51 protein-coding genes (1 of these 51 only partly in view) are annotated in these 57,165 nt (G+C 63.6%); 27 read left to right on the forward strand and 24 right to left on the reverse strand.

Annotation, left to right across the window (positions count from 1 at the left end):
- From NKH93_RS08465 to NKH93_RS08480, 4 genes are all read right to left on the reverse strand, one after another.
- The coding region (locus tag NKH93_RS08465) for a helix-turn-helix domain-containing protein (protein ID WP_352969841.1) at positions 1 to 632 on the reverse strand (632 nt) is incomplete at its 3' end.
- Positions 633 to 730: 98 nt separating this feature from the next.
- On the reverse strand, positions 731 to 1,351 hold the full coding sequence (locus NKH93_RS08470) for a LysE family translocator (protein WP_352969843.1): 621 nt from the start codon (positions 1,349 to 1,351) through the stop codon (positions 731 to 733).
- 109 nt (positions 1,352 to 1,460) lie between these two features.
- The gene (locus NKH93_RS08475; protein ID WP_352969845.1) at positions 1,461 to 2,087 is read right to left on the reverse strand and encodes a hypothetical protein; all 627 of its coding nucleotides are present in this window, start codon (positions 2,085 to 2,087) and stop codon (positions 1,461 to 1,463) included.
- 320 nt (positions 2,088 to 2,407) lie between these two features.
- On the reverse strand, positions 2,408 to 5,092 hold the full coding sequence (locus NKH93_RS08480; protein ID WP_352969847.1) for an ATP-binding protein: 2,685 nt from the start codon (positions 5,090 to 5,092) through the stop codon (positions 2,408 to 2,410).
- Positions 5,093 to 5,422: 330 nt separating this feature from the next.
- Between NKH93_RS08480 and NKH93_RS08485 the strand changes: the two genes are divergently transcribed.
- Complete coding sequence (locus NKH93_RS08485) at positions 5,423 to 5,593, forward strand: hypothetical protein (protein ID WP_352681299.1); 171 nt, start codon at positions 5,423 to 5,425, stop codon at positions 5,591 to 5,593.
- Between the two features lie 26 nt (positions 5,594 to 5,619).
- Here the strand turns inward: NKH93_RS08485 and NKH93_RS08490 are convergent, their stop codons facing one another.
- From NKH93_RS08490 to NKH93_RS08510, 5 genes are all read right to left on the reverse strand, one after another.
- Positions 5,620 to 7,209 (reverse strand): indolepyruvate oxidoreductase subunit beta family protein, encoded by a 1,590-nt coding sequence (locus tag NKH93_RS08490; protein ID WP_352969849.1) that lies wholly within the window; start codon positions 7,207 to 7,209, stop codon positions 5,620 to 5,622.
- Complete coding sequence (locus NKH93_RS08495; RefSeq protein ID WP_352969851.1) at positions 7,202 to 9,355, reverse strand: thiamine pyrophosphate-dependent enzyme; 2,154 nt, start codon at positions 9,353 to 9,355, stop codon at positions 7,202 to 7,204. The genes NKH93_RS08490 and NKH93_RS08495 overlap by 8 nt, the downstream gene beginning before the upstream one ends.
- A 42-nt stretch (positions 9,356 to 9,397) precedes the next feature.
- The gene (locus NKH93_RS08500) at positions 9,398 to 9,877 is read right to left on the reverse strand and encodes a MarR family winged helix-turn-helix transcriptional regulator (RefSeq protein ID WP_352969853.1); all 480 of its coding nucleotides are present in this window, start codon (positions 9,875 to 9,877) and stop codon (positions 9,398 to 9,400) included.
- On the reverse strand, positions 9,877 to 11,448 hold the full coding sequence (locus NKH93_RS08505; RefSeq protein ID WP_352813730.1) for a phytoene desaturase family protein: 1,572 nt from the start codon (positions 11,446 to 11,448) through the stop codon (positions 9,877 to 9,879). Before NKH93_RS08505 ends, NKH93_RS08500 begins: the two co-directional genes overlap by 1 nt.
- A gap of 146 nt (positions 11,449 to 11,594) precedes the next feature.
- Positions 11,595 to 12,386 carry a cyclase family protein gene (locus NKH93_RS08510; RefSeq protein WP_352540480.1) on the reverse strand — a complete coding sequence of 264 codons (792 nt, stop codon included), beginning with the start codon at positions 12,384 to 12,386 and terminating at the stop codon, positions 11,595 to 11,597.
- Positions 12,387 to 12,503: 117 nt separating this feature from the next.
- Between NKH93_RS08510 and NKH93_RS08515 the strand changes: the two genes are divergently transcribed.
- The 16 genes from NKH93_RS08515 (at position 12,504) to NKH93_RS08590 (ending at position 29,414) form a co-directional block, all read left to right on the forward strand.
- A complete protein-coding gene (locus NKH93_RS08515) occupies positions 12,504 to 14,078 on the forward strand; it encodes a phytoene desaturase family protein (RefSeq protein ID WP_352969855.1) in 1,575 nt (524 codons plus the stop codon).
- A gap of 107 nt (positions 14,079 to 14,185) precedes the next feature.
- Positions 14,186 to 15,712, forward strand: a complete 1,527-nt coding sequence (locus NKH93_RS08520) for an ABC transporter substrate-binding protein (RefSeq protein ID WP_352448554.1) — start codon at positions 14,186 to 14,188, stop codon at positions 15,710 to 15,712.
- Positions 15,713 to 15,776: 64 nt separating this feature from the next.
- Entirely contained in the window at positions 15,777 to 16,784 is a 1,008-nt protein-coding gene (locus NKH93_RS08525; RefSeq protein ID WP_352969857.1) for an ABC transporter permease, read from the forward strand.
- Entirely contained in the window at positions 16,777 to 17,625 is an 849-nt protein-coding gene (locus NKH93_RS08530) for an ABC transporter permease (protein WP_352681309.1), read from the forward strand. The genes NKH93_RS08525 and NKH93_RS08530 overlap by 8 nt, the downstream gene beginning before the upstream one ends.
- On the forward strand, positions 17,622 to 18,512 hold the full coding sequence (locus tag NKH93_RS08535) for an ABC transporter ATP-binding protein (RefSeq protein ID WP_352969859.1): 891 nt from the start codon (positions 17,622 to 17,624) through the stop codon (positions 18,510 to 18,512). Before NKH93_RS08530 ends, NKH93_RS08535 begins: the two co-directional genes overlap by 4 nt.
- The gene (locus NKH93_RS08540) at positions 18,505 to 19,335 is read left to right on the forward strand and encodes an ATP-binding cassette domain-containing protein (RefSeq protein ID WP_352969861.1); all 831 of its coding nucleotides are present in this window, start codon (positions 18,505 to 18,507) and stop codon (positions 19,333 to 19,335) included. Before NKH93_RS08535 ends, NKH93_RS08540 begins: the two co-directional genes overlap by 8 nt.
- A gap of 80 nt (positions 19,336 to 19,415) precedes the next feature.
- A complete protein-coding gene (locus NKH93_RS08545) occupies positions 19,416 to 20,015 on the forward strand; it encodes a VOC family protein (RefSeq protein ID WP_352743136.1) in 600 nt (199 codons plus the stop codon).
- Positions 20,016 to 20,159: 144 nt separating this feature from the next.
- The gene (locus tag NKH93_RS08550; protein WP_352836856.1) at positions 20,160 to 22,454 is read left to right on the forward strand and encodes a bifunctional salicylyl-CoA 5-hydroxylase/oxidoreductase; all 2,295 of its coding nucleotides are present in this window, start codon (positions 20,160 to 20,162) and stop codon (positions 22,452 to 22,454) included.
- Complete coding sequence (locus tag NKH93_RS08555; RefSeq protein ID WP_352743132.1) at positions 22,451 to 23,224, forward strand: SDR family NAD(P)-dependent oxidoreductase; 774 nt, start codon at positions 22,451 to 22,453, stop codon at positions 23,222 to 23,224. The genes NKH93_RS08550 and NKH93_RS08555 overlap by 4 nt, the downstream gene beginning before the upstream one ends.
- Positions 23,218 to 23,688, forward strand: coding sequence for a MarR family winged helix-turn-helix transcriptional regulator (locus NKH93_RS08560; RefSeq protein ID WP_023676834.1), 471 nt, complete (start codon positions 23,218 to 23,220; stop codon positions 23,686 to 23,688). The genes NKH93_RS08555 and NKH93_RS08560 overlap by 7 nt, the downstream gene beginning before the upstream one ends.
- The gene (locus tag NKH93_RS08565) at positions 23,685 to 24,497 is read left to right on the forward strand and encodes an enoyl-CoA hydratase family protein (RefSeq protein ID WP_352969864.1); all 813 of its coding nucleotides are present in this window, start codon (positions 23,685 to 23,687) and stop codon (positions 24,495 to 24,497) included. The genes NKH93_RS08560 and NKH93_RS08565 overlap by 4 nt, the downstream gene beginning before the upstream one ends.
- Positions 24,498 to 24,721: 224 nt before the next feature.
- Complete coding sequence (locus tag NKH93_RS08570; RefSeq protein ID WP_352969866.1) at positions 24,722 to 25,870, forward strand: acyl-CoA dehydrogenase family protein; 1,149 nt, start codon at positions 24,722 to 24,724, stop codon at positions 25,868 to 25,870.
- A gap of 72 nt (positions 25,871 to 25,942) precedes the next feature.
- Complete coding sequence (locus NKH93_RS08575) at positions 25,943 to 26,338, forward strand: RidA family protein (protein ID WP_352680535.1); 396 nt, start codon at positions 25,943 to 25,945, stop codon at positions 26,336 to 26,338.
- A 178-nt stretch (positions 26,339 to 26,516) separates the two neighbouring features.
- Positions 26,517 to 27,308 carry an ABC transporter substrate-binding protein gene (locus tag NKH93_RS08580; protein WP_352613846.1) on the forward strand — a complete coding sequence of 264 codons (792 nt, stop codon included), beginning with the start codon at positions 26,517 to 26,519 and terminating at the stop codon, positions 27,306 to 27,308.
- Between the two features lie 109 nt (positions 27,309 to 27,417).
- The gene (locus NKH93_RS08585) at positions 27,418 to 28,092 is read left to right on the forward strand and encodes an amino acid ABC transporter permease (RefSeq protein WP_352767140.1); all 675 of its coding nucleotides are present in this window, start codon (positions 27,418 to 27,420) and stop codon (positions 28,090 to 28,092) included.
- Between the two features lie 29 nt (positions 28,093 to 28,121).
- Positions 28,122 to 29,414: a cysteine desulfurase-like protein gene (locus NKH93_RS08590; RefSeq protein ID WP_352767142.1), complete on the forward strand. Its 1,293-nt coding sequence runs from the start codon at positions 28,122 to 28,124 to the stop codon at positions 29,412 to 29,414.
- On the opposite strand, the gene NKH93_RS08595 is transcribed toward NKH93_RS08590, so the two are convergent.
- Positions 29,345 to 30,217 (reverse strand): NAD(P)H-dependent oxidoreductase, encoded by an 873-nt coding sequence (locus NKH93_RS08595; RefSeq protein ID WP_352540503.1) that lies wholly within the window; start codon positions 30,215 to 30,217, stop codon positions 29,345 to 29,347. The genes NKH93_RS08590 and NKH93_RS08595 overlap by 70 nt on opposite strands.
- A 93-nt stretch (positions 30,218 to 30,310) precedes the next feature.
- On the opposite strand from NKH93_RS08595, the gene NKH93_RS08600 reads away from it, so the two are divergent.
- Complete coding sequence (locus tag NKH93_RS08600; protein WP_352969870.1) at positions 30,311 to 31,231, forward strand: LysR family transcriptional regulator; 921 nt, start codon at positions 30,311 to 30,313, stop codon at positions 31,229 to 31,231.
- A 22-nt stretch (positions 31,232 to 31,253) separates the two neighbouring features.
- Here the strand turns inward: NKH93_RS08600 and NKH93_RS08605 are convergent, their stop codons facing one another.
- From NKH93_RS08605 to NKH93_RS08625, 5 genes are read right to left on the reverse strand one after another with little or no spacing between them, the layout of a single operon-like run.
- Complete coding sequence (locus NKH93_RS08605; RefSeq protein WP_352448539.1) at positions 31,254 to 32,084, reverse strand: dipeptide ABC transporter ATP-binding protein; 831 nt, start codon at positions 32,082 to 32,084, stop codon at positions 31,254 to 31,256.
- Complete coding sequence (locus tag NKH93_RS08610; protein ID WP_023676824.1) at positions 32,081 to 32,956, reverse strand: ABC transporter ATP-binding protein; 876 nt, start codon at positions 32,954 to 32,956, stop codon at positions 32,081 to 32,083. The genes NKH93_RS08605 and NKH93_RS08610 overlap by 4 nt, the downstream gene beginning before the upstream one ends.
- A 4-nt stretch (positions 32,957 to 32,960) precedes the next feature.
- On the reverse strand, positions 32,961 to 33,878 hold the full coding sequence (locus NKH93_RS08615) for an ABC transporter permease subunit (RefSeq protein WP_352813752.1): 918 nt from the start codon (positions 33,876 to 33,878) through the stop codon (positions 32,961 to 32,963).
- A 1-nt stretch (position 33,879) separates the two neighbouring features.
- Entirely contained in the window at positions 33,880 to 34,887 is a 1,008-nt protein-coding gene (locus NKH93_RS08620; protein WP_023676822.1) for an ABC transporter permease subunit, read from the reverse strand.
- A 58-nt stretch (positions 34,888 to 34,945) separates the two neighbouring features.
- On the reverse strand, positions 34,946 to 36,538 hold the full coding sequence (locus tag NKH93_RS08625) for an ABC transporter substrate-binding protein (protein ID WP_352448537.1): 1,593 nt from the start codon (positions 36,536 to 36,538) through the stop codon (positions 34,946 to 34,948).
- Between the two features lie 13 nt (positions 36,539 to 36,551).
- On the opposite strand from NKH93_RS08625, the gene NKH93_RS08630 reads away from it, so the two are divergent.
- From NKH93_RS08630 to NKH93_RS08640, 3 genes are all read left to right on the forward strand, one after another.
- The gene (locus NKH93_RS08630; protein ID WP_352969873.1) at positions 36,552 to 37,169 is read left to right on the forward strand and encodes a hypothetical protein; all 618 of its coding nucleotides are present in this window, start codon (positions 36,552 to 36,554) and stop codon (positions 37,167 to 37,169) included.
- A gap of 61 nt (positions 37,170 to 37,230) precedes the next feature.
- Positions 37,231 to 38,976 carry a long-chain fatty acid--CoA ligase gene (locus NKH93_RS08635; RefSeq protein ID WP_352969876.1) on the forward strand — a complete coding sequence of 582 codons (1,746 nt, stop codon included), beginning with the start codon at positions 37,231 to 37,233 and terminating at the stop codon, positions 38,974 to 38,976.
- An 85-nt stretch (positions 38,977 to 39,061) separates the two neighbouring features.
- Entirely contained in the window at positions 39,062 to 39,718 is a 657-nt protein-coding gene (locus NKH93_RS08640) for a class I SAM-dependent methyltransferase (RefSeq protein ID WP_352501688.1), read from the forward strand.
- On the opposite strand, the gene NKH93_RS08645 is transcribed toward NKH93_RS08640, so the two are convergent.
- On the reverse strand, positions 39,702 to 40,424 hold the full coding sequence (locus NKH93_RS08645; RefSeq protein ID WP_352448533.1) for an HAD family hydrolase: 723 nt from the start codon (positions 40,422 to 40,424) through the stop codon (positions 39,702 to 39,704). The two genes, NKH93_RS08640 and NKH93_RS08645, sit on opposite strands and share 17 nt — an antisense overlap.
- Before the next feature lie 5 nt (positions 40,425 to 40,429).
- Positions 40,430 to 42,073: a glucose-6-phosphate isomerase gene (pgi, locus tag NKH93_RS08650; protein WP_352591237.1), complete on the reverse strand. Its 1,644-nt coding sequence runs from the start codon at positions 42,071 to 42,073 to the stop codon at positions 40,430 to 40,432.
- Positions 42,074 to 42,328: 255 nt separating this feature from the next.
- Here pgi and pdxR point away from each other — a divergent pair, with 255 nt between their 5' ends.
- The 3 genes from pdxR to NKH93_RS08665 all read left to right on the forward strand — a co-directional run bounded on the left by pdxR (position 42,329) and on the right by NKH93_RS08665 (position 46,949).
- The gene (gene pdxR / locus NKH93_RS08655; RefSeq protein ID WP_023676815.1) at positions 42,329 to 43,822 is read left to right on the forward strand and encodes a MocR-like pyridoxine biosynthesis transcription factor PdxR; all 1,494 of its coding nucleotides are present in this window, start codon (positions 42,329 to 42,331) and stop codon (positions 43,820 to 43,822) included.
- A 192-nt stretch (positions 43,823 to 44,014) separates the two neighbouring features.
- Positions 44,015 to 45,604 (forward strand): trimethylamine methyltransferase family protein, encoded by a 1,590-nt coding sequence (locus tag NKH93_RS08660; protein WP_352681333.1) that lies wholly within the window; start codon positions 44,015 to 44,017, stop codon positions 45,602 to 45,604.
- Between the two features lie 115 nt (positions 45,605 to 45,719).
- Entirely contained in the window at positions 45,720 to 46,949 is a 1,230-nt protein-coding gene (locus tag NKH93_RS08665; protein WP_352969879.1) for an aromatic ring-hydroxylating oxygenase subunit alpha, read from the forward strand.
- Positions 46,950 to 46,995: 46 nt separating this feature from the next.
- Here NKH93_RS08665 and NKH93_RS08670 read toward each other — a convergent pair whose 3' ends face one another.
- From NKH93_RS08670 to NKH93_RS08690, 5 genes are all read right to left on the reverse strand, one after another.
- Positions 46,996 to 47,394, reverse strand: a complete 399-nt coding sequence (locus tag NKH93_RS08670) for a hypothetical protein (protein WP_352469996.1) — start codon at positions 47,392 to 47,394, stop codon at positions 46,996 to 46,998.
- A gap of 117 nt (positions 47,395 to 47,511) precedes the next feature.
- The gene (gene chrA, locus NKH93_RS08675) at positions 47,512 to 48,900 is read right to left on the reverse strand and encodes a chromate efflux transporter (protein WP_352969881.1); all 1,389 of its coding nucleotides are present in this window, start codon (positions 48,898 to 48,900) and stop codon (positions 47,512 to 47,514) included.
- Positions 48,897 to 49,730, reverse strand: a complete 834-nt coding sequence (locus tag NKH93_RS08680; protein ID WP_352469994.1) for a chromate resistance protein ChrB domain-containing protein — start codon at positions 49,728 to 49,730, stop codon at positions 48,897 to 48,899. Before NKH93_RS08680 ends, chrA begins: the two co-directional genes overlap by 4 nt.
- A gap of 320 nt (positions 49,731 to 50,050) precedes the next feature.
- Complete coding sequence (locus tag NKH93_RS08685; protein ID WP_352613838.1) at positions 50,051 to 51,856, reverse strand: IlvD/Edd family dehydratase; 1,806 nt, start codon at positions 51,854 to 51,856, stop codon at positions 50,051 to 50,053.
- 237 nt (positions 51,857 to 52,093) lie between these two features.
- Entirely contained in the window at positions 52,094 to 53,278 is a 1,185-nt protein-coding gene (locus NKH93_RS08690) for an Mrp/NBP35 family ATP-binding protein (RefSeq protein ID WP_352577477.1), read from the reverse strand.
- A 194-nt stretch (positions 53,279 to 53,472) separates the two neighbouring features.
- Between NKH93_RS08690 and NKH93_RS08695 the strand changes: the two genes are divergently transcribed.
- Positions 53,473 to 53,850 carry a VOC family protein gene (locus tag NKH93_RS08695; RefSeq protein WP_352469991.1) on the forward strand — a complete coding sequence of 126 codons (378 nt, stop codon included), beginning with the start codon at positions 53,473 to 53,475 and terminating at the stop codon, positions 53,848 to 53,850.
- A gap of 41 nt (positions 53,851 to 53,891) precedes the next feature.
- On the opposite strand, the gene NKH93_RS08700 is transcribed toward NKH93_RS08695, so the two are convergent.
- Together NKH93_RS08700 and NKH93_RS08705 are read right to left on the reverse strand one after the other, a co-directional pair.
- Complete coding sequence (locus NKH93_RS08700; RefSeq protein ID WP_352469990.1) at positions 53,892 to 54,899, reverse strand: inorganic phosphate transporter; 1,008 nt, start codon at positions 54,897 to 54,899, stop codon at positions 53,892 to 53,894.
- Positions 54,899 to 55,540, reverse strand: a complete 642-nt coding sequence (locus tag NKH93_RS08705; protein WP_352469989.1) for a DUF47 family protein — start codon at positions 55,538 to 55,540, stop codon at positions 54,899 to 54,901. The genes NKH93_RS08700 and NKH93_RS08705 overlap by 1 nt, the downstream gene beginning before the upstream one ends.
- A gap of 193 nt (positions 55,541 to 55,733) precedes the next feature.
- On the opposite strand from NKH93_RS08705, the gene NKH93_RS08710 reads away from it, so the two are divergent.
- Entirely contained in the window at positions 55,734 to 56,633 is a 900-nt protein-coding gene (locus tag NKH93_RS08710; protein ID WP_352470186.1) for a LysR family transcriptional regulator, read from the forward strand.
- Positions 56,634 to 56,766: 133 nt separating this feature from the next.
- Positions 56,767 to 57,165, forward strand: the 5' portion of a protein-coding gene (locus tag NKH93_RS08715; RefSeq protein WP_352540455.1) for a formate dehydrogenase subunit gamma. The gene runs 81 nt beyond the window's last position; only the first 399 of its 480 coding nucleotides appear in the window; its start codon is at positions 56,767 to 56,769; its stop codon lies beyond the right edge, outside the window.

Here is a 57,165-nt window from a genome sequence, read left to right on the forward strand (position 1 = left end):
TCGGAGCGGATGGCGGCGGGCAGGCCGCGCTCCCTGAACAGCCGCACGAAGGCCTCGATGACCGGCGTCTCCTTTGTCGATTCAAGCGCTTCGCAGGCGAGCACATAGCGCGAGATCTGGTCGGTGACCGTCAGGGGGTAACAGTAGCTACCGTTGCCGAGCCTGAACTCCCCCTTGAAGTCGGTGCACCACAGATCGTTAGGGGCGGCGGCTTGCGACAATGGCGTGCCCACGGCCTTGCTCGCCCGGTTCCTCTTGCGGGCCTGGCTCACAAGGCCGTGACGGTCGAGCACGGCATGCACGGTGCTTTTGGCCGGGATACGCACATCATCGGCGAGCTTCCTGACCAGCAACTCCCTGATCTTGCGAGCGCCCCAATGCGGCTTCTCGCGCTTGGTCTCGACGATCAGCCGCTCGATCTGCTCGGGCAACTGGTTGGCGTACCTCACCGGCCGCCGCGAGCGGTCGCAAAGCGCCTCCAGCCCTTCCTCCCTATAGCGGTTGAAGATCTTGTAGCCAGTCTTGCGCGAAATCCCGAAATCCCGGCACACATCGCTCATGCCTTCTCCCTCGAGAAGGCGGGCAACGAAATGTAGACGTTCCTCCATCACCGAACACTCTCTCCACGGCATCAACACCTCCGGCCAAAAGCCAAAAGTGTTACCCATGTGTCCGGTACAAAACGTCACCTATGTCTCAGGCCGCGCAGCGCGCCTGCTTCAACCAGCGCTCAGCCGAGTGGAAAAGCTGACGCCACCGAGACGAGGGCGAGCATTGCCAGCACGATCCCCGCCGCCCGACAGATGACGCGATGATGCCGCACCGCGGCAGCGCGCACGAGAGGACGCGAAAGCGCTACGGCCAGGAATCCGTACCAGCCTATGTCGATGATGGCGACGATGGCCGCGACCATCAGCATCTCGTTCGAGGTCCGGATCGGCAGCATCAGCCCCATGAAGGCGACGGCGAAGAAAGTGGCGGTTTCAGGCGAGAGAATGCTGATGAGAAACCCGCCGGCAAACAATCCGGCCTGCCGAGGCGCTTCGCCGATGGCCGGCGGCGCCGTTCTGGCGATGCGCAGGGCCATCCAGCCCAGGACGGCCGCACCGGCGATCTTGACCGCCGGCACCGACAGCGACCCGGAAAGATGAACGGCGCCAAACGCCACCAGGACCGCCAGCACGGCGGTACCGGCGCCGATCCCGGTCACCAGCGGGATCGTCCTGCCAAAGCCGTGCAAGGAGGCAAGGCTGCCGGTCGCGAGGCCAATAGGGCCTGGCGTGATCATGATCACCGTATATGCCGCCAGGAATTGCAGCATCGCCGTCGACAGAATAAGCGAACTTGACATGCCAGTCTCCCGTTTGCTGCGCCGGTTACAGATTAGAGAAGAATCACCGTCGCGCTCCCACTCCCTATTTCTCACCATGCGACGCTAAAATGCTTAGATGTTTCCAGATTTACTTTCCAAATAGAAGAATATCCCCGCGTGCCCAAAGCAGGTAACAGACGAGAAGCGTCGCAGGCATTGCGAGAGCCTGGATCTGATCGGTGCGAGCGTCAGCAATGACGCGGGCGACTTCGGTCGCCGTGACGATGATTGCCGGAAAGCGGCTGAGCAGTACCGAAAGGCGGAAGAGCTCCGGCACTTTAAGGCCGAAGAGCACCACGCCATGCGCGCCGAGCCTGAAGGCGCTGCCGAACTTGCCCACGGCATGGAGCAACCCCGATGTCACGACCAGGATTGGATTGCCGACGAGCAGCAGACTTGACCCGAGCACCAATGACCCGGTGCCGGACAGAAAATCTGCGCGCTGTATTGCCGACGGGTCGAGATGTCCGTTGCTGAGGGCGCGATGATACTCCTCGCCGCTGCGCAAGAAGATGGCGCTCGCCACCAGCAGCGCCAGTGAGTTCCAGCCGCCGGCGAGGTCGTGGCCGAACATTAGAGGCGCGGCGAAAGTGCTGCTCGCCTCGGTTAGCGCCAGCCGAATCTGCATGAACATGGCCATGCCGAGGCCCAGCACATTGCCGGCAATATAACAGCCTCCGGGTCCTGAAAGCCGCACCGCGACCGCTTGTGCCAATCGTTGTCCTGGCCAGCGCCGCTGGGCATCCGCTTTTTCGCTTGCCGACATCGCCCCTGCTCCTGGTACGATCCGCCCCAGCGACGGACGCCGGCGGCGGCCCCCGTTCCGCCGCCGTTGCCCGCCTTCTTCCCCCGGATCGTGAAGGCGTCGTGGTGTTGGGAGGTCCATCCACGCTGCGAGCAGAAGCCTACGCGGAGCGGCGGGCGTGCAAATCGGTACCGCCACCCATTTTTAGGCGGTCGATTTCCCAGTTTTCGCGGAAATTTTGCTGTGGGAACTACCCAGAGCCTGTTCCATCTCGACAGAATCGGCTGGGATCATGATCCAGTCTGGTGCGGTTCCAGCGGATGGGTGCCCGTCAACAGCCACGGCTCGCCTCGCAGGCGCAGGAGGATTTCCATGCGGTTTGCGGCATTGAGCTTGCCGAGCAGCGAGGAGACGTGATGCTCGATCGTGCGGGGCGAGCGCGACAGATGTCGCGCGACCTCCTTGTTGCTGATGCCCTGGGCGATCAGGGCGAGCACCTTCTGCTCGTGCCGTGTCAGGCCGAGTGGATGGCGGCGAGCTGCCGCATAGGGTCCGCGCTGCACCTTCGGCAGCAGGCCTGACAGGCCCTGACGCTGCGCAAGCTTGCGCGCGAGCGCCGCGGCCGCGGGCGCGTCGATCTGGTCGAGCATCGCCACGGCGCGAGCGAGCGCCGCCCCCGCATCCGCCCCACGAACCTGCATGAGGGAAAGCGCTGCCTCATAGGGCAGCGACAAACGCGTCCACTCCGCCGCGGCGGTCTGCGGATCGCCGAGAAGCTCGGCGGACCAGGGCGAGGGAATCGGCGCCGATTGCGCCGGCAGCGACCCGGGCATTCCGCATCGACGCCACCAGACCGACAATTCGCCAAGGTCCCGGGGGCGGAAATTGTCGAGGTTCATAGCCGCCAGCTCGGTAAGCTGCGCGTGGCTGGCGCCGACATCCTCGGCAAGCCAGGCCGCCTCCGCCAGCGCCAGGCGAACCGGGACGATACGCTGCGGCTCGCCGGTCGTCTGGCCCTCCACAAGCGCGCGCTGCAAAAGGTCGACGCCGTCGGTCTCGCCCAGCCTTACGCGGACCGTGCCAAGCACGGTGAGCGCCGGCAAGTGCATCACCATCGGCAGGCGTTCCACATTCATGACGCCCTGAGCGATGGTTGCGGCCTCGCGAAACCGGCCCTGTTCCATGCAAAGCTGCGCCTGCCGGCCGAGCAGGTATTGCGCCGCCGAATCGAGGTCGTGCCTGGTGCAGAATGCGATGCCTTCGGCCAGCAGCCGCTCCGCCAGCTCGAAGTCCTTGGCCACCACCGCGCATTCCGCAAAGTTCGTATAGGCCCGCGCCGCATGGTCGTGGAGCCCGTGCTCGAGCGCCAGGGCAAGGCTTTCCTCCAGCCGCTCAACGCCGCCGGGGCGGTTGGCAAACATGAGCGCGGTTCCGACATTGTTGAGGGCGTGAACACGCGTCTCGACCTCGCCCAGCCGATCGGCCAGACTGATCGCGCGCTCGCCCCATTCGATCGCCTCATCGAAACGATAGTGCAGCATGTGGAGCTGCGAGCGCGTGCTGTAGGCCATTGCCACCTCGGGACCGGGCGGCAGGCTTTCCACCTCACGCACGGCCTGGTCCGCATATTCCTCCGCCTGCGGGCCTTCGCCGCGCCGCCAGTGCAGCCGCGACAGCCAGCGTAGATTAAGGCCTACCTTGTCGATCCGGCCCAGCTGCCGCCAGATAGCGATGGCGCGATGCCGGGCCTCGATGATGGCGTCATAGACAAGCAGCGCCAACCCGGCCTCGTATGCCCAGTCCTCATGGAGCTGCACGGCCAGCTCCGGCGGGGCCTGGTCGACATATCTGAGTGCGGTCGCCAGATGCGAGGCCGCCTCCCGATGCGCCCCCAGGCGCGCGGCTTGGCTGGCGGCGAGCGGCGCAAGTTCGAGCACGCGTTCGCCATTGTCGGCGCCGCCGGCGTGGTGCACGCGGCGCGAAAGCAGAGCGCTTGCCTGCGAGGCCGGAACTTCCGAGAGTGCCGCTTCGACCTTCGCATGGAGCGAGCGTTGCACAGAGGGGGAGAGCCGGTCGAGCGTCGCTTCCCTGGCAAGCTCGTGACGAAATGTCAGCGCGCCCTGGTCGTCCCGCCGCAGCAATCCGCGCACGACACATCGATCGACGAGCACTTCGGCCTCGGCCCCGAGAAGGGCCCGGATCAGCCACGGCTCAACGCTGCCCGGCATGATGCTCATGACCTCCAGGACGTCGCGCTCTCCAGGCGTCAGGCGCGACAGGCGCGACCACACCGCGTCGCGTATGGAATCGGGCACTCGCGCCGATTCGGTCTCGCTGCTGGACAGGAGCTCGGTAACGAAGAAGGGATTGCCCTCGGTAATGCGATAAAGCCCGTCGGCGGAACGGCCGGCCTGTTCGGCCAGCATTGTCACCGCCTGGGGAGACAGCGGTCTAAGCGTCACGCGGCGTACGGAGGCGGCGGGAAGATCGCCGAGCACGTGGGTCAGCGGGTGATCGGCGTTCAAATCCTCTCTGCGCATGCTCAGCACCAGCATGGTGCGGAGCAGAGAGACGCGGCGCCCGAGATATCTTACGAGGTCGAGCGTCGCATTGTCCGCCCAATGCATGTCCTCGAAGATGAGCACGGTCGTGCCCTTGGCGCGCTGCAGCGCATTCAGCAATGCCGGGAAAAGCCGCTCCGGCGCAGCGGTCTCCTCAAGCAGCGCCGCCACGCGCGGGTCGAGCAAGTGGGCCATGTCCTGGAGAGGGCCCAATGGGCGTGGCGTGAAGAGCGCCTCGCACCAGCCCCACAGCACCCGGCAGTCCCGGTCGGCGTTTTCCGCGAATTCGCGCAGCAGAGAGGTCTTGCCCAGGCCCGCCTCGCCGTGCACCAGCACGGTCCCACCATGTCCGGCAGCAGCTCTCTCGGCCGCGGCCAACAAAGCTCCAAGTGGGTCCTCTCGCTCAAGCAGCATCAAGCCCGCGCCTCCAGAATATTGAAGGTACAACAGCAGGCAATGAGTGCAACACAGTCGTTTCACATGGCCGGGGATGTTGGCAAATCGCCGCTCGGAACCGGGCGTCATTTGTCTTGGAGCAGATATGTTTGCCGCTGCCATAGGCACGAAGACCACAGAACAGGCAGGCCGCCACGGCTGCAAGCCGTCGGCAAGACCTGGCGAAGCGGACAGGATAGCCTTCACTTCCTTGGTGACAGTGGCGAAAGAAACGCGTTCCATAGATCCAGCCCCAAGCCCATCTCATCGTCGGCTGTTCCGGCCTGACGTTCAACAGGGGAGAAAATCATGGAAGAGGAAGACGACATCCTGAGCGACCTGAGCTATGTCGCCGAAAATTTCGACGATGTGGGAAAGGAAACGATCATTCTGGTGCTGGAAGCCGCGATCGCCGAGATCATCGGCCTCAGAATCACCGTGCAGACTGCCGCGTCGAAGGCGAAATGGGCGCCAGACTGAGTTGCAGCCGGGGTTGAACGAGCGCCTCAGCTCACCGGATTGTCGCCCAGCGACGCCACAGTCTTCAGCGCGCCGTCGAGCATGTCGCCCTTCTCGTCCTTCAGCGCCGCTTCGCGCAGGCGCCGGATCCAGTCTGCGGCGTCCGGGCGGCCCTTGAGCTGGTCGAGCGCCGACAGCACCCGGTCGAATTTCGACTGGGCGCGGGCGTGGGTGTCGCTGTAGCCCTTGATCAGCCGGCGGCAGTTGAGGATCTCCGTGCCAAGCGCGTAGTCCTGGCCGACTTGGCCCAGCGCCAGCGCATACCAGCGCTCGATATGCGCGGTCTCGACCTTGTGGCGCAGCAGTCGGCGGCGCCAGCGGCGCAGGCCGCCGATGAACCACAATGCGGCAAAGCCGGCGAAACTGTCGGTGCGGATGCGGCGGCCGCGATTGATGCGGCGGTCGAGAAAGGCGGCGAGCTTCGGCCGGCTTTCGATGTAGCTGCCGAGCCCGGCCGGCAGCGTGCCGCAGAATTCCTCGATGCGCGGGTGCAAATATTCGGTCACCTGCAGGACCGAGCCGTCCTTGACGCCGACCTCACGGCGTACGCGTCGGTCGCGGCTCGAGCGCGTCTTCAGGTCGGCGACGCGGATCATGTCGTCGTAGCACATGGCGTTGGCCAGATGCTTGGCGGCGGCGATCGACACAGCGTAGGCGTGTTCGGCATCGTCCAGCGCGACTGCCTGGTCGAGCCTATCGAGATACTCGCCGCCATAAGCAACGTCCTGATAGTCGACCACTTTTTTCAGGCCGCGAAGCGCCATGTCGCGGACAGGAGCCGGCAAAGCATCGACCCGGGCGGCCAGCGATTGCCAGCCTTTTAACAGGCTTTCCGGGCCGCTGACTTCTGTCGCGGCGCCCGAGGCGGTTTCAGCGGCCGCCGGCCCTGCAGTCTTGTCGCCCGAAGGCGCACTCGCGAAGCCGCGCGCCCGATCGTAGGCGACGCCGAATGCGGCGAGGCTGGCCTTGACGCCGCGGCCGCCGGCGCCGATCGCCTGCTCGTAGCTCTCGCGTGTAAACGGCAAGGCGTCGGAGCCGGCCAGCGCGCCGAGCAGGCTGGCCGAGATCATCGAGCCATTGTCGGCGGCGATCTTCTCCATATCGAAGGCGATGAAGCGCTTGGCCGCGGCTTCCGCCGTGGCATGCACCTTCGAGGACGAGGCGCGGCCATCGCCGGGCTCGATCTTCTCCGAGACCGCGGCGATGCGGTGCGACGAGGCGATCAGCGTCGTGCGCTCGGGCGTGACGAAGCCGCGGATGATGGCGCGGCCGGCCTCCATCAGTTCGGCCGCAATCAGGATGTCGACGTCGCCCTGCGACGGCGACAGCGCGAAGACCGGCAGGCGGCCGGTGTCGCGGCACATTTCGACATAATAGATGGTGGCGCCGGTGCGCTGGGCGACGCCGGCGACCGAGGTCGATTGCGCGACGTAGCCGTTGCGCTCGGCGACGTCGGTGATCCAGTCGGCCAGCACGCCACCGCCCTGGCCGCCGACCGCCAGCACGGCAAGCTTGATGACGCGCTCGTCTTCGGGGGCGCCGGCTTTCGAGCGCGATGAGGGCACGGCGTCAAGCATCGGCGAATGTCAGGCGCCGGTTTTCACGGCGCCGCTGCAAGAGACCGATCATGGCGCGACGCGCGGCTTCAAGGAAACGGTCCCAGCGGCTCGGATTGTGCACGACATCGGCGCGGTAGAAGGACGGGCAGAGCACCGCCGCATCGGCGACCTCGCCGCAATTGCCGCAACCGACGCAGCTTTGGTCGATATGCGCCACCGGATCGTCGCGCAACGGATCGTCGAGCGACTTCACCGAAAGCGACGGACAGCCGGACAGCCGCATGCAGGCATGGTCGCCGGTGCAGATATCTTCGTCGACACCGAATTTCGGCTTGACTATGCGCGTCCCGCCCTTGATCGCCTTGTCGACCAGCGGCTTTTCGCGGCGCTGCCGGTTGAGCATGCATTCGGACGACGCGACAATGACTTTCGGGCCCTTCTCGTCCGTCGTCAGCGCCTCGCGCAGCGTGTCTTGCATTCTGGTTACGTCGTAGGTGCGGTCGATGTGGCGCAGCCATTTGACGCCCATGCCCTTCACCGCCTCGGTGATCGGGTGCTTGGTCGACTTGGTCTTGTTGCCGGCGCGGGACGACAGGATGTCCTGCCCTCCGGTCGCGGCCGAATAGAAATTGTCGACGATGACGATGACGCCGTCATTCTTGTTGAACACGGCATTGCCGACCGAGGAGGTCAGGCCGTTGTGCCAGAAGCCGCCGTCGCCGACGAAGGAGATCGAGCGGCGCTTGGCATCGGGCGAATTGAACGCCGAAGCCGAGGCCGGCCCCAGCCCGTAGCCCATGGTAGTGGCACCTAGCTCGAAAGGCGGCATGATCGAGAACAGATGGCAGCCAATGTCGGAGGCGATGTGGTGCTTGCCCAGCTCCTGCTCGACCAGCTTGGTGGCGGCGAAGATCGGCCGCTCCGGGCAGCCGACGCAGAAGCCGGGCGGCCGGCCCGGGACGACGTTGATCAGGTCGGCGGTGTCGAGCCCGTCGCCGATCTTGTTCGGCGCGCGGACCTCGCTTGGCAGCAGATGCGGGATGGTGCCACGCAGGAACGATCCGATGCCGTCGAGCATCACCTGGCCGGTATATTCGCCGGCCATAGGCAGATGTTCCTTGCCGACGAGCCTGGTGCCGCGGCCGGCCTTGTGCAGCATCGCGGCAAAGGCCTGTTCGATGTAGTTGGGCTGGCCTTCCTCGACGACGAGAACGGCGTCCTTGCCTTCGCAGAAGGACAGGAACTCGTCATCGACCAGCGGGTATACGGCGTTCAGCACATAGAGCGGCACGTCGGTGTCGCCATAAGTGTCGGCGAGGCCGAGCCGCTGCAGCGCCCGGATGACCGAATTGTACATGCCGCCCTGCATGACGATGCCGACCGAGCCATGCTCCGGGCCGAAAAACTCGTTGATCTTGTTGGCGCGGATGAAATCCACCGCCGCCGGCCAGCGTTTCTGCACCTTTTCCTTCTCGTGCAGGAAGGACGCGGGCGGCAGCACGATGCGGCCGGTGTCGCGGCGCGGCGCCTCGAGCGCATCGGCCACAGTCATTGCCGGGCGCTTGTTGTCCTTGGCGATGAAATGGCCGTGGACATGGCAGCAGCGAATACGGACCTGCAGCATGACCGGCGTGTTGGAAACCTCGGACAGCTCGAAGCCGTCCTCCACCGCCTTGACGATCGACGGCAGGTTCGGTCGCGGGTCGAGCAGCCAGACCTGGCTCTTCATGGCAAAGGCGTGGCTGCGCTCCTGCATGATCGAGGAGCCTTCGCCGTAATCCTCGCCGACGATGATCAATGCACCGCCGGTGACGCCGCCGGAAGCGAGATTGGCGAGCGCGTCGGAGGCGACATTGGTGCCGACCGTCGACTTGAAGGTCGCCGCGCCACGGATCGGATAGTGCACGGATGCCGCCAGCATGGCGGTGGCGGTCGCTTCCGAGGCGCTCGCCTCGAAATGCACGCCGAGCTCGCCTAGGATATCCTGCGCGTCGGCCAGCACGTCCATCAAATGGCTGATCGGCGCGCCCTGATAGCCGCCGACATAGCCGACGCCGCATTGCAGCAGCGCCTTGGTGATGGCGAGAATGCCTTCGCCGGAAAACTCCTCGCCGGCGCCGAGCCTGAGCTTTTCGACTTCCTTGGCAAAAGACCGTTCGGCCATTTTGGGCTCCTTCCGTTACCGCCCCGATGGCGGCGCGTAAGATCAGATGTCGTGCTTGCGAATGTTCTTCAGCATCTTCTGCAATGTCGCGATCAGCGCCGCGTATTCGGCATCGTCGACATTGTCGAACATTGCCTCGAAAGCGTTGTGCATGGCCGGCCAGGCGCGCGCGAACTCGGCGCGGCCATCGTCGGTCAGGAACACATGGCGGATACGGCTGTCGGTGACCCCCTGCTCGCGCCGCACAAACCCTTGCGCCTCCAGCGTGTCGAGCGTGCGGCTCAAGGTCGACTGCTCGATGACGGTATAGACCGAGAGATCGTTGACGGTGACGCCATCGGTGACCGACAACACAGCCAGCGTGCGCACCTGCGGAATGGTCAGACCCTGCTTGCGGAAATTGTCACGCAAGGTGGCGTTGTAGCGGCCCATGATACGGTTCATCAGATAGGGCGCGAATTGCTGCAGGCCGATCTGGCCCAAAGTCGAGATGCGCTGGCGCTTTTCAACCTTCTGTTCCATCACAGCCTCCCCGCCAGGAGAAAGCCGGAGCCGCCGCCCAAGCCAGCACCCGGATGGGTCGAGGCACCGATGTGGTAGAGACCCCTGACCCCGGTGGCGTGATTGCGGCTCGTCTTGAACGGCCGCCACAGAAACGACTGGTCGATAGCCGAGGAACCGCCATAGGGGTCGCCGCCGACCAGATTGATGTTCATCGCTTCCAGGTCGGCCGGCGAACAGGCGCGGCGTGCGATGACGCTGTCCTTGAACCCATCGATATGGCTGGCAAGGATCGCTTCGGCACGGTCGGCATAGGCTTCGCGCAGCGCCTCGGTCCAGCGACCGTCTGCCGGTGTTTGCAGTTTGCCGGCGGCATCGCCCTTGATATGCCGTGGCGCCTCGGGCAGTTGCAGCCACAGGACCGCCTTGCCGTCCGGGCAGCGCGATGGGTCTAGCGCGTGCGGCTGGCCGATGCACATGGTCGGCACCTCCGGCAGCATGCCGCGCACGGCTTCGTTGCAGGCCTTCGAGACGCCGTCGAGCCCCGGCGTCAGATGCAGCAGCGCGACCTTGTCCAGGCCCTCGCCGCGCCATGCCGGCGGCTTGTCCAAGGCATAGTGGATCTGGAAATTGCCCTTGCCGTAGCGGTATTTTTGCGCTGCCTCGACGTCTGCTTTCGGCGCCGCGTCGCCGAGCAGCCGCTCGTAGAGCTGGGTCGGCGTGACCGAGCAGATGACGCTCTTGTTCACGTTGATCGTTTCGCCCGAAGCCAGCCGCACGCCGGCGGCGCGGCCTCCGCTTTGGACAATAGCCGCGACGTCGGCGCCGGTGCGGATTTCGCCGCCACGTTCCCTGATCAGGGCCTCGAAGGCGGCCAGCAGATTCCTGGCACCGCCCTTGACGATCGGCGCGCCGGCCGCCTCAAGCGCGAAGGCGATGACCTTGGCGATCTGGCCGGAGAACGCGTCCTCAGGCCCGAGGCCGGCATGCAGCACCCAGGGCGCCCACAGCGCGCGCATCGTTTCCGACTGGTAGGTGCTTTCCAGCCAACCGCGCGCCGGCACCAGCGCGCTGCCGAGAAAGGCGGCAAGGCCACGCGGGCCGCGCCGCCAGGCTTCACCCGCCAGCAGCCTGGCCGTCGGGTAGGACCACAGGCTGCCACCGAGCAGTCCGAACAGCAGACCGGCGTTGCGCTCGATCTCGCCGACATCGTTTGCGTGCCGGTCGCCGTCGCCCGCGGCAAGCGCATTGATCGCCGCTACATTGGCGGTACGATCGGTGCGCAGGACGGCATGGCTGCCGTCCGGGCGCAGCACACCGGTCGGCGTGGAGGTGTTGCAAAACTCCAGGCCGTGCCGCGCCAGATCCTTGCCCAGCGCCGCATAGGCCGGCGAGGTGATGAACAGGACAAAGGTCGTCGCCATCACGTCGTGGATGAAGCCGGGCGCGGTGATTTCTTCGGTGCGCATGCAGCCGCCGATGCGGTCGTTGCGCTCGAGCACCAGCACCTTCGCCCCCTTGCCGCCAAGCATCGCCGAGCAGACCAGCGCGTTGATGCCGCTGCCGACGACGATGTGATCGGGAGCGCTCATCGATGCGTGCTCCTAGCAGAGATTGGCGCTCTACGGCGCCGTAGAGCCGCAGCTTTGCAAGGCTGCCGCTCCCACTCCGTCACCACAGTGCCACTTCCGCACATGATCTTCTCCCGAAGACCGCAGCTACGAAGACCGCAGCTACCCTATTGCCTTGGCACCAACGCCAACGCGCGGATCGGGCTGCCGGTGCCGTGCTCGATCTTGAGCGGCGCCGCGATCAGGATCGCGCCTTTCGGCGGCAGCCGGTCGAGGTTGCAAAGGCTGGCGAGACCGTAGCGGTTAGCCTTGTGCATCAGGCTATGCGCCGGGAACGGCGGCTCCATTCCCCCTGCTTTTCCAGCATCCGTGCCGATCGTCTCGCTGCCCCAGCCCTTGATGTCCTTGCTAATCAGATACTGGATGGCTTCGGCGGTCGGGCCAGGCGTGTGCGGTCCGGTCTCATTGGCGTTGAGGAACTCGGCTTCCGAGCCGTTGCGCTTATACCAGTCGGTGCGCATCACCACCCACTCGCCGGGGTTGATAGCGCCATGTTCGGCTTCCCATGCCTTGATGTGATCGACGGTGAGCAGGAAATCGTGATCGGCTGCCGCTTGCTTGGAACAGTCGATGACGTTGACGGGTCCGACGAAGTTCTGCGCCGGAATGGTGTCGGTGGCGCCGTCCGGATAATCCTTGCCGGTGATCCAGTGGTTGGGCGCGTCGAAATGCGTGCCCGAATGCTCCCCGAGCTTGAGCCAGTTCCAGGCCCACCACGGACCGTTCTTGTCATAGGCGGAGATGGCGTGGATCTCGATCTTCGGCGTGTCGACCGCCAGTTCCGGCGGCAGCTTGATCAGCGGTGTGTCGGGCCCGAGCGGCGCCGTCAGGTCGACCACCTGAATGGCGCCTGAAAGCAGCTGGCCGGCGACTTCGCCTAAAAGTTGTTGTGTGTCCATGGTCTCTGTTCCCTCTTTCTCGATGGTGCTGAAGGCTCTCGCGGCCCTTAATATCCTACTAGACGAAAACATATGCATCTGCAATTATCTTTAAGCATAAAGGAAATGGGACGGGGCGTGAGCGAGTTCGACGCCATATTTGTCGGGGCAGGCCACAACAGTCTGGCATGCGCCGCGCATCTGGCGCTCAAAGGCTGGAAAACCGCAGTTTTCGAGCGTAATGCAACGATCGGCGGCGCCGTTCAGACGCGCGAATTGACGCTTCCGGGCTTCCGGCACGATTTCGGCGCGATGAATCTCAGCCTGTTCGCCGGCTCGGCCTTTCACAAGAAATATGCAAATGAATTGAAAACCCACGGGCTGGAATTCGTGCCGGTGGCCGACTGTTTTGCCAGCGCCTTCCCCGACGGTCGCTGGTTCGGCGTCAGCAGCGACCTGGAAGTGACCGCCTCGCGCATGGCCGCTTTTTCCGACGCCGACGCACAGACATGGCGCCGTCTGGTTGCGGCATTCCCGGCGGAGGCCGAGCATCTGTTCCGGCTGCTGGGCTCGCCGATGAGCGGCCGTGCGCTCGCCGGCACCGCCTGGAACCTCTGGCGCAAGAAGGGTTTTGCCGGCGCGCTCGATACAGGTCGGTTGCTGCTTTCGTCACCCCGCGCCTGGCTCGAGGAGACTTTCGAGTCACCGCATGTCAGGGCGACGCTGGCCACCTGGGGCATGCATCTCGATTTCGCGCCTGACATCGCCGGCGGCGCGGTGTTCCCTTACCTCGAATCCATGGCCAACCAGTGCTTCGGCATGGTGCTCGGCAGAGGCGGCGCCGACACGATTATCCGCGCTTTGTCGGGCATGCTCACGGCCGCCGGCGGCAAGATCGTCACTGGGGCTGATGTCGCCGAGATCACGGTTTCGGCCGGCAAGGCGACCGGCGTGCGGCTCACTTCCGGCGAGACCCACACCGCCACCAAGGCCGTCATCGCCGGTGTCGCGCCCAAGGCGCTGACCGGGAAACTGTTGCCTAACGGATCCGGCGACACCGGCTTCGACACGGCCGTGAAAAAATTCCGCCACGCGCCGGGGACGTTGATGATCCATCTGGCGCTCGACGACCTGCCGGACTGGCGCGCCGGTGCCGAGCTTCGGCAGTTCGCCTATGTGCATCTGTCGCCGTCGCTCGATGCCATGTCCTGGACCTATCAGCAGGCGATGTCAGGGGTGCTGCCGGACGAACCGGTGCTGGTCGTCGGCCAGCCGACGGCCGTCGATCCCTCGCGCGCGCCGGACGGCAAGCACGTACTTTGGGTGCAGGTGCGCATGCTGCCAGCCGAGATTGCAGGCGATGCGGCGGGCACGATCGCGGTGGCTCACTGGGACGAGGCTAGGGAGCACTACGCCGAGCGCGTCCTCGACATTATCGAGCGCTATGCGCCCGGCCTTCGTCGGAAGATCCTCGGCCGCGCCGTGTTCTCGCCCATCGACCTCGAACGCGAGAACCCGAACCTTGTCGGCGGCGACCAGATCTGCGGCAGCCATCATCTGGCGCAGAATTTCCTGTTCCGGCCGGTGCGCGGTTACGCTGGCTGGAACACGCCGGTCGGCAATCTGCATCTGACCGGGGCGGCAACATGGCCCGGCGCCGGCACCGGGGCGGCGTCGGGCTTCATGCTCGCGCAACAACTTGGCGGGAGGTAGGCTCCATTTTTCATCTAGGGTGAAGGAGGACAAGGCGCGGTTGCCCAAGGAGCCTGAACCCACCGATTGACAACGACACCGCGCATAAAAGCAACAGGGGAACGACCATGACAATCAACAGACGAGAATTGCTCGGATATGGCGCGGCCGCACTTGGCGCCACGGCGCTCGGCCTGCCGCAAATCGCCAAGGCTGCCGGCGAACTGACCATCGCCTACAATGTCAATTTGCCGTCCTGGGACCCGACCACCGGGCCTTCGGCGGTCAACCCGACCATCCAGGGTCTGTACCAGTCGGTGTTCGACCAGTTCATCCCGCAGAAGCCCGATCTTTCTTTCGCGCCCGGCCTGCTCACCGAATGGGGCTGGAACGAGGGTCGCAGCAAGATCATGATGACGGTGCGCGAGGGCGTCACCTGGCATGACGGCTCGCCATTCACGGCCGAAGACGTGGTCTGGTCTCTGCAGCGGGCGGGCGATGAAAAGACCGGCAACCCGATCCAGTTCGTCTGGAAGAACGTCAACAACTTCAAGATCGACGGCAACAAGATCACCGGCGACGTCGTGCAATTCGACCCGGTGTATTTCAAGTGGATGTCGTTCCTGACCGGCTACATCATGCCGAAGACCTATTACGAAAAGGTCGGCGCCGAGGGTTTTGAGAAAGCCCCGATCGGCACCGGGCCCTATATGGTCGACAAATTCGAGCGCAACGCCTTCCTGCGGCTCAAGGCCAACCCGAACTACTGGGGCGGCAAGCCGGCCTTCGAAAACGTAACCATCAAGTTCGTCACCGATGCGGCGAGCCGCGTCGCCGAGATCGAGTCCGGTTCCTCGCAGGTGACGCTGGAAATCCCCTATGAGGAATATGACCGCCTGATCGCCAAGGATGGACTTGCCGGCTCGTGCAAGAACGTTTCCGACATCGGCATGATCTTCTTCAACGACATCGACGTGATGCTGGACAAGAACGTGCGCCAGGCAGCGGTGATGGCCGTCGACAAAAAGCTTTTGGTCGACCGGCTGCTGCGCGGTTACGGCCAGCCCATCGATACGCTGGAGACGCCGGAATACGCGGCCTACGATGCGTCGATCAAGGTGGAGCACAATCCGGACAAGGCCAAGGAACTGCTGGCCGCCTCCGGCTATTCGCCGGAAAAGCCGGTCAAGTTCACGATACAGACGACCAAGGGCTTCAAGCCCAAGGACTACGAGATGATCCAGGCGATCGTCGGCATGTGGCGCAAGGTCGGCATCGAGGCGACGATCGAGGTCTACGAGATCGCCAAGCACTACGAGCTGCGCGCCGCCGACAAGCTGGCGCCGGCGGCCTTCTACAATTGGGGCAACGCCATCGGCGACCCGACCACCTCGACCGGTTTTGCCATGTATGGCCCGAGCCCGCATTCGGTGTGGGACAGTCAGGATCTGATCGACATGATCAATCCACTATGGGGCGAGAAGGACGAGGCCAAGCGCATTGCCGGCTGGAAGGCCGTCGACAAATACATCGCCGAACAGGCCTATGTGCTGCCGCTGATCCAGTATGCGCAGCCGATCGTGCATGCCAAGGGCGTCAATGTCGTGCAGCATGTGTCGGGCGCACTTCTGCCGGCGCTGATGAGCCCGGCCTGAGACAGTCTTCGGCTTGTCGCGCGCCGTCCGGAATGACGGCGCGCATTTTCCGCCACGGGCGACCATGCTGCTGCAAAGATTCCTGATCCGTCTTCTGACGATGGCGATCACGCTGTTCGGCGTGGCCGTCGTCGTCTTCGTCGTCATCCGTGTCGCGCCAGGCGATCCGATCGCGATGATGCTGCCGCCCGGTGCAACCGATGCCGACATCACGCGTCTGCGCGCGCTTTACGGGCTGGACAAGACCATCGTCCAGCAATTTTTCATCTGGCTGGCAGGTGTCGTCAGGGGCGATTTCGGCACTTCGATTTCGCTCCGGCAGGATGTTCTGGGCCTGGTCTTCAACCGCCTGCCGGCGACGCTGGAACTCGCGATCGTCGCGCTTGTGATGGCGCTGGCGATCGGCGGCACGACGGCGATCCTCGGCGCGCGCGAACGCGGCACCGCGGTCGAAGCTGGCATCGACATCGCCAGCGGTGCGGCGCTCTCGATTCCCGATTTCCTGTGGGGTTTGGTGCTGATCCTTTTGTTCGGCGTGCTGGTGCCGGTTTTCGACATTTCCGGCCGGGTGTCGCCGCAACTCGATCTGCCCTTCGTCACGCAATTCTATCTGTTCGAAAGCATCGTACGGCTGCGCTTCGACCTGACCAGGGACCTGCTGGCACACATGCTGATGCCGGCGATTGCGCTGGCGCTGCCACTGGCCGCGATCATCTCGCAGCTGCTGAAACAGTCGCTGAAGGAAGTGCTCGACCTCGACTACGTCGTGCTGGCGCGGGTAAAGGGCTTTTCGGAAACGCAGGTCATCCTGCGCGAGGCGCTGAAGAACGCGGCCCTGCCGACGCTGACGCTGGTCGGCGTGCAGTTCACCTTCCTCATCGGCGGCACGGTCATCGTCGAACGGCTGTTTTCCTATGAAGGTCTCGGCAACATGGCGATCGATGCCGTCATCAACCGCGACCTGCCGCTGATCCAGGGCATCGTGCTGGTCTTCGCGCTGCTGTTCGTGCTGATCAACCTTGCCGTCGACATGATGTACGCCCTGCTCAATCCGAGGCTGCGCCATGGATGAGGCCCGCATTTCGAGACATGGCTCGCGGGCACGCCTGTGGCTGGCCGGCGGCTGGCTGCTGATTGCGCTGCTGGCCGCGATTTTTGCGCCGTTGGTCGCGCCGCAGGACCCACTGGCGCAGGATTTGATGCTGGAGCGGCTGCCGCCGTTCTGGCTGAGCGGTGCTGAGCCCGGCTACTGGCTCGGCACCGACAGCCTCGGCCGCGATCTTCTGTCACGGCTGATCTTCGGTGCCCGCATCGCCTTCATCGTCGCCTTCGCGGCAGCCCTTGCCGCCTGCCTGGTCGGCTCGACGCTGGGGCTGATCGCCGGCTATTTCGGCGGCTGGGCCGACCGCATCATCTCGCGCATCGTCGATGTCTGGATGGCGTTTCCGCCGGTGCTGTTTGCCATCCTTTTGGTCGCCGTGCTCGGCACCGGCTTGAGCTCGGTTATCATTGCCATTGCCGTCATCGACTGGACGCGCTTCTGCCGGGTGATCCGCGCCGAGACGTTGGGCCAGTCGCGCATGGACTATGTCGAGAACGCCCGCATCGCCGGCTACGGCCGCATCGGCATCATGCTGCGCGAAGTGCTGCCCAATGTGGTGCCGTCGATCGTCGCGCTGCTGTCGCTGGAGATGGGCATTGCCGTCATCGTCGAGGCGATCCTGTCCTTCGTCAATCTGTCGATCTCGACCGACGACCCAACCTGGGGCGGCATCATCGCCGAGGGCCGCCTGTCGATCCATCAGGCCTGGTGGGTGCTGGTGTTCCCGCTGGTCACGCTGATCCTGACAGTGCTGTCGTTCAGCCAGTTCGGCGAAGGTCTCAGGGCACGTTTCGATCCGGTGCTGCGATGAACGCGCTGGCGAAACCCTGCCTTGACATACGCAGCCTTAGCGCGGTGCTGCCTAATGGCTTGCGCGTGCTGCGCTCGGTGTCGCTCGCCGTCGAGCCCGGCGAGGTGCGCGCGCTGGTCGGCGAGAGCGGCGCCGGCAAGACGATGATCGGCAAGGCGGTGCTTGGCGTGCTGCCCTCGAGCGTGCACATCGTCGAAGGCGACATGCTGCTGGAGGGCGAGGACCTCGGCAAGCTTCAGCCCAAGGCAAGGCGCACGCTGATCGGCGCGCGCACCGCGCTGATCCCGCAAGACCCGCTGACCGCGCTCAACCCGTCACGCCGCATCGGCCCGCAGATGACCGACCGGCTGGTGCGCATCCTCGGCTGGAGCGGTGAGAAGGCCGATACACGCATTCGCCAATTGCTGGACGAGGTGCAGATCCGCGACCCCGAGCGTGTCCTCAAATGCTATCCGCACGAGCTGTCCGGCGGCATGCGCCAGCGCGTGCTGATCGCCGCGGCGTTTGCGGCCGAACCAAGGCTGATCGTCGCCGACGAGCCGACCACGGCGCTCGACGTGACCGTGCAGAAGCAGATCCTGCGGCTGATCGCGCAGCTGCAGCGCGAGCACGGCACGGCGATCCTGTTCGTCACCCATGATCTCGGCGTCGTCGCCAAGATCAGCCAGAAGGTCTCGGTGCTCTATGCCGGCAAGGTGGTCGAGGAGGCCGAAACGGCCGCTCTCTTCGCCGCTCCGCAGCACCCCTACACGCGAGCGCTGATGGCCGCGACGCCACGCTACACCGACCCCTTCGCTTCGCTGAAGCCGGTGGACGAGGCGGTGCTGGCCGGGCTTGCTTCGGAGATCGCCGCCGCCGATCAGGCCTGGAGGCGCCCGCATGGCTGAGCCGCTGTTTTCCGTGCGTGGGCTGAAGGTCGCGCTGCCCGACATGACGCGCAAGCCGCTGATCGGCCGCGCGCCCTTGGCCGAGATCCTGAAAGGGCTGGATTTCGACCTGCCAAAGGGATCGGTGACCGGCATCGTCGGCGAATCCGGCTCCGGCAAATCGACGCTTGGCCGCGCCTTAGTGCGGCTTCTTGAGCCGAGCGCCGGCAAGGTCATCTTCGACGGCCGCGACATCACCCATCTGCCGGAGGCGGAACTCAGGCCGCTGCGCCGCAATCTGCAGATGATCTTCCAGGATCCGATGTCGTCGCTCAACCCGCGCCGCACCATCTTCAGCATCATCGCAGCACCGCTCAAGCAGAACGGGCTTGGCGACAATCTCAAGGGGCGTGTCGCGGAGGCATTGCAGCGCGTCGGCCTGCCGCAAGGCTTCGCCAGCCGCTATCGTCATGAATTGTCGGGCGGCCAGCGCCAGCGCGTCGGCATTGCCCGCGCGCTGGCGCTGTCGCCGAAATTCGTGCTGGCCGACGAAATCGTCTCAGGCCTCGACGTGTCGACGCAGGCACAGATCCTGACGCTGCTGGAAAAACTCGCAGCGGAGATGGGCCTGACCGTTGCCTTCATCAGCCATGACCTGTCGGTGATCCGGCGGCTCTGCCGGCAAGTGATCGTCATGCGCGAAGGCGCGATCGTCGAAGCCAGTGCGACGGATACTTTGTTCGAGCAGCCGCAGCAGGGCTACACGCGCGATCTGCTCGCCGCCATTCCGCTGCCCGAGATCGATGATGCCTGGCTACTTCCCGCCGCAAAGGCGCCGGCATGAAACACAATCCTATTCGCACGCTAAAGAGCGGGCCTCGGGCGTGCACCCGGCAAAATGTCCCGCGATTGAGGATGACTGACATGAAGAATGCAATCCGCTACGCAGTGCTCACCGCCACCGTGCTGGGAGGCATCGGCACGGCTTACGCCAGTTCCATTCCCGGCATGCGTGGCCACGACCACACCGGCGTCACCGTCCCCGACATGGAGCAGGCGGTCGATTTCTTCACCGAGGTGGTTGGCTGCAAGAAGGCGATGTCGTTCGGCCCGTTCGCCGACGACAAGGGCACATTCATGCAGGATCTGCTGGGCGTCGATCCCAAGGCGGTGATTGAGGAGATCACCCTGGTCCGCTGCGGACACGGGTCGAACATCGAGTTGTTCAAATACACCGCGCCGGACCAGAAGGACCTGAGGCCTCGCAACAGCGACATAGGCGGCTTCCATATCGCCTTCTATGTCGACGACATCGCCGCCGCAAAAGCCTATCTTGACGGCAAGGGCGTCAAGACGCGGATGGGACCGCTGCCGGTTACCGAAGGCCCGGCCGCCGGCCAGACCATCCTCTACTTCCAGGCGCCCTGGGGCTTGCAGTTGGAAGCGATCAGCTATCCCAATGGCATGGCCTATGAAAAAGATGCGGAGACGGTGCTGTGGAGCCCGAAGAACCCGGAAAAATAGCCCCGGGGCGTCCCTGGCCTGCGCAAGCCGACTGCCGGCAAGCTGGATTTCTGGGGCGGATTGTTTCAATCCTGAAACTTCAAGCTTGAATTAATCCGTCTCAGGCGTAAACTCGACAAACAGAAGCGAAGAGGAGATCGCACGATGAAAGTTGCGGTTCTCGGCGGCGGACCAGCCGGGCTCTACTTTGCAATCTCGCTGAAGCTCAGGGATGCCGCGCATGAGGTCACGGTGTTCGAGCGCAACCGTGCCGATGATACGTTTGGCTGGGGCGTCGTGCTGTCGGCCGAAACGCTGGAGAACCTGACCAAAAACGACCCGGTCAGCGCCGTCTGGATCCGCAAGCATTTCGCCTATTGGGACGATATCGCCGTCATCCATGACGGCGTGCGCACGGTCTCGACCGGTCACGGCTTTTGCGGCATTGGCCGCAAGCGGCTGCTCACGTTGCTGCAGCGGCGGGCGCGCGAACTCGGCGTCAAGCTGGTCTTCGAAACCGACATCGCCGATCCCAAGCCATATATGGAGACGCACGACCTGGTTGTCGCCGCCGACGGGTTGAACTCGAAAGCGCGGAGCGCCTTCGTCGACGTGTTCAAGCCCGATATCGACATTCGTAGATGCAAGTTCGTCTGGCTCGGCACCCACCAGAAATTCGACGACGCCTTCACCTTCATCTTCGAAAAGACCGAGCATGGCTGGGTGTGGGCGCATGCCTACCAGTTCGACAGCGATACCGCGACCTTCATCGTCGAATGCAGCGAGCAGACCTGGCAGCGCTTCGGCTTCGGCGCGATGTCGCAGCAGGAATCGATTGCCGTCTGCGAGCGCATCTTTGCCCGCCATCTCGGCGGCCACGCGCTGATGACCAACGCCAATCATATCCGCGGCTCGGCGTGGATCAATTTCCCGCGCGTCTTGTGCGAACGCTGGTCCTACAAGAACCTGGCGCTGATGGGCGACGCGGCGGCGAGCGCGCATTTCTCGATCGGTTCCGGCACCAAGCTGGCGCTGGAAAGCGCGGTGGCGCTGGCCGACTATGTCGAGTCCGAGCCAGACCTCGAGGCCGCCTTTAGCAAATACGAGGACGCCCGCCGCACCGAAGTGCTGAAGCTGCAGTCGGCGGCGCGCAATTCGCTCGAATGGTTCGAGGAGGTCGAGCGCTATCTCGGCCTCGATCCGGTGCAGTTCAACTATTCGCTGCTGACGCGTTCGCAACGCATCAGTCACGAGAATTTGCGGCTGCGCGATGCCGAATGGCTGGCCGGCGCCGAGGAGTGGTTCCAGCGCCAGGCCGGCGCCGGGGGCAACAATCTGCGTCGCGCGCCGATGTTCGCGCCGTTCCGGCTGCGCGGCATGGCGCTGCAGAACCGCGTCGTCGTCTCGCCGATGGCGCAGTACAAGGCGGTCGACGGCTGTCCGACCGATTGGCATTTCGCCCATTACGCCGAACGGGCCAAGGGCGGCGCCGGTCTCCTCTACATCGAGATGACGTGCGTCAGCGCGGAGGGCCGCATCACGCCTGGCTGCCCTGGTTTCTATGCGCCCGAGCATGAGGTCGCCTGGAAGCGGCTGGTCGAGTTCGTCCATGCCGAAACCGAGGCCAAGATCTGCGCCCAGATCGGCCATTCCGGTGCCAAGGGGTCGACCAGGCTCGGCTGGCAGGGAACCGACGTGCCGCTGCCCTCAGGCAATTGGCCCGTCATGGCAGCGTCTTCCGTGCCGTGGTCGCGGGAAAACCAGGTGCCGAAGGCGATGGACCGCGCCGACATGGATATGGTGCGCGACCAGTTTGTCGCTTCGGCCGAGATGGCGGCGCGCTGCGGCTTCGACATGCTCGAAATCCACGCCGCGCACGGCTATCTCCTGTCCTCCTTCATCACGCCCTTGACCAACCGGCGCACCGACTCCTATGGCGGCTCGCTGGAAAACCGCATGCGCTACCCCTTGGAAATCTTTCATGCGGTGCGCGCCGCGTGGCCGGCCGAGAAGCCGATCTCGATGCGCATCTCCGCCAATGACTGGCTGGGCATCGAAGGCGTGACGCCGGCCGATGCCGTAGAGATCGCGCGGCTGCTGCATGAGGCCGGCGTAGACATCTGCGACGTATCGGCCGGCCAGACTTCGGCCGTGGCAACACCGGTCTATGGCCGCATGTTCCAGACGCCGTTTTCCGATCGCATCCGCAACGAGGTCGGCATGGCGACGATGGCGGTCGGCAATATCTATGAGCCGGACCACGTCAACTCGATCCTGATGGCGGGCCGCGCCGATCTCGTCGCACTGGCTAGGCCGCATCTTGCCGATCCGTATTGGACGCTGCACGCGGCCGTAACGCTTGGCGATCGCGGCGTCAAATGGCCGGATCCCTATCTGCCCGGCCGCGACCAGCTCTACCGGCTGGCCGAACGCGAAGCGGCAGCGGGGTTGAAAGTATGAGTGCCGCGGCGACGATTTCGGGGCGTCATGCGCTGGTCACCGGCGGCGGCTCCGGCGTCGGCCGCGCGATCGCGCTGGCGCTGGCCGGCGGGGGCATTGACGTGACCATCTGCGGCCGGCGCGTGGAGCCGCTTGCCGAGGTCGCCGCGGAGAACAAGTCCATCTTCGCCATTGCCGCCGACGTCACCGACGAGACGTCGATGGCGTCGCTCTACGAGGCAGCGGAAGCGGCACGCGGAGCGTTCGACATCGTCGTTGCCAATGCCGGCATGTCCGGCAGTGCCCCGGCGCAGCGGACCTCGCTGGCAGACTGGCAGCGCACGCTCGACGTCAACTTGACCGGTGCGTTCCTGACGGTGAAGCCGGCGTTGGCCGGCATGGCAGTGCGCAAGACTGGCCGTATCATCTTCGTCGCTTCCACCGCCGGACTGAAAGGTTATCCCTATGTCGCAGCTTACGTTGCCGCCAAGCATGGCGTCGTCGGCCTGATGCGGGCACTCGCCGTCGAGACCGCCAAGTCCGGCATAACAGTGAATGCCGTGTGCCCAGGGTTTGTCGAAACCGAGATGCTGGAGAGCACCGTCCAACGCATCGTCCAAACGACCGGCCGTTCGTCCGAGCAGGCACGGACGAGCCTAGCCGCGACCAACCCGCAAGGCCGCTTCATCCAGCCGGAAGAAATTGCGGCCGCGGTACTTTATCTGTGTGGCGACGCCGCCCGGTCGATTACCGGGCAGACGATTTCGATCTCCGGAGGTGAGACATGGTAGCCGGTCCCCTGCCCGCCCCGTCCGGACCCGGCAAGGACCGCCTGCGGCTGTGGATACGCCTGCTGCGCGCCTCGCGCACCATCGAGGCCGAGCTGCGCGAACGACTGCGGCAAGAGTTCAACACGACGCTGCCACGCTTCGACGTGATGGCCGCGCTCTACCGCGCGCCGGAGGGCATGCTGATGAGCGATCTTTCGCGCTTCCTGCTGGTGTCCAACGGCAATGTTACCGGCATCATCGACCGGCTGGTCTCGGAAGGGTTGGTGATGCGGGCCCGACGCAATGGCGACCGCCGCACCTCGATGGTGCGGCTGACGGAAGAGGGATCGAAGATTTTCGCCGTGATCGCCGCCGCGCATGAAAAATGGGTCGGCGAGTTGCTGGGCAATGTGAGCGAGGATGAGGCGCGCCGGCTGACCGGCATGCTGACCTCCTTCCGCAGCAATTGGGAGGGACGGGAATGACGAAGCTGGCCGGCCGCAAGCCGAAGCATTTCCTCTGGCAGGTCGAAGGCAAGATCGCAAAGATCCGGCTCGATCGACCGGAGCGCAAGAACCCGCTGACCTTCGACAGCTATGCCGAATTGCGCGACATATTTCGCGACCTTGTCTACGCCGATGATGTCGATGCTGTGGTGTTCCTGCCCAATGGCGGCAATTTCTGCTCGGGCGGCGATGTCCACGAAATCATCGGCCCACTGGTCAAGATGGACATGAAGGCGCTGCTCGCCTTCACCCGCATGACGGGCGATTTCGTCAAGGCGATGCTGAATTGCGGCAAGCCGATTATTGCGGCGGTCGATGGCGTGGCGGTCGGCGCCGGCGCCATTATCGCCATGGCCTCCGATATCCGCATCGCAACGCCCCAGGCCAAGACAGCATTCCTGTTCACCCGCGTCGGCCTTGCCGGCTGCGACATGGGGGCCTGCGCGATCCTGCCGCGCATCATTGGCCAGGGCCGCGCCGCCGAGCTGCTCTATACCGGCCGCACGATGAGTGCCGAGGAAGGCGAGCGCTGGGGCTTCTACAACCGGCTGGTCGATACCGCAACGCTTGAGGCCGACGCGCTCGACATGGCCGCGCGCATCCTTTCCGGCCCGACCTTCGCCCATGGCATGACCAAGACGCAGCTGAACCAGGAATGGTCGATGGGTCTCGACCAGGCGATCGAAGCGGAAGCGCAGGCGCAGGCGATCTGCATGCAGACCCGCGATTTCGAGCGGGCGTACGAGGCTTTCGTGGCTAAGGAGAAGCCGGTGTTCGAGGGAAATTAGGATGACCCATTCAATAGAGATGTTGGCGGGACAGCGCCCCCCTCTGGCCTGCCGGCCATCTCCCCCTCAAGGGGGGAGATTGGATATCAGGCCCGCTTTCGCCAATCTCCAACATCGCAGGGAGAGCCGTGGCAGCGAAGCCGCCAATCTCCCCCCTAGAGATGTCCAGCAGGACAGAGGGGGGCGCCGTGGAGCGCCAGGGCCGGAGAATTGTGGAGGCAGCAATGCCTGACCGTTCCTTCCTCTCCTGGCCGTTCTTCGAGGATCGCCACCGCGATCTGGCGGAGCGGCTGGAGGCATGGTGCGCCAAGAACCTGCCGGTCGCGCATCACGATGTCGACGCGGCCTGCCGCGAGCTGGTGGCCAAGCTCGGCCAGGACGGCTGGCTGAAGCCGACGGCGCTCGACACCGAAAACCCCTCGCCGCTCGACGTGCGCACGCTCTGCCTCACGCGCGAGACGCTGGCCCGGCATGATGGGCTGGCCGATTTCGCCTTCGCGATGCAAGGGCTCGGCACTGGCGCGCTCAGCCTGTTCGGCTCGCCCGACCAGCAGCACTGGCTGGCGAAGACACGGGCCGGCAAGGCGATTTCGGCTTTCGCGCTGTCGGAGCCACGCTCGGGCTCGGACGTTGCCAATATGGAAATGACCGCCGCGCGTGACGGCGACAGCTATCTCCTATCCGGCGAAAAGACCTGGATCTCCAACGGCGGTATCGCTGACTTTTATGTTGTCTTTGCCCGTACCGGCGAGGCGCCCGGCGCCAAGGGGCTTTCCGCCTTTATCGTGCCTTCCGAAACCGAAAGGCTGATCGTTGCCGAGCGGCTGGAGGTGATTGCGCCGCACCCGCTCGCCCGGCTGTCCTTCGACAATGCACGCATTCCAGCCTCGGCGCTGATCGGCAAACCCGGTGACGGTTTTCGCATCGCCATGTCCGTGCTCGACGTGTTCCGTTCGACCGTCGGCGCAGCGGCGCTCGGCTTTGCCCGGCGCGCGCTGGACGAAAGCATCACAAGAGTGGCCGAGCGCAGGCTGTTCGATGCGCCGATGGCCGAGCTGCAGATGGTGCAGGGCCACATCGCCGAGATGGCGTTGGATGTCGATGCCGCCGCGTTGCTGGTCTATCGTGCCGCCTGGACCAAGGACATGGGCGCGGCTCGGGTTACCCGCGAAGCCGCCATGGCCAAGCTGTTCGCTACCGACAAAGCGCAGGAGGTGATCGACAAGGCTGTGCAGCTGCATGGCGGCGACGGCGTCCGCAAGGGCCATATCGTCGAAAGGCTGTATCGCGAGATCCGGGCGCTGCGCATCTACGAGGGAGCGTCCGACGTGCAGAAGGTGGTGATTGCACGGCAAGTGATGGGAGCGGCCTGAGACAGGAGTTTGCGTGAAAATTATTGTCTTCGAGTTTTGAGCGACCGGATTTGAGCATTGGGAGGTTTTGACATGCACACCATCCTGCAGCCGGAAGGCTGGGCGAAACCCGTCGGCTATGCCAATGGCGTCGCCGCGCGTGGGCAGCTTGTCTTCGTCGGCGGGCAGGTCGGCTGGAACGGACAGGGCCGCTTCGAGACCGATGATCTTGTCGGCCAGGTGCGGCAGACGCTGGCCAATATTGTTGCTGTGCTCGCCGAGGCCGACGCCAAGCCGGAACATATCACCTCGATGACCTGGTACTTTACCGACAAGGCGGAATATTTGGCCAATCTCAAGGGGATCGGAGAGGCCTATCGCGAGGTGATCGGCCGGCATTTTCCGGCGATGGCCGCCATGCAGGTGATGGCGCTGGTCGAGGATCGCGCCAAGGTTGAGATCCAGGCCACAGCGGTTATTCCGGAGTGACGGCAACACGCGGCAATTTTTTAAGCTTAAAACTTTCGCCTTGAAAAGCGCGGTACTTTGGATAGCATTCGATGTCTTGCGACTGCCGTGCCGGGAGGGCTTTCCGGCAGTCCCGTCACTTGACGCATCAAAACCGTGCGGGGCCAAACCCGTCCGATCACAACCAGAGGGAACGAAAATGAACTTCACCCGTCGCAACCTGCTGCTTCTTGCTGCTGCCATCGGCATCGCCGGCGGCCCGGCCTACGCCGAAGGCACGCTGAATGTCGGCGCCTATCCGACCAATCCGCCTTTTGAATACAAGAACGAGAGCGGCACGTTCGAGGGTTTCGAAGTCGACATCATCAATGAGGCGGCAAAGCGTATCGGCATGACCACTGATATCGCCGATCTCGGTTTCCAGGCGCTGTTCGCCGCCACCACCTCGAAGCGCATCGACGTCGCCATCTCGTCGATCACCATCACGCCGGAGCGGCTGAAGTCTCAGTCGTTCACGCAGCCCTACTATGATTCCGACATGGGCATCGCCGCGAAGGCCGACAGCCCGATCAAGGCCGAGGCCGACCTCAAGGGCAAGATCGTCGGCGTGCTGTCCGGCTCGACCGGCGAAGCCTGGGTCAAGGCCCACCAGGAAGCGGACGGGTTCAGTGACGTCAAGGGCTACGACACGCAGCAGAACTTGCTGCTCGATCTCAGCTCCGGCCGCGTCGATGCGGCGGTCAGCGATATTCCGGGCCTGGAATATTCTTTCACCAGGATGAAGGATCTCGCCGTAAAAGAGCGCATCAAGACCGGCGAGCAGTACGGTCTGATGATGACCAAGGACCACCCGCTGCTCGGCAAGCTGAACGACGCGCTGACCGCGATGAAGAAGGACGGCACGCTGGCCGCGATCCACAAGAAGTGGTTCGGCAGCGACGCACCTGCCGATTCCTCGACCGTCAAGGAAACTCCTATGCCGAAGGCCTGAGCGGCAGTTCACGCTTAAATGTCGTGCCGGCTTTCGATGCCGGCACGATTTCGGATTTCGGGCTCGGGCTCGAGCGTCGCGGGACGCCAAACGTTTCGGAAATGCTGCGATGTCGCTGCTGGACACCTTCTTCAACGCCGACGTCATGGTCTCCAGCCTGCCGGCGCTGTTGCGCGGCTTCCTGAACACCCTGCTGCTCGGAATCATGAGCATCGGCATCGGTATTCCCGTCGGCCTCGCGATCAGCCTGGTGCGGCTCTATGCGCCAAAGCCGCTTCGGCTGCTGGCTGTCGGCTACATTGACATTTTCCGGGCGATGCCGGTGCTGGTCGTGCTGATCCTGATCTACTATGCGCTGCCGTTCCTCGGCATTCGCCTGTCATCGTGGACGTCCGCGGTGATGGCCTTCGCCATCATCATGGCGGCCTATTCGGCCGAGGTGTTCCGCTCCGGTATAGAGAGCATTCCGCGCGGCCAGTTCGAGGCGGCGCAGGCGCTCGGCCTGCCGTTCTTGCTGACCTTGCGCAAGGTAGTGCTGCCGCAGGCGATCCGCATCGTCATTCCGCCAATGACCAGCAATTGCGTTTCGATGTTCAAGGATACTTCGCTCGCTTCCACCGTGGCGCTGCCCGAACTGCTGAAAGAAGCGACCAACGCGCAATCGCTCTATGCCAATCCTTCACCGCTGATCGGCGCGGCGCTGGTCTACCTCATCTTTCTCTGGCCGATGGTCCGTTTCGTCAGCCTCCTTGAACGCCGCTTTCAAACCGAAAAGACCCGCTAATCTGTCAGCGCACTTCGCAGGAGACGACCTTGAACCAGCATCAGATTTCGAAAACCGGCGATGCCGCAGCTTTCCCAGTCGAGACGATCCGCGCCATGTTTCCCGCCTTGCAGCAAGCCGGGGACTTCGTCTTCATGGACAATGCAGCCGGCGCGCAGATCCCGCAAAGCGTGCTCGATGCGGTCACCAACCATTTGGTCGCGCATAATGTGCAGCGCGGCGGCCGCTATGGCCGCAGCGTCACCGTCGACCAAGCCGTCGCCGGCGCTCGCGAAAGCGTGGCCTTGCTGATCAACGCCACCAACCCGGCGGAGATCTGTTTCGGCATGAACGCCACTTCGTTCATCCGCCTGGTCAGCCTCGGCATCGGCCAGATGCTTTCCGAGCGCCCAAACGGGGAGCGTGACGAGATCGTCATCACCGACATGGATCACGACGCCAATATCGCGACGTGGCTGGCGCTGGCGCCCGCCGGGGCCAAGTTCAAATGGTGGCGGATGCGCGACGACGGCAATCTGCATGTCGACGATTTGCGCCCGCTGGTCTCAGAGCGCACCCGGCTCGTCGCCTGCACGGTCACGGCCCATTCGATCGGCTCGATTGTCGACGTTGCCTCCGTGGCTGCGATTGCGCATGCGGCAGGCGCCGAAGTGTTCCTCGACTGCGTGCATTACGGGCCGCACGGGCTGATCGATGTGCAGGCCTGGGATTGCGACTATCTCGTCTGCTCCGGCTACAAGAATTTCTCGCCGCATATGGGCTTCCTGTGGGGCCGCTTCGAAACACTGAAGCGCCTGCCGACCTTCCGCGAGGATTTCATCCCCGACGAGCCGCCCCACAAAATCGAAGCCGGCACGTTCATCTACGAGAACGTCTCCGGCATGGATGCCGCGGTGCGCTACCTCGAATCGGTCGGCCGCAATTTCTTGTCCGAGAATAACCGGTCGCGCCGCGACAACATCGTCGCCGGCATGAATGCCATCCGCGACTACGAACAGGTGCTGGCGCGCGAAATGCTGGCGGTGCTCAAAGATTGCGGCGCGACGATCTACGGCGTGGCCGACGAGGCACGCCTCAGTGAGCGCGTGCCGACCTTCTGCTTCAATGTCGGCACGCTATCGCCGCAGAGGATCGTCGAGGAAATGGCCGAGATGCAGATCGGCATTCGCGACGGCCACATGTATGCGCCGCGTCTGATGAAGCGGCTCAACCTCGGCATGGACAGCGGCGCCGTGCGCGCCTCGCTGGTGCATTACAATACGATCGAGGAAGTCCGGCGCTTCGGCGAGGCGCTGCGCACCATCATCGCCCGGCTGTCCTGATCGGAGTGGGCGGCGGCGCCGGCGCGATCCTCGTGAAGCGCAAAGGCGGTCGCACCCGGGTTCTCCAAGCCGGGGCGCAATTGCATGCTTGGGATCAAGTAATCGCCGCCATTCTGCTGCCGATAACGAATGGGCCGGATTGTCTCGAGCGTTCGCATCCTTTCGCGCAGTCGCTCCGCGACAGGCTCGAAATCCGCCTCCCCGAAACGGTCCACCCTGTAAACCACGAACGGCGGAAGCACGTCGTAGCCCGGATAGTATAGAATCCCGTGATTGATCGGGAACAGCAGGTCGTCGATCGGGCCGTTGACGCCGCGGGCGGAGTAATGCTCTTCCCAGCCGCCTGCGGTCACGATCAGCATTGCGCGCTTGCCGGCGAGCGTTCCCTCACCAAAGCGGTCACCCCACCGCTTGTCGCTGTGCTCGCCAACGCCATAGGCGAAGCCGTAGGCGTACACGCGATCGACCCAGCCCTTGAGGATCGCCGGCATGGCGTACCACCACAGCGGGAACTGGAGGATCAGGGTGTCGGCCCATAGCAGCTTGTCGATCTCGGCTTTGACGTCATCGGTCAGAGTGTTGGTCGCAAAAGCCTTTTTGGAGGCGCCGGCCGGCAGGAAGCGTGCTTCGGGCGGCCACGACGGAAAGTCGGCACGGTCCACCTCGGCTTTCCAGCCGTCGGCATAGAGGTCCGACACCCGCACCTCGTGGCCTTGGGCCTCGAGTTCCCTGATGGCGACGTCGCGCAGCGCGCCGTTGAGCGAACGCGGTTCAGGATGAGCAAAAACAAGCAGGACTTTCATGGGTCTACTCCGAAGAAGGACGATAGACACCAAAGGTAGCCAGCCGCGGAATGATCCACTATATGTAGGAAATGTATAAGATAATGCCGAATAATGGATAGATCGGACGTCACTCTCGAGCGCATGCGCACCTTCGTTCGCGTCGCCGAGCGCGGCAGCCTCTCGGCGGTGGCGCGCGAGCTCGGAATTGGGCAGTCGACGGTCACACGGCATTTGCGAGAACTCGAGGAGGCCGTCGGAGTGCCCTTGCTCAGCAGGACCACCCGGCGTGTGACGATGACTGATGAAGGCAGCCGTTACTATGCCGACAGCGTCCAGGTCCTGCGCCTCGTTGAGCAGGCCGGCGATGAGGCGCGGGGCACGCGCGGCGCGTCGGCCGGCACGATCCGGATATCCTGCACAGCGGCGCTCGGGGTCTTGCACGTCAGCCGGCTGATCTTCGCCTTTCAGGACCGCTATCCCGATATCGGCATCGATCTTAGCCTCACCGACGAGCGCATCGATCTTGTGCGGGAGGGCGTCGACATTGCGCTTCGCCTGGGTCCGCTCACCGACAGCTCAATGAAACTGCGGGCGCTCGGGCAATCCCGGCGTCTGCTGGTGGCGGCGCCGGCCTATCTGGCGGCGCGGGGCAGACCGGCTGTCCCGCAGGATCTGCCTGGCCATGAAGGCATCCGGATGTCGAACATCGCGGGAAGCGACACACTCGCCCTGCAGGGGCCGGGCGGCAAACGCTTTGCGGTGCCCTTTGGCGGTCGATTTCGGGTCGACCATGGGCTTGCCGCGCGCGAAGCCCTTGTCGCCGGACGCGGTATCGCACCCGCCCACCATTGGCTTGTCGACGATCTCCTGGCGGCCGGCCGGCTGGAAGTGGTCCTGCCGGGCTATTTTCCGCCTCCCGTCCCGCTGAGCATGCTGATCGTTCCGGAGCGTGCGGGCATTGCCCGGGTGCGACTGCTGGTCGACTTTCTCGCCGAGCAGATCTCCGGCATTCCGGGGATCGAGAAGCGGTAGCCGGCCGGCAAACCTCGCCGGATCAGGCGGCCTTCTTCTTCGCCAAACGTGCCTTGATGCTGGCAACGTCGGCACGTGGCGTCGCAGCGAACAGCGTCCTGGTGTAGCTGTGTTTGGGGTCGGCGAAGACCTCGTCGCGCGAGCCGTATTCGACCGCTTCGCCGAAATACATTACCATCACGTCGTCGGCGATGTAGCGCACCACCGACAGGTCGTGGCTGATGAAAACATAGGTTAGCTGAAACTCGTCCTGCAGGTCGGCGAGCAGGTTCAGCACCTGCGCCTGCACCGAAAGATCAAGTGCCGAGACCGGCTCATCCAGCACCAGAAGGCTGGGGTTGAGCATCAGCGCGCGGGCGATGGCGATCCGCTGGCGCTGGCCGCCCGAAAACATATGCGGGTAGCGATTAAAGTGCTCGGGGCCGAGACCGACCTTCTTTAGCATCTTCATGGCAAGATCGCGCCGCTCGTCGGCCGTGCTGTCGGTGTTGATGAGCAGCGGCTCGGCAAGCACGTCGCCGATCTTCTGGCGTGGATTGAGCGAACCATAAGGGTTTTGGAAGACGATCTGGACCTTGCGGCGCATTTCCTTCGACAGGCCGTTCCTGCCGATGTCTACCTTCTTGCCGTCGATGAAAAGCTCGCCGGAGGTCGCCGGGTCGATCAGGGTGATGATGCGGGCGAGTGTTGACTTGCCGCAGCCGCTCTCGCCGACGATGGCCAGCGTCTTGCCCTTGTCGACGCTGAACGAAACACCCTTGACCGCATGAACCGTACGGGAGGGGCGGAAAAGCCCGCCACCGACATGATAGTCGCGCACGATGTTCTTGCCTTCGACTACCGTCACGCTCATGAGGCGGTTCCTCCTGCGGACCGGGCTGCGACTACAGATGGGGCCGGCTCAAACAGCATGTCGGAAACAGTAGGCAACCGGTCGCCGACGGCGTTTTCGGGCAGCGCCGACAGGAGCGCGCGCGTGTAGTTGCTCTTGGGGGACTCGAACAGCGACAGCACGTCGGCCTCTTCCATCTTGCGGCCCTTGTACTGGACGATGACACGGTCGGCGGTCTCGGCAACCACCCCCATATTGTGGGTGATCATGATCAGGCCCATGCCATATTTGGCCTGCAGGCCGACCAGCAGATCGAGGATCTGCTTCTGGATGGTGACATCGAGCGCCGTGGTTGGCTCGTCGGCGATCAAAAGCTTGGGATTGCAGGCGATGGCGATGGCGATCATGACGCGCTGACACTGACCACCCGACATCTGGTGCGGGAAGGAGCCCAGCCGTTCCTCGGGGTCGGCGATGCCGACCAACTTCATCAATTCGATGGCACGCGCCCGGCGCTGGGCGCGGTCCATGCCCATATGGAAGCGCAGCACCTCCTCGATCTGGAAGCCGACGGTGAAGCACGGGTTGAGGCTGGCGACCGGCTCCTGGAAGATCATCGAAATGTCCTTGCCGACGATCTTGCGCCGCTCGGATGGGCCGAGCTTGAGCAGGTCGATGCCGTCGAAGGCCATGCGGTCGGCCCTCACCGTCGCGGTGTTGGGCAAAAGCCCCATCACCGCCAGCATCGCCACCGACTTGCCCGAACCGGATTCGCCGACGATCGCCAGCACCTCGCGCGGTTCGACCGACAGGTCGATGCCTTGTACCGCCATGAATGGTCCAGCGGCGGTGTCGAAGGAAACGGTCAGGTTCTTGATCTCGAGAAGAGGCATTGGATTATGACCTCTTCAGCTTGGGATCGAAGGCATCGCGCAAGCCGTCGCCGATCAGATTGATGGCAAGCACAGTGATCAGGATGGCAAGGCCGGGGAAGGTCACCACCCAAGGCGCGCGCAGGATGAACTCGCGCGCCGAGGCGAGCATCGTGCCCCATTCCGGCGTCGGCGGCTGCGCACCGACACCGAGGAAGCCGAGCGCCGCAGCCTCGAGAATAGCGTTGGAGAAGGACAACGTCGCCTGCACGATCAGCGGTGCCAGGCAGTTCGGCAGGATCGTCCTCACCATCAAGCGAAGATGACCGGCACCAGCCACCTTGGCGGAGATGACATATTCGCGGTTCTTTTCGGCCATCACGGCGGCGCGGGTGAGGCGCGCGAAATGCGGCTGCAGCACCAGCGCGATCGCCAGCATGGCATTGAACAGGCCCGGGCCGAGGATCGCCACCAGCACCAGCGCCAGAAGCAGCGACGGGAAGGCCAGGATGATATCCATGATGCGCATGATCAGAGTGTCGACCCAGCCACGGAAATAGCCGGCGAGCACGCCAAGCACGATGCCGCTGGTGAGCGAGAAGACAACGACCACCAGACCGATGAACAGCGAGAAACGCGCCCCGAAGATCAACCGTGAAAGCATGTCGCGGCCGACCGCGTCGGTGCCGAGCAGGAACATCGATTTGCCGCCTTCCTGCCAGGCAGGGGGTGCCAGCAGCGCATCGCGAAACTGCTCGTCGGGCGAATGTGGGGCGACGAACGGCGCAAAGATCGCCACCAGCACCAGCGCCGAAAACGCGACAAGGCCGATGACCGCGCCGGTGTTCATCGAGAAGTAGTGCCAGAACTCGGCGAAAGCCCGTTGCCTGCCGCCTGTCGGGATGGAGGCGGCGGTAGCTTCGGCGGCGGATTCGTCGGTCATCTCACTGCACCCGGATGCGCGGATTGATGACGGCGTAGAGCACGTCGACGATCAGGTTCACCGCCATGACGATCAGCGCGATGATCAGCAATCCGCTCTGGACGACGACATAGTCGCGCTTGCCGATGGCATCGATCATCCATTTGCCGATGCCCGGCCAGGAAAAAATGGTCTCGGTCAGAATGGCGCCCGCCATCAAGGTGCCGACCTGCAGTCCAATGGTGGTGACTACCGGGATCAGCGCGTTGCGAAAAGCGTGCAGACCGATGACGCGGCGAGGCGCCAGGCCCTTAGCGCGCGCGGTGCGGACATAGTCCTCGCCCAGCACCTCGAGCATCGCCGAGCGCGTCTGGCGCGCTATGACGGCAAGCGGGATCGTCGCCAGCACGATCGACGGCAGGATCAAATGGCTGACGGCAGATTTGAAAGCGCCGCTCCTGCCGGAGATCAGGCTGTCGATGAGCATGAACCCGGTCGTCGGCCTGAAGAAATACTGCAGGCCGATGCGGCCGGAAACCGGCGTCCAGCCGAGATAGCCGGAGAAGAAGATAATGAGCAGCAACCCCCACCAGAAGATCGGCATCGAATAGCCGGTCAGCGCGACACCCATCGTAGCCTGGTCGAACCACGAGCCGCGCTTGACCGCGGCGAAGATACCGGCAGGAATGCCGAGCAGGACGGCGATGATCAACGCCACTGTCGCCAGTTCCAGCGTGGCTGGAAACAGCGCCTGGAATTCGCCGAGCACTGGCCGCTTGGTGGCAATAGATATGCCGAAATCGCCGGTCAGGACCCTGCCGATATATTCCAGGTATTGGATGACATAGGGCCGGTTGTAGCCAAACTGCTCGATGAGCTGGGCGTAGCGCTCGGGGCTGACGCCGCGCTCGCCCGCCAGGGCCAGGATAGGATCGCCGGGCAGAAGCCGGACGAAAGCAAACGCCGCCAGCGATATGCCGAACACGGTCGGGATGATCAAAGCGAGCTTGTGGAGGAGATAACGGAGCATCTTGCTTCATAGAACGGCGGCGCGGGAAGTCCAGCGCCGCCGCTCAATTTCTCAGGACTTATTCGGTGACGTCGACGCCGTCAAACCGATGAATGCCGAGCGGGTCCATAACGAAGCCCGACACCTTCTTGTTCATCGGCATGAAGACCTTGGAGTGGGCGATGGTCAGCCACGGAGCCTCACGCTTGAACACCACCTGAGCTTCCTCGTAGATCTTGGTGCGCTCGGCGACGTCCGTCGTCGCCTTGCCTTTTTTCAGCAGGGCTTCGAATTCCTGGTTGCACCAGATCGCATAATTGGACTGGCCGATGGCATCGCAACCGAGCAGGAAAAAGAAGTTGTCCGGATCGCCATTGTCACCGGTCCAGCCCAGTTGGAAGGCGCCGTCGCGATCCTTAGCCTTGCCGCGCTGGCGATACTCGGTCCATTCGTAACTGACGATCTCCGCCTTGACGCCGACGGCGGCATAGTCGGCCTGGATCAACTCGGCGACGCGCTGGGCGTTCGGGTTGTAGGGGCGGCTGACCGGCATAGCCCAGATCTTCATCGACAGATCCTTGACGCCTGCATCGGCCAGCATCTTCTTGGCCGCCTCCGGATCATAGGGATCGTCCTTGATGTCCTTGTTATAGGACCACATGGTCGGCGGGATCGGGTTGATGGCCGGCGCGCCGGCGCCCTGATAGACCGCGTCGATGATCGCCTTCTTGTTTACCGCCATGTTGAGGGCCTTGCGGACCTCGACCTTGTCGAAGGGCGGCTGCGTCGTGTTGTAAGCCATGTAGCCGATGTTCAGGCCTTCCTGCTCGTCGACCTTGAGGTTCGCGTCAGCCTGCAGTCCGGCAATGTCGGCCGGCGCCGGGTATGACATGATATCGCACTCGCCTGCCTTCAGCTTCTGCGCGCGTACGGCCGGATCGGGCGTGATGGCGAAGATCAGATCGTCGATCTTCTGTCGCCCGCCATAGTAGCCGTCCCATGCTGCATAGCGCACGACCGCATCGACCTGATAGTCGACGAACTGGAACGGACCAGTGCCGACCGGCTTCTGGGTGAACTGCTGCCTGGTGCCGGCCTTGTCGAGTTGGTCGGCATATTCCTTGGAGACGATCGAGGCGAAATCCATGCCGAGGTCCGGCAGGAACGCGACTTCAGGCTTGTTCAGCACGAATTTCACCGTCAGGTCGTCGACCTTGACGATTTCCTTCAGGAGATCGGGAAAGCCCATGCCGGTGAAATATTCCCAGCCGGTGCCTTCCAGATAGCTGTACCACGGGCTTTCTTTCTTCCACTGGCGTTCGAAGGAAAAGATCACGTCGTCTGCGTTGAGGTCGCGCGTCGGCGTGAAATAATCGGTCGTCTGGAATTTCACACCCGGGCGAAGCTTGAAGGTGTATTCGAGACCGTCGTCGGAAACCGTCCAGCTCTCGGCCAGGCCGGGCGAGATGGTGGTCTTGCCATGCTCGAACTCGACCAGGCGCGAATAGATGGTGCGCGACGAGGCGTCGAAGTCGTTGCCGCCGCTCCATGGCGACGGGTCGAAGCCGGCCGGCGAAGCCTCCGAGCAATAGACCAGTTGTTTTGCATTGGCCATGCCGCCGAGGACGCTTGCAGCCAGCAACGCGGCTGCAAAAGTCAGTTTCTTTTTCATTGAGCACTCCCTGATGTTCTTCCAAGCCCCTCTATCAGGCTCGCGAAGGCCGCATATAAGCACCGTTTTTCTAGCTTTGGAACTGCTTGTTTGCCTAACCCACGGGAAGCAGAAAAAAATTCCGGCACGCGGCAAATTGTGGAAAAAACGAGCCGAATCCGCAGATCACGACATTATTAGCGACTTCAATTTTTTGTTGATCGGCGATGCCGCCAATTGTGGGAATCGAGCCGTTCGGTTCAAGAGATGCGCATCCGAAAACCGGTCGCGGCCGAGAGGTTTGACGGCAAGTCTTACCGCACTCCAGGTGGCGAGGCTTGCACGGCCGTCGCTTGTGGCAATACATAGACAGGTGGGCAGCGTGCCGGATTTTCCCACGTTCCGGACATTGCGGCAAGCGTGGGATATCGTTGTGATCAGGGCGGTGGTGGCGCGCAAGCATGCCGAAACAATAAGAACGATTGAGGGAGCGACAGGTGGCAAAACCGGCAAAGACAACCAACGCGGCGAAAGCAAAGGCCGAGGCAACATCGAAAGCAGTCAAGTCAAAAGCGGCCGCCGCCAAGCCGACGGCTACCGCGAAGGCAACCGCGAAGCCGGCGGCGAAGACCACGGCTGGAGCGGCTGCTAAACCGGCACCCGGCAAGACGGCGCCTGCTGCAAAGTCTGCCGCCAAGCCGGCGGCGAAGGCAGTGCCGACAGCGCGCCGACCGCCGGCAGGTCCGGCCAAGAGATTACCAAAGGCGATCACGTCGCTGGCCGCCGGCCTGCCGGAAAAACCGTGGCTCAAGAGTTACCCAAAGATCGTGCCGGCCGAGATCGGCGCCCTGCCCTCCAGCTCGATCGGCGACTTTCTCGTCGCCGTGTGCAAGCAGTTTGCAAGCCGGCCGGCCTTCGTCTGCATGGGTAAATCGATCACCTATGCCGATCTCGAGCGACAGTCGGCCGCCTTCGGCGCCTATCTGCAATCAACGGAGCTGCAGAAGGGCGCGCGCGTCGCGCTGATGATGCCGAATGTGCTGCAATATCCGGTGGCGATGATGGCAGTGCTTCGCGCCGGCTATGTCGTGGTAAACATCAATCCGCTCTACACGCCGCGCGAGCTGGAGCACCAGCTCAAGGATTCCGGCGCTCAAGCCATTGTCATCCTCGAAAATTTTGCCTGCACCCTGCAAGCGGTGATCGCCAGGACCGCGGTCAAGCATGTCGTGGTCGCCTCGATGGGCGACATGCTCGGCGGGCTCAAGGGAACGATCGTCAACTTCGTTGTACGCCGCGTCAAGAAGATGGTGCCGGCATGGTCGCTGCCCGGCCATGTCAAGTTCAACGCCGCGCTGAAGGCGGGCACAGGCAAGGCCTTCAGGCCCGCAAGGGTCACGGCCGACGACATCGCCTTCCTGCAATACACGGGCGGCACGACCGGCATCTCCAAGGGCGCGATGCTTTTGCACAGCAACATTTTGGCGAACGTCGCGCAGAACGCGCTGTGGGCCGAAGACGCTTTTACCGTCAAGCCGAAGCCGGCGCATCTGAACTTCCTCTGCGCGCTGCCGCTCTATCACATTTTTGCGCTGACGGCGAACGTGCTGGTAGGCATGCAGCAAGGCGCGCAGAATGTCCTCATCCCCAATCCGCGCGACATTCCCGGCTTCGTCAAGGAGCTGCAGAAATACCCGATCCACATCTTTCCGGGCCTCAACACGCTGTTCAATGCGCTGCTCAATAATGAGGATTTTCGCAAGCTCGATTTCAAGCCGCTGATCCTGACGCTGGGTGGCGGCATGCCGGTGCAGAGGGCCATCGCCGAACGCTGGAAGGTGCTGACCGGCTGCCCGATCAGCGAGGCCTACGGGCTCACCGAGACCTCGCCGGGAGCAACGATCAACAAATTCAGCGACGGCGTTTACACCGGCACGATCGGCCTGCCGCTGCCCTCGACCGAGATCGCGATCCGCGACGACGACGGCAACAATTTGCCGCTCGGCGAAGTCGGCGAAATCTGCATCCGCGGACCGCAGGTGATGGCCGGCTACTGGAACCGGCCGGACGAGACCGCCAAGGTGATGACCGAGGACGGCTTCTTCAAATCGGGCGACATGGGCTTCATGGACGAGCTTGGCTACACCAAGATCGTCGACCGCAAGAAGGACATGATCCTGGTTTCCGGCTTCAACGTCTATCCGAACGAACTCGAGGAAGTGGTGGCGCAGCATCCAGGCGTACTCGAAGTTGCCGCGATCGGCGTGCCGGACGAGCATTCGGGTGAAGTGCCGAAGCTGTTCGTCGTCAAGAAGGACCCGGCACTGACCGCCGACATGCTGACGGCTTATTGCCGTGAGAACCTGACCGGCTACAAGCGTCCCAGGTATATTGAGTTCCGCACCGAGCTGCCGAAGACACCGGTCGGCAAGATCCTGCGCCGGGCGTTGCGGGGCTAGGCGCAGCTTGAGCGATTGCATCGCCGGCGCCAACGCCGTGAGCATAGGTTCGCGCCCGGACCCGGCACAGTTCATCCGGGCGAACATGCGGATCGCCCCCGTGCCCGCGCTTCCCGAAATTCGGCTTTACACCGCCCATCCGGGAAGCGGGCTCAGGCGGCTTCTCGAATGGAACCAACATGCGACCGAAGAAGACGGACCTGAACCGGAGCCACCGTACTGGGCCTATGTCTGGGCCGGCGGCGCGGTGCTCGCCCGCTACATATTCGACCGGCCGGAGACCGTGGCCGGCCGTCGCGTGCTCGACCTCGGCGCCGGCTCCGGCCTCGTCGGCATCGCGGCGGCGAAGGCCGGAGCCAGCGCGGTGATCGCGGCCGAGATCGATCACAACGGTGTGGTTGCGCTCGGCCTCAACGCGACTGCGAACGGCGTCGCTATCATGATCATTGGCGAAGACATCACCAGCGGTCCGCCGCCACCGGTGGATGTCGTGGTGGTCGGCGACCTGTTCTACGCCCATGATCTCGCCGGCCGGGTCGTCCCCTTCCTCGACCGCTGCCTTGCAGCCGGCATCGCCGTGCTGATCGGCGATCCGGGCCGCGCCTATCTGCCCCGCTCGCGGCTTCGCCTGCTGGCCGAATACGAGGTGCCGGATGTCGGCGAAGGCAGGAATGCGGCGATGAAACCGAGCGGCGTGTTCTCGTTCGGACTAGCTAGCTGCGAGTCTAGACTGTCTCGCTGACCCGCGCCGAAAGAAAATCAGGCAGGTCGGCCACCGAATCCAGAATGACGTCGGCTATCTGGGACAGCGATTCACGTGTGCCGGTGCCGGACAGCACGCCGACCGCCAGACCGCAGCCGCCCGCCCGCGCCATTTCAAGATCGTGACGGTTGTCGCCGACCATGGCGATTGCCGAGGGCCTGAGCCCCGTCAGATCAGAGAAGGCAAGGATCGTATCCGGCGCCGGTTTTGGATTGGCCACCGCGTCGTAACCATAGGCGGCGTCGAAAAGCTGCGCGACGCCCAGCGTGACCAGGGTCTTTTCCGCGCCGCTGGTCGAGTCGTTGGTGGCGACACCAAGCCGGTAGGATTTTCTGTGAAGCAGGCCAAGCGTCTCGACCACGCCCGGCAGCGCCACCGCCATTGCCGATCCTTGCGCCGAGGTGATGGCGTTGAAGCGGGCGACGGCAAGCATCTGGTCCTCGTCGGACAGCCGTGGAAACCACAGCTCGACGACGTCCATGTTGGTGCCGGAGGCAAAAATCGAATCCGGCTTGAAGCGCTTGGTGGCGAAGTCGAAACCCGCCGCCGCAAGCAGCCTGTCTGCTTTCCAGCGATCGCCTTCGGCCGCATCCATCGCCATGAAGTCGGCGATGCCCAGCCATGTCGCGTTGAAATCTACGAGCGTCCCGTCCTTGTCGAACAATATTCCCTTGATGTCCGCCAAGCTTTTCACTCCGGGCCGCGCAAGCGGTGGATGTATTCCACCAGTCCGGCAGTCGAGGCGTCCCGCTTTGCGGCGTTCTCCTTGCCTTCAACGACGGGCAGCAGCCCGGTCGCCAGTTCCTTGCCGAGCTCGACGCCCCACTGGTCGAAGGAGTTGATGTTGAACAGCGTGCCTTCGACGAAGACGCGGTGTTCGTAAAGCGCAATCAGCCGTCCGAACGTGTGGGGGTCGAGTTTCCTGTAGAGGATCGTCACTGAGGGGCGGTCGCCGGAGAAGACGCGGTGCGGAGCAATCCTGTCGACATCGGCCGGCTTCATGCCTTTCGCCAGCATCTGCGCTCGGGCTTCCTCAAGCGTGCGGCCCTTCATGAAGGCTTCCGACTGCGCCAGGCAATTGGCAAGCAGAAGGTCGTGGTGATGCTTCAGTTCCGGCTCGTGGCCGACGGCAGCGGCGAGGAATTCGACCGGAATGAAATCGGTGCCCTGATGCAGAAGTTGGAAGAAGGCATGCTGGCCATTGGTGCCGGGCTCGCCCCAGACCAGCGGGCCGGTCGGCGTCGTTACAGCGCCGCCGTCCAGGGTGACGCTCTTGCCGTTCGATTCCATGTCGAGCTGCTGCAGATAGGCCGGCAGCCTGGACAGACGCTGATCGTAGGGGATGACGGCGCGAGCGGGGTATTTGCAGATCACGCGGTGCCACCAGCCAATCAGCCCCATCAGCGCCGGCAGGTTCTTCGCCAGCGGGGCGGTGCGGAAATGCTCGTCCATCTCATGGGCGCCGTCGAGAAAGGCGCGAAAATCCTTCGGGCCGATGGCGATCATCACCGGCAGACCGATCGCACCCCAGACGGAATAGCGCCCGCCGACCCAGTCCCAGAAGCCGAAGACGCGATCGGGCGCGATGCCGAATTTGGCGACCAGGTCGAGCGCCGTCGAGACGGCGGCGAAATGCTTGCCGACCGCTTCCTTGCCGAGCGCCTTCTCGACCCATCTGCGCGCGGTTTCGGCATTGGTCATCGTCTCGACCGTGGTGAAGGTCTTGGAGGCGATGATGAACAGGGTGGTTTCGGCGGAAAGACCCTTCAGCGTGTCGTGGATATGGGCACCGTCGATATTGGATACGTAATGCGCGCGCGGCCCGTCATGATAGGGCGCCAGCGCCAGCGTCGCCATGGCCGGGCCGAGATCGGAGCCGCCGATGCCGATGTTGACGATGTCGGTGATCTTCTTGCCGGTCGCGCCGGCCGCCTTGCCGGAACGCACCGCGTCGGCGAAGGCACCCATCGCGTCGAGCACGGCAAGGACTTCCGCCTTCACGTCCTGGCCGTCGAGCACGATGCCCTTGCCGGTCAGGTTGCGCAGCGCCGTGTGCAGCACGGCGCGGCCTTCAGTGACGTTGATCTTCTTGCCGGCAAACATCGCGTCGCGCCGGCCTTCGAGGTCAGCGGCCTCAGCCAGTTTCTCCAGCAACTCCATAGTCCGCGCATCGACCGCGCATTTCGACCAGTCGAGCAGCAGGTCGCCGTCACTGGCGGAGAATTTCTCGAAGCGCTGCGGATCGGCAGCGAAAGCCTCGCGCATCGAGCCCGATTTGGCCGCACGGTGATCGCGCAATGCGTCGAGCTGCTTTTGAAAGGACGATTGATCCACTGCTTCGCTCCGGTCTCTTGAGATGCATCTTATCAGGCCGGATGTTTCCGGCGCGTGTCGTCGCGGCAAACTATCGGGTCGAATCCCATCTGTTTCAATGCGCAGCGATGCCGCAGCGCAGCGTGGGCCGGCTCAAAGGATCACTGGCATAAATCCCAGCGATCAGAAAAATTGATTGGCGCAACACCTTGTGCCACCGGTACATTCGACTGGTCCAGCCATGTGAAAAAAGCTGGCCATCGAGGAACATCTCCCATGCCACAGCGAAACGACACGGCCATTTGGTCCGGCCTGTTCCGGATTTCGGCGGAATCCGGTCAGACCCTGCAGGCGCAGATCCGCCAGGCGATCGTCGCCGCCATCCTCGACCGGCAGATCGCGGCTTCCATGCCGCTTCCGTCCTGCCGGATTCTTGCCGAAAAACTCGGCGTGGCGCGCGGCACCGTGGTGCTGGCCTTCCAGCAACTGGTCGACCAGGGCTTCCTGGTGGCGCGCGAGCGCCGCGGCCATTTCGTCAATCCCGAAGTGCTGGCGACGCCGGCCAAGCCGCATCAGAAGGCGCCCGACCAGGCCAACGAGATCGACTGGAAGGCGCGTCGGCAGATCGCGGCGAGCGACATGCCGCCGCCGGCCAAGCACGACAACTGGATCAAGTCGTCATACCCCTTCGTCTATGGCCAATTCGACCCGGCGCTGTTCCCGACCGCCGAATGGCGCGAGTGCAACCGCATGGCGTTGGCGGTGCTCGAAATCCGCAACTGGGCATCCGACATGGTCGACCGCGACGATCCGCTCCTGATCGAGCAGATCCAGGCACGGCTGCTGCCGCGACGCGGCATCTTCGCCAATCCGGACGAGATCATCGTGACGTTGGGCGCGCAGAACGCGCTTTATATGCTGGCGACGCTGTTGATGACCAAGGGCTCCAAGGTGGCGATGGAGGACCCGGGCTATCCCGATGCACGTTCGATCTTCCGGCTGGCCGGCGCCGAGATCCAGCCGGTTCCGGTCGACCACTCCGGCATCGTAACCTCGGCCATTCCCAATGATTCCGGCTTCGTCTTCGTCACGCCCAGCCACCATTGCCCGACCATGGTGCCGCTGTCGGCGGAGCGGCGGCAGGAGCTTTTGGCGCGCGCCAACCGGCACAACCAGATCATCATCGAGGACGGATATGACAGCCAGCTCCTGGACGAGGCGCCGCAGCAGGCGCTGAAGAGCCTCGATCGCTCCGGCCGCGTCGTCTATGTCGGCTCGATGTCGAAGACTCTGGCTCCCGGCCTCAGGCTCGGCTACATCGTCGCCTCGGCCGGGCTGATCTCCGAGCTTCGGGCGCTACGCCGCTTCATGCTGCGCCATCCGCCGGCGAACAACCAGCGCGCCGTGGCGCTCTTCCTGTCGCTCGGCCATCACGAGGCGCTGGTGCGGCGGCTGTCGAGCGCCTTCGACGAGAGGCGCAAGCGTCTGGTCCATGCGATTTCCGCCTTCCTGCCGGAGTGGCGCTCGACCGATTCGGCCGGCGGCACGTCGCTCTGGCTCGAGGGGCCGCGCGGCACCGATTCGCGCGGACTGGCGGAGGCCGCGGCCTCGCGCAGCGTCATCATCGAGCCTGGCGACCGCTTCTTCGACCGCACCGAAAAGCCATCGCGTTTCATGCGCTTGGGCATTTCCTCGATCGCGTTGCAGCACATCGAACCCGGCATCCGCGAACTGGCGACGGCAGCTGGACGCAGGCCGGCAGCGGCCTGATCTCCCTTCCCCGACCGGAGCCTGGCGCATGTGGTGCGGCTCCGGTTCTTTAGCTCCTTGGCATATTCGACGGGACCGGCTGGCACATAGGCTGTGCCAATGCCGGCGGCATAGTCGCTGTGTAGAGGGACGAAGCAGGCCGATGGTGGACCAACCGCCGCGAGTTCCTGCCGATGAAGGTGGAGTGCTTCCATGCCAGTGGCTGTCGAACAGCAGGACACGTCGGCGAACCGTCGTCCACAGCGCTCCGGTCTTCGCGAAACAGGACATGCCATGCGATCAGCTCCTCTGATGGAGGACACCGGACCACGACACCAGGCCATCGAGAGCGGCAGCTACGGGCCGCTGCGCGGGGATGACTGCGAGCGCATCCACGAGGGCGTGCTGACGCTCCTGGAGACGGTGGGTTTCGCCAATGCCATCCCTTCCTGCATAAAGGTGCTGACCAAGGCGGGGGCGGTCCATGGCGACGACGACCGTGTGCGCTTTCCGCGCGCGCTAGTGCTCGACACCATCAAGCGGGCGGCACGACATTTCACACTTCATGGCCAGGACGCCAGGCACGACATGGTGGTCCAGGGCAAGCGCGTGCACTACGGCACGGCAGGTATCGCCGTGCACCTGGTGGATCTGGAGAAGCGCGAGTACCGCGAATCCAAGCTGCAGGACATTTATGATGCTGCCCGCATCGTCGATGGGTTGGACAACATCCATTTCTTCCAGCGGCCGATGGTGGCGCGCGACATCGCCGATCCGCTCGAGATGGATTTCAACACGCTCTATGCCTGTGTGATGGGGACATCGAAGCACGTCGGAACATCCTTCACCGTGCGTGAGAACGTGAAGCCGGCGCTTGAAATGCTGTACGCCATCGCCGGCGGCGAGGAGAATTTCCGCGCCCGGCCATTCGTTTCTAACTCTAACTCATTCGTCGTGCCGCCGATGAAGTTCGCCGAGGATGCCTGCGGCGTGCTCGAGGCTTGCGTTGAAGGCGGCATCCCGATCCTGCTGCTCTCGACCGGCCAGTCCGGCACCACAGCACCCGCGGCGATGGCCGGCGCCGTCGTGCAAGCGGTGGCCGAAGTACTGGCCGGCCTGGTCTATGTCAATGCGCTCAAGCCGGGCCATCCGGCGATCTTCGGCGCCTGGCCGTTCATGTCGGACCTGCGTACCGGCGCCATGGCCGGCGGGTCGGCCGAGCAGTCGGTGGCAACGGCGGCCTGCGCCCAGATGGCGCAATTCTACGATCTGCCCGGCGGCTCGGCCGCTGGCATGACGGATTCGAAACTGCCCGACATTCAATCCGGCTACGAAAAGGGCATCACCAATGTGATGGCCGGCCTCTCCGGCCTCAACCTCGTCTACGAGGCGGCCGGCATGCATGCCTCGCTGCTCGGCTTCTGCCTGGAGAGCCTGGTCATCGACAACGACATGCTCGGTCATTGCCTGGGCTGCGCACGTGGCATCGACGTGACCGACGAGGCCCTGTCGATCGACAGCATCACCGAGGTCTGCCTCAAAGGCCCAGGCCACTATCTCGACAGCGAACAAACGCTCAAGCTGATGCAGACCGATCATCTCTATCCCGCCTTCGCCGATCGTTCCTCACCGAAGGAATGGAACGAAAAAGGCCGACCTGATATATTGCTGCGTGCGATCACCGAGAAGAAACGCATTCTTGCCGAACGATTTCCGCGCCACGTGCCAAAACAGGTCGACGACAGATTGCGTGCCCGCTTCGGCAGCCTGATCCACCTGCCGCGCACGCATATGGGCGGCTGACCGGAGACGAGTTCGTGCAGCCATACAGCCACCACCCAGAGCCAATTCCGGACGGAAAACCGCTTCACAGTTTTCCTGGAATTGCCCCAGGACCAACCATCGGGCAGAACGACAAATGACTGCGCATCCTATCCTGCAAGCCCACACCGACGGCGACGCGATCGATCGGCTGGTGGCGTCTCACCGGCCCGGCCACGGCCTGGTGCGTGCCTTCTATCATGACCCGGCGATCTTCGAGCGCGACATGGAACGTGTCTTTCGCCGCCACTGGCATTGCCTGGCCCATGCCAGCGTTATCCCGAACCCCGGCGATTTCGAGCTGTTCAAACTGGGCGACGAGGCGGTCATCCTGACGCGCGGCATGGATGGCACGGTGCATGCCATGCTCAATGTCTGCCGCCACCGCGGCGCCGAGGTCTGCACCAAGGAGAAGGGCAACGCGAAGATGTTCGTGTGTCCCTACCACGCCTGGACCTATTCCAATGACGGGTCGTTGCGCGCTGCCCGCCTGATGCCGAAGGATTTCGACCGCACGGCGCACGGGCTGAAGAAGCTTCATGTCCGCGTTGCCTCCGGGCTGGTTTTCATTTCCTTCGCGGAGACGCCGCTCGATTTCGATCCAATCGAACAGTCGCTGCGCACAAGCTGCGGCCAGTATGGCTGGGGCGACGCCAAGGTGGCGTATCGCCAGTCCTATCCGCTCGACGCCAACTGGAAGCTCGCCGTCGAGAACTATGTCGAATGCTACCATTGCGGGCCGGCGCATCCGGAATATTCGCAGACGCATGCGCTGGAAAAGCCGGCCGAGATGATCGAGCAGCTCAACGCGGCGATGGAGCAGCGCACCTGCGCATTTGGCATCGAGATCGGCAGCGCCAACCGCTGGCAGAACTCGGCGGCCGGTCAGGAAGCAATCCATACCTTCCGCTATGCGCTCTATGATGGCGTTTCGAGCGGCAGCCAGGATGGCTCGCCGGTGGCCCCGCTGATGGGCCGCTTCACCGACTATGACGGTGGCGTCACCTCCATCCATCTCGGCGGCACGACCTTCCTCGTGTGCTATCCCGATCACGGCATGATCTACCGCTTCATCCCGAAAACCGCGGGTACCTGCGAGATGGAGCTGATCTGGCTGGTGCGCGGCGACGCGGTCGAGGGCCAGGACTACGATCTGGAGAAGCTGACCTGGCTGTGGAAGGTCACCACCCAAGAGGACAAGAAGATCATCGAGCACACAGCGCGTGGCGTGCGCTCGCACTATTTCGTGCCGGGGCCGATCGCGCCGATGGAATACAACGAACTGCGCTACATCGGCTGGTATCTTGAGGAGATCAGCCGGGCTTGATCGACTCGGCTGCCGCGGGGGGATCCGGCAGATCTTGCCTGTCGCGTCATTCCGCGCTGAGCCCGTATCGGTCGACGACTTCGGCGTTGATCAGCTTGGCATGCAGCGTCATCAGCACGATCTGTGCGTCGAAGCTGTCGCCGGCCTCAAGTGCCGCCTCGATGCGGCGCTCGGCTTCCAGCGTCCGTTGATGGCCATTGGCTTGCTCGAAGGTTTCGGGACCCGCGATGCAATAGCTGCACAATTGTGCCACCGACGCATAGATGCCCGGCGGCGGCTCGTCGGGCCAGTGATCCTTCATCAGATTGACGATCGTGAGTTTTACCCCCTCCGGCACAAGGGCGGGATGCAGATCGGCGCCGCGCAATGCATCGTCGAGCTGCCTCAAGTCGCCCGAGCGACCGAACATTCCAAGGAAGCCGAGGGAAGAACGCCGTTGCGCCATAATGGTCCAACCGTTCCCAACCAGTTAGGTGGTTCACAAGCGGAATACAAAAGCAGCGGCATCCAAAGCGTCGCGTTTAAGTAGATTCAGGCGATGCGCTTCAAGTCCTTGCAGGCATCAGCTACTTACCGCCAGCAACAAGACACCGGCCAGCGCCGATCCGGCAAGCGTCGGCAGCATACCGATCTTCAGCTTCAGAATGGCGATCATCGAGGCACAGGAAAGCAGCGCCGCGCGCCAGTCTATCGATGAAAGCACCGGCACGTCCATTCCAAGCCCGACATTGCGCACTTCGCCGAAGATGACGTGCAAGCCGAACCATAGAGCGAGATTCATGATGACGCCGACGACGGCGGCGGTGATCGCACCGAGCGCCGCCGACAGCGCCTTGTTGCCGCGCAGCGCTTCGATGTAAGGCGCGCCAAGGAATATCCATAGGAAACATGGGGTAAACGTCGCCCACAGCGTGAACAGCCCGCCAAACAGTCCGGCAACCAGCGGCGCCAGCAAGCCCGGCTGGCGGAACGCGGCAACGAAGCCGACGAACTGCAAGACCAGGATGAGCGGACCCGGCGTGGTTTCGGCAAGTCCAAGGCCGTCGACCATTTCACCGGGTGCCAGCCAGCCGAAGTACTCGACCGCTGCCTGCGCGACATAGGCAAGGGCTGCGTAGGCGCCGCCGAAGGTGACGACCGCCATGATACTGAAGAAGCCACCGATTTGAGTCCAAACGCTGGCAGGGCCGGCGAAAGCCCAGACCAGCAGAACAGGCCCCAGCCAGATCGGCAGCCAGATCGCCAAAGTGCGCGGCGCGTGCCATCGCGTCGGCCTGACGTGGGTCAGTTCACCGCGCTCGAACATCAGATCCACCGCGCCCTTGATGTCGGGAACATCGCCCTTGCCCTGCGATGCGGCTGAAAAAAATGCCGGCGCACTACGGTTGCCGATCCAGCCTGTCAGGCCGGCAAGCAGGACGATCAGCGGAAACGGCACGTTCAACGCGTAGATGGCGATGAAGGCGGCGAGTGCGATCGACACCATGATCGGGTTTTTCAGCGCGCGTCTGCCGATCCGGATCACCGCCTCGATGACAATGGCGAGCACGGTCGCCTTGACCCCGAAAAACAGCGCCGCAACGAGTGGTACATCGCCATAGAGCGCATAGAGGCTGCTCAGGACGAGCATGACAAGCGCGCCCGGCACGACGAAGAGAATGCCGGCAACAAGGCCGCCGGCCGTTTTGTGAAGCAACCAGCCGATATAGATGGCGAGCTGCTGGGCCTCGGGGCCAGGCAGCAACATGCAGTAGTTCAACGCATGCAGGAAGCGCTGTTCGCCGATCCAGCGCCGTTCCTCGACCAGTTCCTTGTGCATGAGCGCGATCTGCCCGGCCGGCCCGCCAAAGCTGAGCACGCCGATTTTCGCCCAGACCTTCACGGCCTGCCGGAAGCTCGGCACAGCGGGCTCCTGAATCTCCGCCGGCTTTTTCGATAGGACGGCGCTCACGATGGTTTGCCCGCGCTGACTGCGCCGGCGGCCGGCCAGTTATGCGTCTCCTCGGTGGCATCGCGGCACCAGCGGAAGAACATATCATAGAGCAGCATGCCGGCCTCGAGCTGCTCCAGATCGTTGCGAAACATCCGTGACAGGCCAAGCGAGGCGGCCAGGAACCCGGCCGCCTGTGGAACAAGATCGAGGCTCGCAGTATCGGCGGCGCGTATGATCGTGGCCAAGCGATCGAGTGCTTCGGATTTAAGCCCGAACTCCTCGATCATGGTGTCGAAGGTGCAGCGTTCGCCGCGATGGCTCCAGAACACGTTCTCAATGTCGAAAGGCACGGCCTGAAAGCGATCGGCGACGGCCGACACTTCGGCCGGCTCGACGAAGAGAAAGACCGCGTGAGGATCGATGAAGCGCCGAATCAGCCAGGGGCAGGCGATGCGGTCGACCTTCGGGCGCGTACGCGTCACCCAAACGGTGCGGCCCTTGGCATCGCGGGGCGGTATCTTGCGGGCGTCAACGAGAAGCCCCTTGGCATCGCGCCAGTCTTCAAACCCGCCGTCGAGCGATTCGGCGGCAATGCCCTCGTGGCGCAGCCATGCGGCCACGCCTTGCGAGAGCTTTTTTCCCTGTTGGCAGACGACTGTCACTTGCCAGCCGGCGAAGTCGGCAGCCCAGTTCGAGACAGTCCTGAAATCACGCCGATCCGACGCCGGCAGCAGTCGCGGGTCGGCGTTGTAGTCATCGTCGATGCGGACATCGATGATCGCGGGTGCACCCGGCAGACCAATCAGACGGGATAGTTGCGGTACGGTGATGGTTGTTGTCGACGGCATGGCGTCCACCTCCTGGAAAGAGAAGCTTGGACGCGAACATTGGGCTGACGCCTCACGGGGTCGTCGCGATTAACCCCTTGCGATGATCGTGGATTTGTCGCGCTCGCTTGTCAAGCATTGCCGTTCTCGCGGGAGCAATCGCTGTTGACAAATGACCGCGTCCAACCCTGTGCCGGGCATTTCTGCCCATTATCGGCAGGCTATCGCAGGTGGAAAGCCGAGGCTTTCGCTCTGCGATGTGACCCCACCCCTACCCCTCCTGGCGCTGACCTCGGCAAATTGCCTGCACCGGCGGCTGGCTCATGCGACGGATCCTGGTGTCAGTGATTGTCCCTCGGCACCCCGCTTGTATGCGCCACATCCTGGTATTTCACCGCCGGCTTCAGCACCATGCCTTCGGAAAACTGGTCGACCATGCCGCGCTGGATCTCCTGCCACGGCGTCTGGTGCTTGGGATAGTGATAGCCGCCATTGTTCTGCAGTTCGGTGCGCCGCCGCGTGATCTCGTCGTCGCTGACGAGGATATCGGCGGTGCCCTTGCGCAGATCGACGCGGACGCGGTCACCGGTCTTCAGCAGCGCCAGCCCGCCGCCGATGGCGGCTTCCGGCGAGGCGTTGAGGATCGAGGGCGAACCCGACGTGCCCGACTGGCGGCCGTCGCCGATACAGGCCAGCGCGTGGATGCCCTTTTTGATCAGATAGGCCGGCGGCTGCATGTTGACGACTTCGGCGCCGCCCGGATAGCCGATCGGGCCGGCGCCGCGCATGAACAGGATGGTGTGCTCGTCGATGCCTTGTGCCGGATCGTCGATGCGGGCGTGGTAATCCTCGGGCCCGTCGAACACCATGGCGTTGCCCTCGAAGGCTTCGGGGTCCTTCGGGTTCGACAGATAGCGCTCGCGGAACTCGGGCGAGATGCCGCTGGTCTTCATGATCGCCGAATCGAACAGATTGCCCTTGAGATTGATGAAGCCGGCATTGGCTTTCAGCGGCTCGGCAACCGTGCGGATGACGTCGAGGTTCTCGTTGACGGCGCCCCTGCAATTGTCGCCGATGGTCTTGCCGTTAGCTGTCATGGCTTCCGGATAGGGCAGCAGGCCGCCCTTCATCAGTTCGGCGACCACGGCCGGCACGCCGCCGGCATGGTGATAGTCCTCGCCGAGATATTCGCCCGTCGGCTGCAGATTGACGATGAGCGGTATGTTGAGGCCGACCTTCTGCCAATCGTCATTGTCGAGCGGCACGCCGAGATGGCGGGCGATGGCATTGAGGTGGATCGGCGCATTGGTCGAGCCGCCGATCGCCGAGTTGACGACGATGGCGTTCTCGAAGGCCTTACGGGTCATGATGTCGGAGGGCTTCAGATCCTCATGCACCATGTCGACGATGCGCTTTCCGGTCTCGTAGGCGATCTGGCCGCGCTCGCGATAGGGGGCGGGGATAGCGGCCGAGCCCGGCAATTGCATGCCGAGCGCCTCGGCCAGCGAATTCATCGTGGTGGCGGTACCCATCGTGTTGCAATAGCCGGTCGACGGCGCCGAGGAGGCAACGATATCCATGAACTCGTCATAGCCAATCTCGCCGGCCGACAGGCGCTGGCGCGATTCCCAGACGATGGTGCCGGAGCCGGTGCGCTTGCCCTTGTGCCAGCCGTTGAGCATCGGGCCGACCGAAAGCGCGATAGCCGGAATGTTGACGGTGGCCGCGGCCATCAGCATGGCCGGCGTCGTCTTGTCGCAGCCGATGGTGAGGACCACGCCGTCGAGCGGATAGCCGTAGAGCACCTCTACCAGGCTGAGATAGGCAAGGTTGCGGTCAAGTGCAGCAGTGGGCCGCTTGCCGGTCTCCTGGATCGGGTGGCAAGGGAACTCGAAAGGGATGCCACCCATCGAGACGATGCCTTCGCGCACGCGCTTGGCCAGTTCGATGTGATGGCGGTTGCAGGGCGACAGGTCCGAGCCGGTCTGGGCGATGCCGATCAGCGGCTTGCCGGACATCAGTTCGGCCCGCGTCAGCCCGTAATTCAGGTAGCGCTCCAGATAGAGTGCCGTCATGCCCGGATTGTCGGGATTGTCGAACCACTCCTGCGAGCGAAATTTTTTCTTGTGGGTGGGGGCGCCTGCCATCGTGGTCTCCGTATTTGTATGACAAATCGATATGACAACGCGCGGGAGCAGGCAAGGGGCACGCGCCATCCGAATCCGCTCTTTGGTACGAAAGACATACATCTGCCTCCGCGCCAGACGGGATCGTGGTTTGTCAGCCCGCTATCCCGGAGAGTTGGAGCGCGTCGCCGCGGACCCTACCTGACCCTTCCGGCCACCCTCCCCCTCAAGGGGCCCACTTGGGGAGGCACATCCGCATCACTCGAACACGATGCTCGGCACTGCAGCCTCGGCCGCGCCGCGCTCTTCATTGACGCGGTCCCAGACCTTGGCCGCGATGTCGCGATAGATTTTCGCCTCAGCGCCATCCGGCTTGGAGACCACCACCGGCGTGCCGGCATCGGAGCTTTCGCGGATGCCCATCTCGAGCGGCACTTCGCCAAGGAAGGTGACGCCGAGACGCTCGGCCTCGCGGCGGGCGCCGCCATGGCCGAAGATGTCGTAGCGTTTTCCCGTATCGGGGGCGAGAAAATAGCTCATGTTTTCGACGATACCCAATAGCGGCACGTCGACCTTTCTGAACATGTTGAGGCCTTTGCGCGCATCGATCAGGGCCAGGTCCTGTGGCGTCGAGACGATGACGGCGCCGGCCAGCGGCACCTGTTGGGCCATGGTCAGCTGGGCGTCGCCGGTGCCGGGCGGCATGTCGACGACGAGCACATCAAGCGGTCCCCATTCGACCTCGCGCAGCATCTGCGTCAATGCCGACATCACCATCGGCCCGCGCCAGATCATCGGCGTCTCCTCATCGACGAGGAAGCCCATCGACATGACCTTGAGGCCATAATTCTGCATCGGCTTCAGGATCTTGCCGTCGACGGTCTGCGGCCTGCCACGAATGTTGAGCAGACGCGGCATGGAAGGGCCATAAATGTCGGCATCGAGCACCCCGACCCGCAGCCCGTTGGCGGCAAGCCCAAGGGCGATATTGACGGCGGTAGTCGACTTGCCGACGCCGCCCTTGCCGGAAGCGACGGCGATGATCGCTTCGATGCCGGGTACGCCGCGCTTGCCCTGGCTGTGCGAGGCGGGCGCCTGCGGCGCGGGACGCGCAGGTGCGGCCGGCGGAGCGGGCCTCTGAGCCGGTCTTTGCGGAACCGGCGCCTCCATGCCGCCGCCCTTCTTTTCCGCCGTCAACGCGACCACGGCGCCGGCAACACCGGGGATCGCCTTGACGACACGTTCGGCCGCCGCACGCAGCGGTTCCATCTCCTGGGCACGGGCAGCGGGAACGGTGATCGAAAAGAACACCTTGGCATCGGCAATGAAAATCTCGGAAACCAGGCCGAGGTCGACGATATTGCCGGTGAAATCCGGCCCATTGACCGTCTTCAGGCGCTCGATAACGATTTCCTTGGTCACGTTTTCATTGGCGGCGGGCATGAGTTTTTCCTCTACTTTTCCGCTCCAGATAATGCAGTTCCGGAACAGAACCAAGCGATGGACCACCAATTGCAGCGGCGTATCGGGGAGGCAGCGAGCATATGACGGCATTTCCAGTGGGAGCAGCCGTCGCCAAATCGTCAGCGCAGCCTATTTCATGAGCATGGAATGACAGCCAGGGAAGGAGACGAATCATGCTCGCAAACAGCAACGCGACGGCCAATCTCGCCGTGAAGGACCTGGCCAAGGCCAGGGCATTCTACGAAGGGGTCCTTGGCCTGAAAGAGGTGCACAATGAAGGTGGCGAACTGATCGTCTATAAAAGCGGCGACACCAGCATCAACGTCTACCGTTCGAACTTCGCTGGGACCAACAAGGCGACGGCTGTGACATGGACGGTCGGCGACGAACTCGGCAAGATCGTTGAGGCATTGAAATCGAAGGGCGTGACCTTCGAGCATTACGACATGCCCGGGCTGACGCTTGAGGGTGACATCCATGTCGGTCACGGCATGAAGGTCGCATGGTTCAGGGACCCGGACGGCAACATCCTGAATCTTGTGGACCGGTAGTCGCCGCGCCAGAGGCGGCTCCAGGCGCCATGATGCTCACATCACCTTGCCAGACCGACCGCGAAGTAGGTGAGAGCCGCGATCGCCGCGGTTGCCGGCAGGGTGACGATCCATGCCACCACGATGTTGCCGGCAATGCCCCAGCGAACGGCGGAGACGCGGCGGGCGGCGCCGACGCCGATGATGGCGCCGGTGATCGTGTGCGTGGTCGATACAGGAATACCGAGCCAGGTGGCGGCGAACAGGGTGATCGCTCCGCCGGTCTCGGCGCAGAAACCCTGCATCGGGTTCAGCCGGGTGATCTTCGAGCCCATGGTGTGGACGATGCGCCAGCCGCCGAGCAACGTGCCCAGCGCCAGCGCCGACTGACAGGTGATGACGACCCACAGCGGCACGTAAAAATTCGCGCCGAGCATGCCTTGCGAATAGAGCAGCACGGCGATGATGCCCATGGTCTTCTGCGCGTCGTTGCCGCCATGGCCGAGCGAATAGAGCGAGGCGGAAAAGAACTGCATAACGCGGAAGGTGCTGTCGACGGCGAACGGCGTCTGCCGCACGAACAGCCAGGAGACCGCGAGGATCAAGACAAGCGCCAGCAGAAAGCCTGCCGCCGGCGATAGCACGATGGCCGCCGTCGTCTTGCCCAACCCGGCCCAGACGATGGCACCGGTGCCTGCCTTGGCAACCCCGGCGCCGACCAAACCGCCGATCAGAGCGTGCGAGCTGCTGGACGGGATTCCGACGAGCCAGGTGACGACATTCCAGACGATGGCGCCGACAAGTGCTGCGAAGATCACTGCCGGCGTGACGATGCTGGCGTCGATGATGCCGGTTCCGAGCGTCTCCGCTACGTGGAGACCGAAGAACATGAAGGCGATGAAATTGAAGAAGGCCGCCCAGAACACCGCATAGTGCGGCCGCAGCACCCGGGTGGAGACGATGGTGGCGATGGAGTTGGCGGCATCGTGCAGGCCGTTGAGGAAATCGAAGAACAGCGCGACGACGACAAGGCCGACCAGCACGGGAAAGGCTATTGCGGCTTCTGACACTATACGTTCTCGATGACGATGCCGCTGATTTCGTTGGCGACGTCCTCGAAGCGATCGACCACCTTTTCCAGCTGGCCGTAAATCTCGCTGCCGATCAGATAGGCCATCGGATCGCTGCGACCGTGCCGCTTGAACAGGTCCTTCAGGCCCTGCTCGTGCAGGTCGTCGGCCCGGCCTTCGGCGCGCATGACCTCCTCGGCGATGGCGTTGAGGCGCACCGTATGCGCCCCGACCTTGCCGAGCAGCGGGATCGCCTCGGCCACCAACTTGGCGGCCTCGACGATGACACCTCCCATTTCCTGCATCAGCGGGTCGAATTCCTTCTTCTCGAACAGCCTTACCGTCTTGACGGTTTTGTGCATCATATCGATGGCATCATCCATCGACTGGATCAGGTCCTTGATGTCGCCGCGGTCGAAGGGCGTGATGAAGGAGCGGCGCACGGCCAGCAGCACTTCCGCGGTGATCTGATCGGCTTCGTTCTCGAGATCGATGATCGTCTGGCACCAGCGCTCGATGTCGTTGCCCTGCAAAAGCTGCTGCAGTGCCTCGGCGCCACCGACCACGGTGCGGGAATGCCGCTCGAACAGGTCGAAGAAGCGATCTTCGCGCGGCAAAAGCTTGCGGAACCAGCCCAGCATGTTCGGTACTCCCGTCGTGTCCAGTCCACGACCCCGTCTCATCCACATAGCGCCGCATTCCATCGCGGGAAACAGTAAGCCGGCTGAAAGATGTGGATGCGGACGATTTACACAGGCGGCTTGCGGCCGAAGGCGATTTCCCCGACCTTGCGCGCTAAGATCGGACACAGCGTCCATGACAGGCTCCGACGGCATGATCGACAAGCTGGAATTCTTCATAGCACTTGCCAGGGAAGAACATTTCGGCCGGGCGGCGGAGGTGTGCGGCGTCACCCAACCGACGCTTTCGGCCGGCATCAAGCAGCTGGAGGGTCAGCTCGGCGTGATGCTGGTGCTGCGCGGCTCGCGCTTCCAGGGGCTGACGCCGGAAGGCAAGCAGGTGTTGGTGTGGGCGCGCCGCATCGTCGGCGATAGCAGGACCATGCGCGAGGAGATGCGGGCGGCGCGCCACGGCCTGTCGGGGCGCATCCGCATCGCCGCGATCCCGACGGCGCTGGCCATGGTGGCGCGACTGACGACGCCGTTTCGGGCAAAGCACCCCGGCGTCACCTTCTCGGTGCTGTCGCGCACCTCGATCGAGGTGCTATCGCTGCTCGGCAATTTCGACATCGACGCCGGCATCACCTATCTCGACAACGAGCCGCTCGGACGCGTCACCAGCGTGCCGCTCTATGACGAGCGCTATCAGCTGATCACCGCGGTCGGGAACCCCTATTTCGACCGCGACAAAGTGACATGGGCGGAACTCAGCCAGCTGCCGCTCTGCCTGCTGACGCCGGACATGCAGAACCGCCGCATCATCGACCAGCATCTGGCCGAAGCCGGCGTGCAGGTGCGGCCGACATTGGAATCCAACTCGATGATCGTGCTGTTTTCGCATATCCGCACCGGCAAATGGTCGTCGATCATGCCGCTTAACCTTGCGGAAACCTTCGGTTTTTCCGAGCCGATCCGGGCGATCCCGATCGTCGAGCCGGATGCCAGCCACACGGTCGGGCTGGTGGCGGCGCGGCGCGAACCGCACACGCCGCTGGTCTCGGCGCTGTTGGACGAGGCAATGGCGCTGGCGGACGATTTCCACGGCCGCCGCTAGTCTAGACAATGCTGGTGAACGCGAACGATAGAAAATTTCTATCGAGCAACGGATCGGCTTTATTGATTTGGCGGGTTTCCTCTGATTTCCTAACCACTTAGCGGAAGACCGCCACGACCAGGGAGGGCGCTGCATGACGATGCAGCTAGCAAGTACCGAGATCGCATCGCGCACGGCGGCGATCATCCACGAGCTGAAAGGCCTCGAAGGCCCGCTGTTGCCGATCCTGCACGGCATACAGGAAGAGTTCGGTTATGTGCCGCAGGACGCACTGCCGATCATCGCCGAGGCGCTGAACATCTCCAGGGCCGAGGTTCATGGCGTCGTCACCTTCTATCACGATTACCGCAGCCAGCCCGCCGGCCGCCATGTGCTGAAGCTCTGCCAGGCGGAAGCCTGCCAGTCGATGGGCTCGGATGCGATTGCCGCCAAGCTCAAATCATTGCTGGGCATCGGTTTCCACGAGACAACCCGCGACGGTTCGGTGACACTGGAGCCGGTCTATTGCCTCGGCCTTTGCGCCTGCTCGCCG

Source organism: Mesorhizobium sp. M0954 (assembly GCF_040319155.1).
GTDB lineage: Bacteria > Pseudomonadota > Alphaproteobacteria > Rhizobiales > Rhizobiaceae > Mesorhizobium.

Excerpts from the sequence above, each read along its gene's own strand:
- NKH93_RS08500 (WP_352969853.1), bottom strand. The coding sequence starts at position 9,877 with ATGGAACAGAAGGTTGAAAAGCGCCAGCGCATCTCGACTTTGGGCCAG.
- NKH93_RS08470 (WP_352969843.1), bottom strand. The coding sequence starts at position 1,351 with ATGTCAAGTTCGCTTATTCTGTCGACGGCGATGCTGCAATTCCTGGCG.
- NKH93_RS08580 (WP_352613846.1), top strand. The coding sequence starts at position 26,517 with ATGAACTTCACCCGTCGCAACCTGCTGCTTCTTGCTGCTGCCATCGGC.
- NKH93_RS08605 (WP_352448539.1), bottom strand. The coding sequence starts at position 32,084 with ATGAGCGTGACGGTAGTCGAAGGCAAGAACATCGTGCGCGACTATCAT.
- pdxR (WP_023676815.1), top strand. The coding sequence starts at position 42,329 with ATGCCACAGCGAAACGACACGGCCATTTGGTCCGGCCTGTTCCGGATT.
- NKH93_RS08575 (WP_352680535.1), top strand. The coding sequence starts at position 25,943 with ATGCACACCATCCTGCAGCCGGAAGGCTGGGCGAAACCCGTCGGCTAT.
- NKH93_RS08690 (WP_352577477.1), bottom strand. The coding sequence starts at position 53,278 with ATGCCCGCCGCCAATGAAAACGTGACCAAGGAAATCGTTATCGAGCGC.
- NKH93_RS08620 (WP_023676822.1), bottom strand. The coding sequence starts at position 34,887 with ATGCTCCGTTATCTCCTCCACAAGCTCGCTTTGATCATCCCGACCGTG.
- NKH93_RS08550 (WP_352836856.1), top strand. The coding sequence starts at position 20,160 with ATGAAAGTTGCGGTTCTCGGCGGCGGACCAGCCGGGCTCTACTTTGCA.
- NKH93_RS08695 (WP_352469991.1), top strand. The coding sequence starts at position 53,473 with ATGCTCGCAAACAGCAACGCGACGGCCAATCTCGCCGTGAAGGACCTG.
- NKH93_RS08540 (WP_352969861.1), top strand. The coding sequence starts at position 18,505 with ATGGCTGAGCCGCTGTTTTCCGTGCGTGGGCTGAAGGTCGCGCTGCCC.
- NKH93_RS08535 (WP_352969859.1), top strand. The coding sequence starts at position 17,622 with ATGAACGCGCTGGCGAAACCCTGCCTTGACATACGCAGCCTTAGCGCG.
- NKH93_RS08595 (WP_352540503.1), bottom strand. The coding sequence starts at position 30,217 with ATGAAAGTCCTGCTTGTTTTTGCTCATCCTGAACCGCGTTCGCTCAAC.
- NKH93_RS08565 (WP_352969864.1), top strand. The coding sequence starts at position 23,685 with ATGACGAAGCTGGCCGGCCGCAAGCCGAAGCATTTCCTCTGGCAGGTC.
- NKH93_RS08600 (WP_352969870.1), top strand. The coding sequence starts at position 30,311 with ATGGATAGATCGGACGTCACTCTCGAGCGCATGCGCACCTTCGTTCGC.
- NKH93_RS08485 (WP_352681299.1), top strand. The coding sequence starts at position 5,423 with ATGGAAGAGGAAGACGACATCCTGAGCGACCTGAGCTATGTCGCCGAA.
- NKH93_RS08705 (WP_352469989.1), bottom strand. The coding sequence starts at position 55,540 with ATGCTGGGCTGGTTCCGCAAGCTTTTGCCGCGCGAAGATCGCTTCTTC.
- NKH93_RS08560 (WP_023676834.1), top strand. The coding sequence starts at position 23,218 with ATGGTAGCCGGTCCCCTGCCCGCCCCGTCCGGACCCGGCAAGGACCGC.
- NKH93_RS08630 (WP_352969873.1), top strand. The coding sequence starts at position 36,552 with ATGTTCTTCCAAGCCCCTCTATCAGGCTCGCGAAGGCCGCATATAAGC.
- NKH93_RS08625 (WP_352448537.1), bottom strand. The coding sequence starts at position 36,538 with ATGAAAAAGAAACTGACTTTTGCAGCCGCGTTGCTGGCTGCAAGCGTC.
- NKH93_RS08610 (WP_023676824.1), bottom strand. The coding sequence starts at position 32,956 with ATGCCTCTTCTCGAGATCAAGAACCTGACCGTTTCCTTCGACACCGCC.
- NKH93_RS08480 (WP_352969847.1), bottom strand. The coding sequence starts at position 5,092 with ATGCTGCTTGAGCGAGAGGACCCACTTGGAGCTTTGTTGGCCGCGGCC.
- NKH93_RS08665 (WP_352969879.1), top strand. The coding sequence starts at position 45,720 with ATGACTGCGCATCCTATCCTGCAAGCCCACACCGACGGCGACGCGATC.
- NKH93_RS08525 (WP_352969857.1), top strand. The coding sequence starts at position 15,777 with ATGCTGCTGCAAAGATTCCTGATCCGTCTTCTGACGATGGCGATCACG.
- NKH93_RS08555 (WP_352743132.1), top strand. The coding sequence starts at position 22,451 with ATGAGTGCCGCGGCGACGATTTCGGGGCGTCATGCGCTGGTCACCGGC.
- NKH93_RS08710 (WP_352470186.1), top strand. The coding sequence starts at position 55,734 with ATGATCGACAAGCTGGAATTCTTCATAGCACTTGCCAGGGAAGAACAT.
- NKH93_RS08505 (WP_352813730.1), bottom strand. The coding sequence starts at position 11,448 with ATGAGCGCTCCCGATCACATCGTCGTCGGCAGCGGCATCAACGCGCTG.
- NKH93_RS08585 (WP_352767140.1), top strand. The coding sequence starts at position 27,418 with ATGTCGCTGCTGGACACCTTCTTCAACGCCGACGTCATGGTCTCCAGC.
- NKH93_RS08490 (WP_352969849.1), bottom strand. The coding sequence starts at position 7,209 with ATGCTTGACGCCGTGCCCTCATCGCGCTCGAAAGCCGGCGCCCCCGAA.
- NKH93_RS08615 (WP_352813752.1), bottom strand. The coding sequence starts at position 33,878 with ATGACCGACGAATCCGCCGCCGAAGCTACCGCCGCCTCCATCCCGACA.
- NKH93_RS08660 (WP_352681333.1), top strand. The coding sequence starts at position 44,015 with ATGCCAGTGGCTGTCGAACAGCAGGACACGTCGGCGAACCGTCGTCCA.
- NKH93_RS08510 (WP_352540480.1), bottom strand. The coding sequence starts at position 12,386 with ATGGACACACAACAACTTTTAGGCGAAGTCGCCGGCCAGCTGCTTTCA.
- NKH93_RS08530 (WP_352681309.1), top strand. The coding sequence starts at position 16,777 with ATGGATGAGGCCCGCATTTCGAGACATGGCTCGCGGGCACGCCTGTGG.
- NKH93_RS08680 (WP_352469994.1), bottom strand. The coding sequence starts at position 49,730 with ATGCCGTCGACAACAACCATCACCGTACCGCAACTATCCCGTCTGATT.
- NKH93_RS08545 (WP_352743136.1), top strand. The coding sequence starts at position 19,416 with ATGAAGAATGCAATCCGCTACGCAGTGCTCACCGCCACCGTGCTGGGA.
- NKH93_RS08670 (WP_352469996.1), bottom strand. The coding sequence starts at position 47,394 with ATGGCGCAACGGCGTTCTTCCCTCGGCTTCCTTGGAATGTTCGGTCGC.
- NKH93_RS08685 (WP_352613838.1), bottom strand. The coding sequence starts at position 51,856 with ATGGCAGGCGCCCCCACCCACAAGAAAAAATTTCGCTCGCAGGAGTGG.
- NKH93_RS08520 (WP_352448554.1), top strand. The coding sequence starts at position 14,186 with ATGACAATCAACAGACGAGAATTGCTCGGATATGGCGCGGCCGCACTT.
- NKH93_RS08570 (WP_352969866.1), top strand. The coding sequence starts at position 24,722 with ATGCCTGACCGTTCCTTCCTCTCCTGGCCGTTCTTCGAGGATCGCCAC.
- NKH93_RS08640 (WP_352501688.1), top strand. The coding sequence starts at position 39,062 with ATGCGGATCGCCCCCGTGCCCGCGCTTCCCGAAATTCGGCTTTACACC.
- NKH93_RS08495 (WP_352969851.1), bottom strand. The coding sequence starts at position 9,355 with ATGGCCGAACGGTCTTTTGCCAAGGAAGTCGAAAAGCTCAGGCTCGGC.